This window comes from Pantoea sp. BAV 3049, from assembly GCF_009765445.1.
In the GTDB taxonomy this organism is placed as follows: domain Bacteria; phylum Pseudomonadota; class Gammaproteobacteria; order Enterobacterales; family Enterobacteriaceae; genus Erwinia.
In genome coordinates this window covers 4,176,693-4,222,848 of sequence record NZ_WHOY01000031.1, presented here as the reverse complement: position 1 = coordinate 4,222,848, position 46,156 = coordinate 4,176,693, and the positions used below count along the sequence as shown (strand labels likewise).

Below are 46,156 nucleotides of genomic sequence, written 5' to 3'. Positions count from 1 at the left end.
AAAAGTTGAATAGAGCACGAAATGCACGGGTTGGAAGGTGAAAAACAAAAGAGAAATATGTCCGGAATGTTGCATGGTGGTTTTTTTAAAATATCTGGCTCACCTTTTATTAACTTTTAATGAAAATTAAGCGGCATGGAATCTTCCTGGAGTGGATCTGAATGAATGACGGCCTGCTTTTATATTGCAGGCCGCCAGCTAAGCATTATTTCCAGTAGCGGCGTTTTGCCTGCTGAAGTTTTTCATAGGCTGCCAGCAATGACTGATGGGCCGGGAAGGCCAGCAGATCTTCATCCACGCTTTGCAGACCATAGAATGGCGCTTCGCCGCTGATGGCGGCCGAAGCTGCCTCAACGGCTTCCTGACCATACATCCGCACGAAGGCATTGTGGTACTGCACAGGATCGCGTTCTTCTTCCATGCTCAGCAGCAGTAAAGTCTGCAGGCAGCGGTAATAATTCGCACGGGCTGGAGTGAAGATGGAAGCGTTGAATTCCATGGTCCATTCGGTCCAGATCAAAGCCTGATCGGTGTCGCCACCGGCCAGGGCCAGCATCGCCTTGAGTTCACCAATGCGCAGGGTATACCAGCCGTTATCTTTACCGGTCGCCAGGCCCAGCAGCTCACGGACGCGGGTAAAGTCGTCATGGCCGTCTTCATCCAGACGCTCAATCAGCGCCAGATAGTCCTCTTTCTCCCAGTTGCTTTCAGGCAGCGAGAGCAGGGTTTCGCGCAGATAAGCCCCCATGCTGTTGTTGGCCAGCAGCAGATCTTCGGCCGGATAGATATCTGACATCCCAGGCACAATAATACGGCAGGCGTAGACGTCCAGATGCTGATAGTCGGCGATATACACTTCCTGATCTTCCGAATCGAAGATTGCCATCAATGTGGCGAATTCTTCTTCGGTGGTGCCGGCAAAGCTCCAGTCAGCAAATGGATAGTCGGCGTCATCCTTGAACATATCCCAGGATATTAGCCCGCTGGAATCGATAAAGTGAGTTTCCAGGTTTGCATGCTCGGCCACTTCTTCATCATCGAAAGTGGGCGGCGTAAACACATCGAGATCTTTCAGGCTGCGGCCCTGCAGCAGTTCGGTGACGGTACGTTCCAGCGCGACGCCGAAATCCGGGTGTGCGCCGAAAGAGGCGAAGCACGTACCATTCTCCGGATTAAACAGCACCACGCAGATAACCGGATACTTGCCACCCAGCGAGGCGTCATAAGAGAGGATTGGGAAACCTTCCGCTTCCAGTCTGGCGATGGCCTCCACCACGCCCGGGTAACGGTTGAGTACTTCATCCGGAATAGTTGGCAGACTGATGGATTCGGCGATAATGCGGTTTTTAATGTAGCGCTCAAAGACCTCAGACAAACCCTGTACACGAGCTTCGTTCGCCGTGTTACCTGCGGACATGCCGTTAGACACGTAGAGATTGCCGATAATGTTCATCGGAATATAGACGGTCTGCTGATCTGACTGGCGGGTAAACGGCAGGGCGCAGATCCCCCGATCGCTATTGCCGGACTGCAGATCGATCAGATCGCTGGCACTCACTTCCTGTTCCGGGTCGTAAAATTTGCTCAGGCGCGGATCGAGAATGCCTTGTGGCAGGCTGTCATCTTCCGGTAGCGGGAACCATTTTTCATTAGGATAGTGAACAAAATCCCCTTCGGCCACGGATTTACCCAGCCAGAAATCGGCAAAGAAGTAGTTGGTCGACAGGCGCTCGAAATATTCACCCAGCGCGGAAGCCAGCGCGGCTTTTTTACTGGCGCCTTTACCGTTAGTGAAGCACAGCGGGCAGTCGCGGTCGCGAATATGAACCGACCAGACATGAGGTACCGGGTTCAGCCAGGAAGCTTCTTCAATATTGAAGCCCAGATCCTGTAATTTTTGCTGAAAGCGTGCGATAGAGTCTTCCAGCGCGGCGTCTTTGCCTGGGATATACGTTTGCGTCATAGTGCCCACTCGTTTTGGATTGTGCCGAAAGCGCGCAATGATACGGGGTTTCCGCCTGATTCGCTATCCGGCTGGGTGATTTGATGGCGGCTATTCTGGCAGTTTTCCCGCCGGATGTGAGGGGCAAATCAGCGATCGCTGGAACAGCTTCACAAAATATCGACATTGTTTCAATTCACCCTACAAGCTGTTGCGTAGCAACGCGAAGAACTGGTCGGTTGACCGGATTAAACATTGCAGCCCGGCCAGGGCAGTGATAAAACCGATAGCAGAATCGAAATCGATTGATCTGAAAGTGGTGAGGGGAAATGAGTCAGATTTTCAATTTTAGCTCCGGCCCGGCAATGCTGCCGGTGGAAGTGCTGCGTCGTGCCGAACAGGAACTCTGTAACTGGCAGGGTTTAGGGACTTCTGTGATGGAGATCAGCCATCGCAGTAAAGAGTTCATTCAGGTGGCTGAAGAGGCAGAAAAAGATTTTCGCGATCTGCTGAAAATCCCCTCCAATTACAAAGTATTATTCTGCCATGGTGGTGCCCGTGCCCAATTTGCGGCTATCCCGATGAACCTGCTGGGGAACCACACAACGGCAGATTATGTTGATGCAGGCTACTGGGCGCACAGCGCAATCAAAGAAGCGCTGAAATACTGCACGCCAAATGTCATTGATGCTAAAACCACCGTTGATGGCCTGAGGGCGGTTACCCCGATGAGCAGTTGGGCACTGTCCGATGACGCCGCCTACGTGCACTACTGCCCTAATGAAACCATTGACGGTATCGCGATTAATGAAGAGCCGGATTTTGGTGATAAAGTGGTGGTTGCCGACCTGTCATCAACCATTTTGTCCCACCCGATTGATGTCAGCCGCTACGGCGTGATTTATGCCGGTGCGCAGAAAAACATCGGTCCGGCTGGCCTGACGCTGGTCGTGGTACGTGAAGATCTGCTGGGCAAGGCGAAAAAAGAGTTGCCTTCGATCCTGGATTACCAGGTGCTGAGCGAAAACGACTCAATGTTTAACACCCCTCCGACTTTTGCATGGTATCTTTCCGGCCTGGTGTTCAAGTGGCTGAAAGAGCAGGGCGGCGTGGCTGAACTGGACAAGCGCAACCAGGCGAAAGCGGATCTGCTCTATGGCGTGATCGACAAAAGTGATTTTTATCGCAACGATGTGGCTCGTGGCAACCGTTCGCGCATGAACGTTCCTTTCCAACTGGCGGATGCTTCCCTGGATAAGGTGTTCCTGGACGAATCAATTGCTGCAGGTCTGCATGCACTGAAAGGCCACCGTGTGGTAGGCGGCATGCGAGCCTCCATCTACAACGCTATGCCGCTGGCAGGGGTAAAGGCCCTGACTGATTTTATGATCGACTTTGAGCGCCGCCATGGCTGAGCGCAAGATCCCGGTCTGAACTCTCTGAAACCTCGCATCGCGAGGTTTTATTGCATTTTATTTGGAGAATAAGTTTCACATGCAGGAATCCCTGACGTTACAACCTATCGCACTGGTGGATGGCACCGTTAATTTACCCGGTTCCAAAAGCGTTTCTAACCGCGCTTTATTGCTGGCTGCGCTGGCTAAAGGCACCACTCGCCTGACCAATTTGCTGGACAGTGATGATGTACGCCATATGCTTAACGCCCTGCAGGCGTTAGGGGTCAGCTATACGCTGTCTGACAATCGTACGGTATGTGAGGTGACCGGTCAGGGTGGCCCGCTGCATGCGGAAAAACCGCTTGAACTGTTTTTGGGCAATGCGGGGACCGCAATGCGTCCTCTCGCTGCCGCACTTTGCCTGGGTGCCAGTGACATTGTGCTGACCGGTGAGCCAAGGATGAAAGAGCGTCCAATTGGCCATCTGGTCGATGCGCTGCGTCAGGGGGGGGCTAAAGTAGAGTATCTTGAACAGCAGGATTATCCGCCGCTGCGGTTGCAGGGTGGTTTTGCCGGAGGGGAAGTCTCCGTCGACGGTAGTGTATCCAGCCAGTTCCTGACGGCGTTGCTGATGACGGCTCCGCTGGCACCGACCAACACCAAAATTGTGATCGAGGGCGATCTTGTTTCCAAACCTTATATCGATATCACCCTGAATCTGATGAAGACCTTTGGCGTTACGGTTAAAAACGAGAATTACAGCGTCTTCCACGTTGCCGGTAATCAGCAATATGTTTCGCCGGGCGAATACCTGGTTGAGGGAGATGCTTCATCTGCTTCCTATTTCCTGGCCGCAGCGGCTATCAAAGGCGGCACTGTTAAGGTCACCGGTATTGGCCGCAACAGCATGCAGGGCGATATCCGCTTTGCCGACGTGCTGGAGAAAATGGGGGCGACGATTGAGTGGGGTGATGACTTTATTGCCTGTACCCGCGGTGAACTGAAGGCTATCGATCTGGATATGAACCATATCCCGGATGCGGCAATGACCATTGCTACGGCAGCATTGTTTGCCAAAGGCACAACAGTGATGCGCAACATCTATAACTGGCGTGTAAAAGAAACCGACCGTCTGGCCGCCATGGCGACAGAACTGCGGAAAGTGGGTGCCGAAGTGGAAGAGGGACACGACTATATTCGCGTCACTCCGCCAGAAACTATCCGGTATGCAAAAATTGGGACCTATAACGATCACCGTATGGCAATGTGTTTTTCACTGGTGGCGCTTTCAACCACGCCGGTGACCATTCTCGATCCGAAATGTACCGCAAAAACCTTCCCCGACTATTTTGAGCAGCTCGCTCGCCTCAGTCAGCTGGCATAAATCTGTAAATCCGCTGCACGTTGTGCAGCGGGGTGCGAACTAAATCACGCCCTGCGCAGGAATTCGCCCTGAAATTGGTCCGAAAAGGCTGATTAATTTGAGTGCGTCTATGCTTATGGGGTAACGATCTGGGCTGTTGCAGCGTATAATGCGCGTCGATATTTGTCTGAGCAGGTTAAACAGACATCCCACCGACAGGAGAATGAGATGACGGCTTTAGCCCCGGTGATCACCATTGATGGCCCCAGCGGTGCAGGTAAAGGGACCTTGTGTAAAGCAATGGCCGAGGCGTTGCATTGGCATCTGCTGGATTCAGGCGCAATCTATCGCGTGCTGGCACTGGCCGCTTTGCACCACCAGGTGGATATCTCGTCTGAAGAGGCTCTGGTCCCTATTGCAGCACACCTGGACGTTCGCTTTGTCTCAACCAATGGTGAGATGGAAGTGATTCTCGAGGGAGAAGATGTATCCGGTGAAATCCGCACCCAGGATGTCAGTAATACGGCGTCCAAAGTGGCAGCATTCCCCCGGGTGCGTGAGGCGCTGCTTCGTCGCCAGCGAGCCTTCCGCGAGCTGCCCGGTCTGATTGCTGATGGACGGGATATGGGCACGGTGGTTTTCCCTGACGCACCGGTCAAAATCTTCCTGGACGCCAGTTCAGAAGAGCGTGCTCACCGCCGTATGCTACAGTTGCAGGAGAAGGGCTTTAGTGTTAACTTTGAGCGCCTTTTATCTGAGATAAAGGAGCGTGATGACCGCGATCGTAATCGCGCCATTGCGCCGCTAAGACCGGCAAGTGATGCGCTGGTGCTGGATTCAACCAGCATGTCAATAGAGCAAGTGATTGAAACTTCTCTTAAATATGCGCGTGAAAAATTGTCCTTGCCGCAGCAGTAACCGATTTTTTTAACCCTTTGATATGGATGTCATGGGGCATGTGAAACAACCCCACCCGTCAGGATGTCAGGTGGACGTTAAATTGAAGAATCATAAGATTATCAATATGACTGAATCTTTTGCTCAACTCTTTGAAGAGTCCCTGAAAGAAATCGAAACCCGCCCGGGTTCCATCGTTCGTGGTGTTGTTGTCTCTATTGACAAAGACATCGTTCTGGTTGATGCGGGTCTGAAATCTGAGTCTGCAATTCCTGCAGAGCAGTTCAAGAACGCAGCTGGCGAACTGGAAATCCAGGTAGGCGACGAAGTTGACGTAGCGCTTGACGCAGTAGAAGACGGCTTCGGTGAAACTCTGCTGTCCCGTGAGAAAGCTAAACGTCACGAAGCTTGGATCACGCTGGAAAAAGCTTACGAAGATGCTGAAACTGTTACCGGTGTTATTAACGGCAAAGTCAAGGGCGGCTTCACTGTTGAGCTGAACGGTATTCGTGCGTTCCTGCCAGGTTCCCTGGTTGATGTGCGTCCGGTGCGTGACACCCTGCACCTGGAAGGCAAAGAGCTTGAATTCAAAGTAATCAAGCTGGATCAGAAACGTAACAACGTGGTGGTTTCACGTCGTGCGGTTATCGAATCCGAAAACAGCGCAGAGCGCGATCAGCTGCTGGAAAACCTGCAGGAAGGCATGGAAGTTAAAGGTATCGTTAAGAACCTCACTGACTACGGTGCATTCGTTGATCTGGGCGGCGTTGACGGCCTGCTGCACATCACTGACATGGCATGGAAGCGCGTTAAGCATCCAAGCGAAATTGTCAACGTTGGCGACGAAATCACTGTTAAAGTGCTGAAGTTCGACCGCGAACGTACCCGTGTTTCTCTGGGTCTGAAACAGCTGGGCGAAGATCCATGGGTCGCTATCGCTAAGCGTTACCCAGAAGGCACCAAACTGACTGGTCGCGTGACCAACCTGACCGACTACGGCTGCTTCGTTGAAATCGAAGAAGGCGTTGAAGGCCTGGTGCACGTTTCAGAAATGGATTGGACCAACAAAAACATCCATCCGTCCAAAGTTGTTAACGTTGGCGATGTTGTTGAAGTTATGGTTCTGGATATCGATGAAGAACGTCGTCGTATCTCCCTGGGTCTGAAGCAGTGCAAATCTAACCCATGGCAGCAGTTCGCAGAAACCCACAACAAGGGCGACCGCGTTGAAGGTAAAATCAAGTCTATTACTGACTTCGGTATCTTCATCGGCCTGGACGGCGGCATCGACGGCCTGGTTCACCTGTCTGACATCTCCTGGAACGCTACTGGAGAAGAAGCAGTTCGTGAATACAAGAAAGGCGACGAAATCGCCGCTGTGGTTCTGCAGGTTGACGCAGAGCGCGAGCGCATCTCTCTGGGCGTTAAGCAGCTGGCAGAAGATCCGTTCAACAACTACATCTCTCTGAACAAGAAAGGTGCTATTGTTAACGGTAAAGTAACTGCTGTTGACGCTAAAGGTGCTACAGTTGAACTGGCTGATGGCGTTGAAGGTTACCTGCGCGCTTCAGAAGCCTCTGTTGACCGCGTAGAAGACGCAACTCTGGTTCTGAATGTTGGCGACGATGTTGAAGCTAAATTCACCGGCGTTGACCGTAAAAACCGCGTTGTCAGCCTGTCTGTACGTGCTAAAGACCAGGCAGACGAGAAAGAAGCCATCAATACTGTGAACGCTAAACAGGAAGAAGGTAACTTCTCTAACGCCATGGCTGAAGCATTTAAAGCAGCTAAAGGCGAGTAATTGCGCTTGCAACAGGGCGGCAATCGCCGCCCTGAAATAGCCGTTACTGTCAGAGCTTTTTCCTGTAGGGATTAACCGGAGGATTTATGACCAAGTCAGAACTGATTGAAAGACTTGCTGGCCAGCACTCTCATATTCCGGCGAAAGTCGTTGAGGATGCGGTAAAAGAAATGCTTGAGCACATGGCGACCACTTTGGCGCAGGGCGAACGCATTGAAATCCGGGGTTTCGGCAGTTTTTCTTTGCACTATCGTGCACCTCGTACTGGCCGTAACCCGAAAACGGGCGATAAAGTGGAGTTGGAAGGTAAATACGTTCCACACTTCAAGCCAGGCAAAGAGCTGCGCGATCGCGCAAATATCTACGGCTAAGGCTTACGCATTGCAGCAATAAAACGACACTCAGGTGTCGTTTTTTTTTGCCTTAATTTCAGGGCAGGACAGAGAACGTAAGTGGATACTGCAGAATCCGATGCTGATGTTTGTTCCGGAAGCTTGCCCGCAAAATTTTGTCCGAACCCGGCAACCAGAATAACTTTCGTGTGACCCTGCTCTGGCCTGGTCAATTAGCAGGCTGCATTGCTCCGCTCACGGCGACACACTCCGGTTGATGGTTAACAGGAGTGCCAGCGATGCCTTACAGCCTGAGCCGCCTGGCGATGTGGATAATCGCCGCGACGCTTCCCCTTTGCTTTCTTCCCCGCTTGCCGGAAGCGAAATATGACCTGCTCTGGATCATTATTGCCGTTTCCCTGAGCAGCAGTCGCTGCCGGATGCTGAAGGAAGGAGCGATTTTAATACTGCTCTTTCTGTGGGCCATTTCGCCCGCGCGGACCTTACTGCAACATGTTGAGTTTCTGACGTCGAGGCCACAGGAGGCGATGGTCAGGATTGAACAGCTTCAGCCGGGTCGGGTCAAACTCAGGATCCTCAGTATCGCGGACAGGCAAATCTTCCCGCCGATTTATGCCACGGTCAGCTTTCCGCAACACGAGCAGCCACTCTGTGCTGGCCAGCTCTGGCAGATGAAACTCAGGCTGAGAGCGGTGCATGCCCGGCTCAACGAAGGCAGTTTTGATTCACAGAGGTATGCAATAGCCAACAGTACGCCACTGACGGGCAAGATTCTGTCCCTGCAACCAGTTGGAACTGGCTGTAACTGGCGTCAGCAGGTTATTCGCAGCAGTCAGCAGCGTTATGGTGAGCTGCCATGGCAGGCAATGATTACTGCGCTGGCATTTGGCGAACGTGGTGACGTCAGTCGGGAAATGAATCAGTTACTAAGGGAGACCGGCACGGCACACCTGATGGCAATCTCCGGAATGCATATCAGTCTGGCCGCCAGTCTGGGCTGGCTGATTGCCCGTGGGATCCAGATAGCCTTGCCCGCTCACCGGATTGGATACCGTTTTCCACTGTTATTCAGCCTGCTGGTCGCCATGGCTTATACCTGGCTTTCAGGCGGGAATCCACCTGCCGCGAGGGCCATGCTGGCTCTTGGCGTGTGGAGTGTGCTGCGACTGCGTGGTAAATGTTGCAGCAGTTGGCAGGTATGGAGAGTCTGTATAGGCTGTATTTTGCTTTTTGATCCGCTGAGTGTACTGTCAGAGAGTCTGTGGCTGTCGGCAATGGCGGTAGCCGGGCTGCTGTTCTGGTATCACTGGTTTCCTCTGTCGCGGCGGTTTGTGGGTAAGAAACGCTGGCTGGTGGTGCAACTGTTGCATTTGCAACTGGGGATGTTCCTGCTGCTGATGCCGTTGCAGATGCTGATTTTTCACGGCATCAGCCTGAGTGCTTTGGTTGCGAACCTCTGGGCGATCCCGGTTATCACTTTACTGACGGTACCGCTAATCCTCTGCGCGACGGTAACCAATATGATCCCATCCGTCAGTGAACTCCTGTGGTGGATGGCTGACCGGACTCTCGAGCTGGTCTTCATTCCGCTCCGGGCATTACCGGCTGGCTGGGTTACGGTGAACTCTAAGATTTTATGGCTGAGCCTGCTGGCCTGGATGGCGGTGGTGGTCTGGCGTTTCTGCTGGTGGCGGAGCTCACCGGTCACGGCACTCAGCCTGTGCCTGTCGCTGCTGCTGTGGCGAATGAACGTGAAAGTGCCTGACTGGCGGCTGGATATGCTGGACGTCGGGCATGGTCTGGCGGTGGTGATATCGCGGCACAATAGCGCGATCATCTACGACACCGGAAACCGCTGGGATGGCGGAGACGCAGCAACCAGCCAGATCCTGCCGTGGCTGAAATGGCAGGGAATGGATGTTGAGCAAATCATCCTCAGTCACGATCATCTGGACCATTCCGGCGGGCTGGAAAGTCTGCTCAAAGTATTCCCACAAGCGGCCCTGCGCAGTGATACGGGCAGGTCGGGGCATTTGCCGTGCCATAAAGGGGTGGGCTGGCAATGGCAATCGTTAAATTTTCAGGTGCTGTGGCCGCTAAAGCGTGAAGCGCAGTCTGGCAACAATCAGTCCTGTGTGATTGCCGTTAGTGATGGTAAATGGCGCGTGTTGCTGACAGGGGACATTGAAGCACCGGCGGAGCTGAAAATGGTCAGTATTTATCGCGATCGGCTCCGGGCAGATATCTTACAGGTTCCCCATCATGGCAGCGGAACGTCCTCTTCACCGCCCTTGCTCAGGGCAGTGGCCGGGCGGGTAGCACTGGCCTCTGCTGCCCGATACAGCGCGTGGAAACTGCCCGCAGAACGTGTTATCAGGCGCTATGCGGAGAACCAGTATCGCTGGTATGACACGGCGGTAAACGGACAGATCAGCGTACAATTTTTCAACGATTACTGGATGGTTTCAGGGTTAAGAGAACAAATATTACCCCGTTGGTACCATCAGTGGTTTGGCGTACCACGTTATTCCAGGTAGAATGAGCGGCTATTTCAATTGAACTGGTTAAATAATGCATCAGGATAAAGATCTCTCCACCTGGCAGACATTCCGTCGCCTCTGGCCAATGATCAAACCTTTCAGAACGGGGTTGATTGTGGCTGCGGTAGCGCTGGTACTTAATGCGGCGGGCGATACACTAATGCTGTCACTGCTGAAACCGTTACTGGATGACGGTTTCGGTAAGGCGAACTCTTCGGTTCTGATCTGGATGCCACTGGCCGTTATCGGTTTGATGTTGATTCGTGGTGTGACCAGCTATATTTCCAGCTACTGCATCTCCTGGGTGTCGGGTAACGTGGTGATGTCGATGCGTCGCCGCCTGTTCAGCCATATGATGGGGATGCCGGTCGCCTTTTTCGACCAGCAGTCAACCGGGACCCTGTTGTCCCGTATCACCTATGACTCCGAGCAGGTTGCGTCCTCCTCTTCCAGCGCGCTGGTGACCGTGGTTCGTGAAGGTGCGTCGATCATCGGCCTGTTTATCATGATGTTCTACTATAGCTGGCAGCTGTCGCTGATCCTGATCTTGCTGGCACCGATCGTCTCTTTTGCTATTCGCACGGTTTCCAAACGTTTCCGTAATATCAGCAAAACCATGCAGAACACCATGGGGCAGGTCACCACCAGCGCTGAGCAGATGCTGAAAGGGCACAAAGAAGTGCTGATTTTCGGTGGTCAGGAAATCGAGAGCGAGCGCTTTAACCGCGTGAGCAACCGCATGCGTCAGCAGGGGATGAAGCTGGTTTCTGCTTCTTCTATCTCTGACCCGATTATCCAGCTGATCGCTTCTCTGGCACTGGCCTTCGTGCTCTATGCTGCAAGCTTCCCGAGCGTGATGGAAACGCTGACTGCCGGTACCATTACCGTGGTCTTCTCCTCAATGATCGCGCTGATGCGTCCGCTGAAATCGCTGACCAACGTTAACGCCCAGTTCCAGCGCGGGATGGCAGCTTGCCAGACGCTGTTCTCGATTCTGGACAGTGAGCAGGAAACCGATACCGGCACCCGCACCATTGAGCGTGCTAAAGGCGATGTGGAATTCCGTAACGTCACCTTTACCTATCCGGGCCGTGAAACACCGGCGTTGCATAACATCACTCTGTCGATCCCTGAAGGGAAAACGCTGGCGCTGGTGGGACGCTCCGGCTCTGGTAAATCCACCATAGCCAGCCTGATGACCCGTTTTTACGATATCCAGCAGGGTGAGATCCTGATGGACGGTCACGATTTGCGGGAATATACCCTCAGCTCGCTGCGTAATCAGGTCGCACTGGTCTCGCAGAATGTTCACCTGTTCAACGATACGGTTGCCAACAATATCGCCTATGCACGAAGCGAAAAGTACACGCGCGAGGATATTGAGAAAGCCGCAGTGATGGCGCATGCCATGGACTTCATCAATAAGATGGATAAAGGTCTGGACACGGTCATTGGCGAGAATGGCGTGCTGCTTTCCGGCGGTCAGCGCCAGCGTATTGCCATTGCCCGCGCCTTGCTGCGCGACTGTCCGATCCTGATTCTGGATGAAGCGACTTCAGCGCTGGATACCGAATCAGAGCGTGCTATTCAGGCGGCGCTGGATGAACTGCAGAAAAACCGCACTTCGCTGGTTATCGCGCACCGTCTTTCCACTATTGAAAAAGCCGATGAGATTGTGGTGGTAGAGGACGGTCATATTGTTGAGCGCGGCAGCCATACTGACCTGCTGGAGCAAAGAGGGGTTTATGCTCAGTTGCACAAAATGCAGTTCGGCCAATGATTGAGAGGCTCTGGAGTGGCCGTTCAGCACTATATGTGCTGCTGCTGCCACTCAGTTGGCTGTACGGGCTGATTTCGACGCTAATCCGTCTCAGCTACACCCTGGGCTGGCGCAAGGCCTGGCGGGCACCCGTACCGGTGGTTATCGTGGGGAATCTCACCGCAGGCGGCAACGGCAAAACGCCTGTTGCAATCTGGCTGGTACAGGCATTGCAGCAGCGCGGTCTGCGGCCCGGCGTGGTTTCCCGTGGTTACGGTGGCAAGGCTGATCATTATCCCCTGGTCCTTAACGACCAGACTTCCACCCGGCAGGCAGGTGATGAGCCGGTGCTGATTTACCAGCGTACAGGTGCCCCTGTTGCGGTTTCCCCGGTCAGAAAAGAGGCTGTTCAGGCTCTGCTGGAGGGCGGTGAAGTGGATGTGATCATCACTGATGACGGCCTGCAGCATTATGCCCTGGCGCGGGATTTTGAAATTGTGGTGGTGGACGGTCAGCGGCGCTTCGGCAATGGATGGTGGCTGCCTGCCGGGCCGATGCGTGAAAGTGCTTCCCGTCTGAAAAGCGTTGATGCAGTGATCGCCAATGGTGGCAATGCTCAGCCAGGCGAGCTGCCAATGCAGCTACGGCCAGGACTGGCGGCAAATCTCATTACAGGTGAAACAGTTCCACTGAACGAGCTGGAAAATGTGGTGGCAATGGCGGGTATTGGTCATCCCCCCCGTTTTTTTGCCATGCTCCGTCAGCAAGGGGTCGTGCCGGTCAGAGAGGTGCCGTTTGCCGATCATCAGGATTATACTCAACCTCAGCTAGCTTCCCTGGTGTCCGCAGGAGAGATATTGCTGATGACTGAAAAAGACGCGGTCAAAGCCCGGCATTTTGCTGCGGATAACTGGTGGTATCTGCCGGTTGATGCGCAGCTGCCGCAGGCTGAAAGTGATGCCTTACTGAACAGGATTGTCGCGCTTCAGGTTAAAAAGTTGCTAACACGCTGAATAAACGCGCTAAACTTATATGCATCTTTTTATTAAGGTGCGTTATGTCTTCTCCCTCGCTCACACTGAATCAGGCTCGTCAACTGCACCTGGCTGCCCAGGGACTGTTGCGTCCGGCCAGACGCAAAGCCCGCTTTGAAGATCTTCTGACCACAATCCGCCAGATGTCGCTGCTGCAGATTGACACTATCCACGTGGTGGCGCGCAGTCCTTACCTGGTCTTGTTCAGCCGCCTGGGCGACTATCCGCAGGTCTGGCTTGAGCAGGCCCTTTCCGGCGGCAACCTGTTTGAATACTGGGCGCATGAAGCCTGCTTTATTCCCAGCGAAGACTACCCCTTGCTGCGGCATCGTATGCTCAATCCGCAGTATATGGGCTGGAAATACAATAGCGAGTGGGTGGAAAACTGGCAGCAGGAGATCACCGAACTGCTGGAACATATTGCGCAGAACGGACCGGTAAGATCGGCTGATTTCGCTGCACCTGAAGGGCAGAAACCGGGCTGGTGGGCGTGGAAACCTCATAAACGGCACCTGGAAAATTTATTCACTGCCGGTGAGTTGATGGTTACGGAGCGGCGTAATTTTCAGCGGGTGTACGATCTTCGCCAGAATGTGTTGCCGGACTGGAATGATGAACTGCACGCGCTGGAAGAGGGTGAGGCCATTCAGCAGATGCTGCAAAACAGCGCCGCCAGCCTGGGCCTGTTCCGTGCCGCCTGGCTGCCGGATTACTACCGCCTGAAACGTGCGCCGGTGAAAGCTGCGCTGGCAAGCTGGCTTGAAACTGGCGAAGTCATTCCGGTCGAGGTGGAAACATTAGGAGAATGTTATCTGCATCACTCCCTGTTACCTCTGCTGGAAGCCCTCCCCCGAGCCACTCATACCACATTGCTTTCGCCTTTTGATCCGGTGGTCTGGGATCGCAAGCGGGCGCTGGAACTTTTTAACTTTGATTACCGCCTTGAGTGTTACACACCGGAAGAAAAACGTCAGTACGGTTATTTTGTCTTGCCCATTCTGCATCGTGGGGCGCTGAAAGGGCGGCTGGATGCAAAAATGCTGCGCAAGGAGAAGGTGCTGCTGATTAGGCAGATCTGGCTGGAGCGAAATGTGCAGGTGAGCCAGGCGCTGCTGGATGATGTACAGCAGGCGATTTTACGATTTGCCCGTTGGCAGGGAGCCGAATCAGTGGTGCTGGATAAACTGCCTCCAGAGCTGGCTGCCGGGTGGCAAAAAAACTGGCTGGTGTAACACCTTAAGCGCGGAGTAACCTTCCGGTGCCGAGCTATGATATTCTGACTGCCTGTCTGACCGGGTCCACAAGGGAGATACCATGGATCACCGCTTACTTGAAATCGTTGCTTGCCCTGTCTGCCACGGCAAGCTGTATTACATCAAAGACCAGCAGGAACTGATCTGCAAACCCGATGGGCTGGCTTATCCGGTGCGCGACGGCATTCCTGTGCTGCTGGAGACGGAAGCGCGATCGCTGACGCTTGAAGAGATCCACCCATGAGTTTTGTTGCCATTATCCCGGCACGCTTTGCTTCCACGCGGCTGCCGGGGAAACCGCTGGTAGATATTCACGGTAAGCCGATGGTGGTGCACGTGATGGAGCGTGCGCTGGAGTCGGGTGCTGAAAGAGTGATCGTGGCCACCGATAATGAAGAGGTGGCCCGCGCTGTTGAGGCCGCCGGTGGTGAAGTCTGTATGACCCGCCCCGATCATCATTCCGGCACGGAAAGACTGGCTGAAGTCATTGAACGCTATCAGTTTTCCGATGAGACGGTGATCGTCAACGTGCAGGGCGATGAGCCCTTGATCCCACCGGTTATTATCCGTCAGGTTGCTGATAACCTGGCTCAAAGTACCGCAGGTATGGCAACGCTGGCGGTACCGATTGAGTCGGCCGAAGAAGCCTTCAATCCTAATGCGGTGAAGGTGGTGATGGATTCGCAGGGCTACGCTCTCTATTTCTCCCGCGCCACTATCCCGTGGGACCGTGAGCGCTTTGCTGCCTCGCGTGAGACGGTAGGCGATAACTTCCTGCGTCATATCGGTATCTACGGCTACCGTGCCGGATTTATTCGTCGCTACGTTAGTTGGGAGCCAAGCCCGCTGGAGCAGATTGAGCTGCTGGAGCAGCTGCGAGTGCTGTGGTACGGCGAGAAAATCCACGTGGATGTCGCCAAAGCAATCCCGAGCGTGGGTGTTGATACGCCGGAAGATCTGGCCCGCGTGCGGGCAGCAATGCAGTAATTATCCGGGGCTTTTATCGGCCCCTTTGCTCTGCTTCTGGCACCCTGGGAATAAAATGACAGTCCGGCCTGTGGTGACGCCTGTGTAACTTAGGAGCAGCAGATGGAACAACTTCGTTCAGAACTCTCGCTGGTGCTGGGCGAGACGCTCAGCCGTCTCGAATGCATCAGTGAACAACCCTGTGCCAGCCTCTGGTCGCTGTATGACGGGCAGGGCCACTCTCTGCCGCTGGTGGCAAAATACTACAACGTAAAAGGTATCGCTTCTCAGGAAGCCTACAAGCTGTCGATGCTGGCCCGCGACAGCACCATCCGCATGCCAACGGTGTATGGCCTGATTATCAGCCAGCAGCAGCCGATGCATGAAGTGCTGTTGATTGAGCGGATGGGGGGTGTTTCCGTGGAGGCGCCGACCCGCACGCCGGAGCGCTGGCTACAGCTACAGGATCAAATTGTTGAGGCGCTGCTCGCCTGGCACCGTCTCGACAGCCATGGTCTGGTCGGCAATGTTGATAGCACCCAGGAAAGTCACTGGGCGGTGTGGTATGCGCAACGGGTGGAAGTGCTATGGTCAACGCTGGGTTTTTTGCGGCCAGGGGCGCTGACGATGGAAGAGCGGCGGGTGCTGTTTCGCAGCCGCCAGAATCTGGAACATCTGTTTGATGATTTTGACGATCCCTGCGTGCTTGTTCACGGTAATCTGTCGTTGCGTAGCATGCTGAAGCAGGCCTGGAGCGATGAACTGCTGTCAATTATCAACCCTGGCACCGTGCTGTGGGCCCCGCGCGAATACGATCTCTTCCGGTTAAATGAAGAAGGTCCGGCGGAGTCGCTGCTTTTTCACTATCTGAAGCAGGCGCCGGTCGCCGAAGGCTTTATCACCCGCCGCTGGCTTTACACGCTGTGGGATGAAATGGGCCGGTTGATCCAGACCGGCCAGTTCGATCGAAAACGTTTTGATCACGCAGCAGCATCACTGCTTCCCTGGCTCAACTGACGGCGCGGTCATTGTTTGCCACAGGCGGCCGAGCGTCTCGTAAATCGCCCGATCGCTGTGACTCAGCCACAATGGCGAAGGAATGGCCTTTTCCCAGAAGTTCAGTGGGGACGTTATCGCCAGCTGGTTAGCCGGGGCAGGCAACGGATTCAGTCCCTGCTGCCGGAAGAAAATCATCGCCCGTGGCAGATGAGAGGCCGATGTCACCAGCAGGAATGGCCGGTTGCCGACCACTTTTGCTACTTCACGGGCTTCCTGGCTGGTGTCACGCGGTTTGTTGAGCGTGATGATATCGCCGGGAGGTACACCCAGCGATTGAGCCACGCGGGAAGTAACTTCTGCAGAGCTGACCGGGTTATTTTGCGCCGCCGCGCCGGTAAAGATCATCTTCGCCCCCGGATTTTCCCGCCATAAACGAATCCCTTCTGCTAACCGCGGCAGGCTGTTATTCAGCATGTTTGAGCTGGGTGCCCAATTTTGATCCCACGTATAACCGCCGCCGAGTACCACGACATAATCCACTTTCTGGCTGCCCTGCCAGGTGACATAACGATTTTCAAGCGGCTTCAGCAAACTATCTGCAACGGGTTGCAGGCTGATCAGCATCAAAATCAGCCAGGCAGAAGAGAGGATAATTTTGCCGGTTTTCTGCCAGCGGCTGAACCAGAGCAACAAAAGCCCTGCTGCCATCAACAACAGCAGGAAAGGCAAGGGCAGCAACAGACCGCCAGCCACTTTTTTAAGCGCAAAAAACATGAAAACGGACTCCTGTTGTCCGAAAAAACACCACCCGAATGCGAAGCAGCGACTGAAAGGTTCATTCTCCGCCAGTGTATGCCAAAATAGACCGCAGATTCACCCATCAAGCAGGCCGGAGACCGATCATGCAGGATCGCAACTTTGATGATATTGCGGAAAGATTTTCGCAGAACATCTACGGTACCACCAAAGGCCGTATTCGCCAGGCCATAGTCTGGCAGGAGCTGGACGAGATTTTAGCCACGCTACCGCAACGGGCACTGCAGGTGCTGGATGCTGGTGGCGGTGAAGGGCAGACCGGTTGCGGACTTGCCGCGAAGGGCCATCAGGTTTTACTCTGCGATTTGTCCGGTGAGATGTTGCAGCGCGCCCGCCTTCACGCAGAAGAAAAAGGTGTGAGCGATAACATGCAATTTAAACAAATTAGCGCGCAACAGGTCGGTCAACATTTGGATAAGCCCGCCGATCTGGTATTGTTTCACGCTGTGCTTGAGTGGGTGGCAGAGCCTGAAGCAGTTCTGGCCGCGTTATATGACACGCTGGCCCCTGGTGGCGTGCTCTCGCTGATGTTTTATAACGTCAACGGGCTGATGATGCAGACTCTGGTGCTGGGCAATTTTGGCTACATGCAGGCCGATTTGCGTAAGCGGAAGCGAAAAACGCTGTCGCCGGACTACCCGCGCGAACCTGAACAGGTTTATAGCTGGCTGGAAGAGGCCGGATTCACGGTGGAAAATAAAACCGGTATCCGCGTCTTCCATGACTACATGCGCGACAAGCACAAACAGACTGAACGCTTTGAGGAAATTCTGGCGCTGGAAAAACGCTTCTGCCGTCAGGAGCCATTTTTAAGTTTGGGCCGTTATATCCACGTTACAGCACGGAAACCCATAAACAGGACGAACTATGAGTGAATTTTCCCAGACTGTACCGGAACTGGTTGCCTGGGCGCGAAAAAATGATTTTTCGGTCACGTTACCTACCGAACGTCTGGCATTTTTGCTGGCAATTGCCACCCTGAACGGGGAGCGCATGGATGGCGAAATGAGCGAGGGTGAACTGACCGACGCATTTCGTCACGTCAGCGAAGGGTTTGAACAGACCAGCGAAACCGTTGTGGTCCGCGCCAATAACGCCATCAATGATATGGTGAGGCAGCGCCTGCTCAACCGTTTTACCAGCGAACACGCGGAAGGCAATGCTATCTATCGCCTGACGCCGCTGGCTATCGGCATCACCGACTATTATATCCGCCAGCGTGAGTTTTCCACGCTGCGCCTCTCCATGCAGCTGTCCATTGTGGCTGGCGAGCTGAAGCGTGCGGCCGATGCGGCAGATGAAGACGGCGATGATTTCCACTGGCACCGTAACGTGTTCGCGCCGCTGAAATACTCGGTGGCGGAGATTTTTGACAGTATCGATATCACCCAGCGCATCATGGATGAACAGCAGCAAGCGGTGAAAGATGATATCGCGCAACTGCTGAATAAAGACTGGCGCGCGGCGATCGAAAGCTGCGAGCTGCTGCTGAATGAAACGTCCGGCACATTGCGCGAGCTGCAGGATACGCTGGAGGCGGCAGGCGACAAGCTGCAGGCAAACCTGTTGCGGATTCAGGATGCCACCATGAGCAGCCCTGATCTCGGTTTTATCGATAAGCTGGTCTTCGATCTGCAGAACAAACTCGACCGCATTATCAGCTGGGGTCAGCAGGCAATTGACCTGTGGATCGGCTACGACCGCCACGTACATAAATTTATCCGTACCGCGATTGATATGGATAAAAACCGCGTTTTTGCCCAGCGTTTGCGTTTGTCGGTTCAGAACTATTTCGACAGCCCGTGGGCTTTAACCTACGCCAATGCGGACCGTTTGTTTGACGTGCGTGATGAAGAGCTGGCGCTGCGTAACGAAGAAGTAACTGGCGAGTTACCTTCCGAACTGGAATATGAAGAGTTCAACGAAATTCGTGAACAGCTGGCGGCGATGATTGAAGAGGCGCTGGCGTTTTACAAAGCGCAGCAAAAACCGCTCAATCTGAGTGCGGTGATGCGCGAATATCTGACGCAGTATCCAAGAGCCCGTCATTTTGACGTGGCCAGAATTGTCGTCGATCAGGCCGTGCGTTTAGGCGTGGCCGAAGCAGATTTCTCCGGCCTGCACGCAGAGTGGCAGGTCATTAATGATTACGGAGCCAAGGTACAGGCGCATGTCATCGATAAATATTGAACAAGTGATGCCGGTAAAACTGGCTCAGGCGCTGGCTAACTCCCTTTTTCCGGCGCTGGACAGCCAGCTGCGTGCCGGTCGCCACATTGGCATTGAAGAGCTGGATAACCACGCCTTTCTGATGGACTACCAGGAATATCTGGAAGAGTTCTATACCCGCTATAACGTCGAGCTGATCCGCGCTCCGGAAGGATTCTTCTATCTGCGTCCGCGCTCAACAACGCTGATTCCGCGCTCGGTGCTTTCCGAGCTGGATATGATGGTCGGCAAGATCCTCTGCTATCTCTACCTCAGCCCGGAACGTCTGGCGAATGAGGGGATTTTCACCCAGCAGGAGCTGTACGATGAGCTGCTGTCGCTGGCGGATGAAAGCAAGCTACTGAAGCTGGTAAATCAGCGTTCAACAGGGTCTGACCTTGACCGCCAGAAGCTGCAGGAAAAAATGCGTGCTTCGCTGAACCGCCTGCGCCGCCTGGGTATGGTGTGGTTTATGGGCAACGACAACAGCAAATTCCGCATAATTGAGACGGTTTTCCGCTTCGGTGCGGATGTCCGCAGCGGCGATGATGCCCGCGAAGCTCAGCTGAGAATGATCAGGGATGGTGAAGCAATGCCAATTGAAGGCGGCCTGGCACTAAACGACGAAACCGATGAGGACAGCAATTCGTCCGACAACGCGGAGAATGAGAATGATTGAACGCGGTAAGTTTCGCTCCCTGACGCTGATTAACTGGAACGGTTTCTTTGCCCGAACCTTCGATCTTGATGAGCTGGTCACCACGCTGTCAGGCGGTAACGGGGCCGGTAAATCAACCACCATGGCGGCTTTCATCACCGCGTTGATCCCCGATCTGACGCTGCTGCACTTCCGTAACACCACGGAAGCAGGGGCGACCTCTGGTTCGCGTGATAAAGGTTTGCACGGTAAGCTGCGCCCGGGTGTCTGTTATGCCGCGCTGGACGTGGTCAACTCGTTGCACCAGCGCGTGATCGTGGGTGTGCGACTGCAGCAGGTCGCCGGTCGTGACCGCAAGGTGGATATCAAGCCGTTCAGTATTCACGGTCTGCCGACCAGCATTAACCCGACGGAAATTTTGACCGAGACGGTTAATGCCCGTCAGGCACGTGTTCTGCCGCTCAGCGAACTGAAAGAGAAGTTCGAGGCGATGGAGAGCGTTCAGTTTAAGCAGTTCAACTCGATCACTGATTACCATTCGCTGATGTTCGATCTGGGGATCGTGGCGCGTCGTCTGCGCTCGGCCGCCGATCGCAGCAAATACTATCGCCTGATTGAGGCCTCGCTGTACGGCGGGATCTCCAGTGCCATCACCCGCTCACTGCGTGATTACCTGCTGCCGGAAAACAGCGGCGTGCGTAAGGCCTTCCAGGATATGGAAGCCGCGCTGCGTGAAAACCGCATGACGCTGGAAGCGATTCGCGTCACGCAGTCCGATCGCGATCTGTTTAAGCATCTGATCTCGGAAGCGACCAGCTATGTGGCCGCCGACTATATGCGCCATGCTAACGAGCGTCGTATTCATCTCGATGGCGCTTTGCTGAACCGTGGCGAACTGTTCGGTAGCCGCCGACAGCTGGCCGCAGAGCAGTATCGTCATGTCGAAATGGCGCGCGAACTGGGCGAACATAATGGCGCGGAAAGCGATCTGGAAACGGATTATCAGAGTGCCAGTGACCACCTGAATCTGGTGCAGACGGCAATGCGTCAGCAGGAAAAAATCGAGCGCTATGAAAGTGATATCGATGAGCTGACCTACCGTCTGGAAGAGCAGAACGAGGTGGTGGCCGAAGCGCGGGAAGTACAGGAAGATAACGAAGCGCGTGCTGAAGCGGCCGAGCTGGAAGTGGATGAGCTGAAAAGTCAGCTGGCCGATTACCAGCAGGCGCTGGACGTGCAGCAGACCCGTGCCATTCAGTATCAACAGGCCCTTGCTGCTTTGCAACGTGCGCAGCAGGTTTGTCAGATCCGCGATCTCAGCGTGGAAAATGCCGAAACCTGGCAGGAAACCTTCCAGGCGAAAGAGCAGGAAGCGACTGATAAGCTGTTGATGCTTGAGCAGAAGATGAGCGTGGCTGATGCGGCGCACAGTCAGTTTGAGCAGGCGTTTGAACTGGTGACCCGCATCGCCGGGCCGGTCAGCCGTAGTGAGGCTTACCAGACCGGTCGTGAACTGCTGCGTGACGCCAGCAACCAGCGCTATCACGCTGAGCAACTGCAGTCACTGCGTGCGCGCCTGTCTGAAATGGAACAGCGACTGCGTGAGCAGCAGGATGCCGAGCGTCTGCTGAATGAGTTCTGCAAGCGCCATGGGCAGCAGTACGATCCCCAGGAGCTGGAAGGACTGCAGCACGAGCTGGAGGCACAGATTGAGCAGCTTTCCGAAAGCGTCTCTGAGGCCGGTGAGCGGAGAATGGAGATGCGTCAGGAGTTGGAGCAGGTGCGCGAGCGCATTGCCCGCCTGACCAAACAGGCCCCGCACTGGCTGGCCGCGCAGGAAATTCTGACGCAGCTCAGCGAGCAGACGGGACAGTCGCTGGAGAACGGCCAGCAGGTTACCGAGTTCATGCAGCAGCTGCTGGAGCGTGAGCGCGAAACCACCGTTGAGCGTGACGAAGTCTCTACCCGCAAGCGTGAAGTTGAAAAGCAAATCGAGCGTCTCAGCCAGCCGGGCGGAGCAGAAGATGCCCGCCTGAATCACCTTGCTGAGCGTTTTGGCGGCGTACTGCTGTCAGAAATTTATGATGATGTGACCATCGAAGATGCGCCGTACTTCTCCGCACTTTATGGGCCTGCGCGTCATGGCATCGTGGTGCCGGATCTGTCGCTGGTCCGCGATCTGCTGGATGGCCTCGAAGACTGTCCGGAAGATCTCTACCTGATTGAAGGGGATCCGCAATCCTTCGATGACAGTGTGTTCAATGTTGAAGAGCTGCAAAAAGCGGTGGTGGTCACTGGCGATCGTCAGTGGCGTTATTCGCGCTTCCCGAAAGTGCCGCTGTTTGGCCGTGCAGCTCGTGAAAATCAGCTTGAACTGCTGCATGCCGAGCGTGAAACGCTGGCAGAACGCTATGCCAATTTGTCGTTCGACGTCCAGAAAACGCAGCGTCTGCACCAGTCGTTTAGCCGCTTTATCGGCAGCCACCTGGGCGTGGCGTTTGAGCCAGACCCTGAAGCGCAGATCCGTACTCTCAGCAGCCGCCGCGGCGAGCTGGAGCGTGGATTGACCGCGCACGAAAGCGAAAACCAGCAGCAGCGCCAGCAATTTGACCAGGCGAAAGAGGGCGTTGCGCAGCTAAATCGCCTGATGCCTCGCGTCAGTCTGCTGATGGATGAAACCCTGCAGGATCGCTATGACGAAATTCTTGAGCGCCTGGATGAAGCCCAGGAAGCCGCGCGCTTCCTGCAGCAGCACGGCAACCAGCTGGCGAAGCTGGAGCCGCTGATTTCCGTTCTGCAGAGCGACCCGGAACAGCACGAACAGCTGAAGCTGGATTACCAGCAGGCGCAGCAGGTTCAGCGCGATGCGCGTCAGCAGGCCTTTGCAATCACTGAAGTGGTTCAGCGTCGTGCGCACTTCAGCTACGTTGACTCCGCCGGGATGCTGGACGGCAACAGCGATCTGAATGAAAAACTGCGTCAGCGCCTTGAGCAGGCCGAGTCCGAACGTGCCCGTGCCCGCGAGCAGATGCGGAGTCATCAGGCACAATTGACTCAGTACTCTCAGGTGCTGGCGTCGCTGAAAAGTTCTTACGATGCCAAGTGTGACATGCTGAAAGAACTGCAGCAGGAAATGCAGGACATTGGCGTTCAGGCTGATGCCAGCGCTGAAGAGCGTGCGCGTCTGCGCCGTGATGAGCTGTACACCGCCCTGAGCAACAACCGTGCACGCCGTAATCAGCTGGAAAAACAGCTGACCTTCTGTGAAGCGGAGATGGATGCACTGCAGAAAAAACTGAAGCGTGTGGAACGCGATTATCACCAGGGCCGTGAGCAGGTCGTCAGCGCTAAAGCGGGTTGGGTCGCTGTGTTACGCATGGTGAAAGATAATGGCGTGGAGCGTCGACTACACCGTCGTGAGCTGGCCTATCTGGGCGGCGACGAGCTGCGTTCAATGTCGGATAAGGCGCTGGGTGCGCTGCGTCTGGCGGTGGCGGATAATGAACATCTGCGCGACGTGCTGCGTCTTTCCGAGGATCCTAAACGCCCTGAGCGTAAGATCCAGTTCTTTATCGCGGTCTATCAGCACCTGCGCGAGCGTATCCGTCAGGACATCATCCGCACTGACGATCCGGTCGAAGCCATCGAGCAGATGGAAATCGAGCTGGGCCGACTGACGGAAGAGCTGACCGCCCGCGAACAGATGCTGGCAATCAGTTCACGCAGCGTGTCGAACATTATCCGCAAAACCATTCAGCGTGAACAGAACCGTATCCGCCAGCTGAACCAGGGGCTGCAGAGCGTCAGCTTCGGTCAGGTGCACAGCGTTCGTCTGAACGTGAACGTGCGCGAGTCCCATGCGACGCTGCTGGATGTGCTGTCCGAACAGCACGAGCAGCATCAGGATCTGTTTAACAGTAACCGCCTGACCTTCTCCGAAGCGCTGGCGAAGCTGTATCAGCGCCTGAATCCGCAGGTCGATATGGGGCAACGCACGCCGCAGACTATCGGTGAAGAGCTGCTGGACTACCGTAACTACCTTGAGATGGAAGTGGAGGTTAACCGTGGTTCCGACGGCTGGCTGCGTGCAGAGAGTGGTGCGCTGTCTACCGGAGAGGCGATCGGGACCGGGATGTCGATTCTGGTGATGGTAGTTCAGAGCTGGGAAGAAGAGTCCCGTCGCCTGCGTGGTAAAGACATTTCTCCGTGTCGTTTACTGTTCCTGGATGAAGCGGCGCGTCTGGATGCCAAATCCATTGCCACGCTGTTTGAACTTTGTGACCGCCTGGAAATGCAGCTGATTATCGCTGCGCCGGAAAATATCAGTCCGGAGAAGGGGACCACCTACAAACTGGTGCGTAAGGTTATTAATAATACCGAACACGTTCATGTCGTTGGGCTGCGCGGCTTCGCTGCTGAACCCGCGGCAGCGAATTCGTCAGCGGAACAGGAGAGCCAGCAGGCTTCATCCTGATCCGAACAGATGAAATTATCCGCTGACAGATATGGAAAAAAAACTGTCAGCGCATTAATCTGGGCACGGCGTTTGTCGCTTTTACGGCAAATGCCGTTTTCTTTTTCTATACTTATAACAATGACTAATCATCAGACAGTCATCGTCTTTTCAGACACTTTACAGGAGGCAAGGGATGTTGCTGACAAAAATACTATTTGCAAGGTTAACACTGTCGGGCAGTTGCCTGGTATTGGCGTTCGGGCTGGCGATGCCAGCAGTGGCGGGTATTCCTCCGGTCTCCGCTCCCGCTACGGCGTCTTATACTGCCGCCCAGGCACAGTCACAGCTGTTATCAGCCTTCCAGAATGGTTATCGTCCGTTCTTCCTTAACGCGCTTGCCCCATTGTATGCCTCTAACGGAATGCAGCCTATGTGGCAGGATCGCCAGGCTGTACAACAGTTTCAACAGCAGTTGGCCGAAGTGGCGATTTCCGGCGTGCAACCGCAATTTACCCAGTGGGTGAAAGTGCTGACCGACCCAGCAGTAACCGGCATGGCCCGCGACGTGGTGCTGTCTGATGCGATGCTGGGTTACCTGCAGTTTGTCTCCTCTGTGCCAGCCAAAGGCGAAACCTGGCTGTACAGCAACGTGCCCTACAAGATTGAAGTACCGACAATGTCGGTAATCAACCAGTGGCAGCGCGCTGTGCAGCAGGGTAGCAGCGGCGTTTTCGTCACTTCACTGGCTCCCCGACATCCGCAATATGTGCCGATGCATCAGGCGCTGAAGGCTCTGCTGGCCGATAATCACCCGTGGCCGCAGCTCACCGCAAAACAGACGCTGCGTCCTGGTCAGCTGAGTGATGATATTCCGGCGCTGAGGGAAATTTTGCAGCGTACCGGGATGATGACGCCAGGTAGCGATGCTCCGAAACCTGATGATGATGCGGTGCCAACCACCAGCGTTCCTGCCTCTTTTGTTGATGAGGAAGCGGTGGTCAGCCCGTCTGCAGCACCGGTGAATGATAGCGTGCAGGCCAACACACCGCAGCCTGTCGGTCAGGTGCAGGAGGCCTCTCCGGCCGATCCTACCCATATTTATTCCGCCGATCTGGTTGAGGCTGTGAAGCGTTTTCAGCGCTGGCAGGGGCTGGAGGCAGATGGGGCTATTGGTATTCGCACGCGCGAATGGTTGAATGCTTCACCTCAGCTGCGTGCATCGTTGCTGGCGCTGAACATTCAGCGTCTGCGCCTGCTGCCGGATGATATGCATAATGGCATCATGGTTAACATTCCCAACTATTCGCTGATTTATTACCTCAACGGTAATCAAATTCTTGCTTCACGTGTGATTGTGGGACGGCCAGATCGCAAAACTCCGCTGATGCGAAGCGCGTTGAATAACGTAGTGCTTAACCCACCCTGGAACGTGCCTACCACTCTGGTGCGTCAGGACATTGTGCCTAAAGTGAAGCAGGATCCGACATATCTTTATAAACATAACTATACGCTGCTGTCGGGCTGGAGCAGTGATGCGGAAGTGATAGATCCGACCATGATTGACTGGCGGTTGGTGTCGGCGGCATCGTTCCCTTATCGCATCCGTCAGGCTCCGGGTGCCACTAACTCGCTGGGTCGTTATAAATTCAATATGCCCAGCTCAGATGCGATTTATCTGCACGATACGCCAAATCATAATTTGTTCCAGAAAGATATCCGGGCGTTAAGCTCCGGCTGTGTGCGTGTCAATAAAGCGTCCGATCTCGCTAACCTGCTGTTGCAGGATGCAGGCTGGAATGACACGCGGATCTCCAGCACCCTGAAAGAAGGAGATACCCGTTACGTGCCCATCCGGCATCGTATTCCGGTTAATCTCTATTATCTGACAGCCTGGGTAGCGGATGACGGTAAGCCGCAGTTCCGCACAGATATTTACAATTATGATATCACCGCACGCTCCGGCGCTCAGGTGATGGCCGCAGCTGGTCAATTATTGCTCTAATTGTTGATTCATCAGGATTTAGTTACCACCGCCATGGAACGGCATTATGGCGGGCGCGACACAGGCTTTGTGAATTGTCGCGCCCGTCACATTTAACGGGTTGACTCCGTATTTCACCCCAGTTATGGTTCCGGACGGTGACTGTTTTGCACCATTAAAGATCATTTAAGCTGGGTAACACTGATTCATGGATAAATTCGATATTCAACGCCGTAAATGGCTGGCTCTTGGCGGTGCAGCGTTTGGTCTGGCACTGCTGCCGGGGCAGGCTTTCGCCTCGCTTTCCACTTCGCGTCCTCGTGTATTAACACTGAACAACCTGAACACCGGGGAAAGTCTGAAAACGGAATTCTTCAACGGCAAGAGTTACGATAAGGATGAGTTGACGCGCCTGAATCATTTTTTCCGTGATTACCGGGCGAATAAAATCAAGAGCATTGATCCGCACCTTTTCGACCAGCTCTACCGCTTGCAGGCCTTGCTGGATACCCGTAAGCCCGTGCAGCTTATCTCCGGCTATCGCTCGCTGGCGACCAATAATTCAATGCGCAAGCGCAGCAGAGGGGTGGCAAAACACAGCTATCACACGCTGGGCCAGGCAATGGATTTCCATATCGAAGGCATTTCATTGAGTAATGTTCGCAAAGCCGCGCTTTCCATGAAGGCCGGGGGTGTAGGATACTACCCCAGCAGCGACTTTGTGCATATTGATACCGGGCCGGTGCGGCACTGGTAATGAAATCCGGCCAGCCCGCTGGCTGGCGGTAATGGAGCGTTATGGACTATCAAATCATTCCGGTCACGGCGTTTGCTCAGAACTGCTCGTTGATCTGGTGTCCGGTCACCCTGCAGGCAGCGGTGGTCGATCCAGGCGGTGATGCGGAAAAAATTCAGGCAGCGGTGGCAGAAAAGGGCGTAACGGTAACGCAAGTTCTGCTGACTCACGGCCACCTTGACCATGTGGGAGCCGCGAGCGATCTGGCCAGCTTTTATGGCGTTCCCGTAGTGGGCCCGCATCGTGCTGATGCTTTCTGGCTGGACGCTTTACCTGTTCAGAGCCAGATGTTTGGCCTGCCGGACTGCACGCCGGTGAAACCGGATCGCTGGCTGGAAGAGGGCGAAACCGTGCAGGTTGGTGACGCCAGGCTCGAAATTCTGCTCTGTCCCGGCCATACGCCAGGTCATATTGTGTTCTTCGACCGTGCCGCTCGTCTGCTGGTTTCGGGAGATGTGATATTCAGTGGTGGCGTGGGTCGCACTGACTTCCCGCAGGGCAGCCATGAAGATCTTATTGATGCCATCAGGCGCAAACTGTTGCCGCTGGGTGATGATGTCACCTTCCTGCCAGGACATGGACCGTTATCCACTCTGGGGCGGGAAAGGATCTCCAATCCATTTTTGCAGTAACAGCCTTGAGTGACAAAAAAGCCTGCTGATTAGCAGGCTTTTTTATTACGGCACGGTCACTGACCGAGATTACAAAACAGCGACGATGGCTTCGCACAGCGGGGACATGTTATCCGGTGTCATCCCAGCGACGTTAACCCGACCTGAATTCACCGCATAGACGCCGAACTCTTCACGCAGACGGATAACCTGGTCTTTAGTCAGGCCGCTGAACGAGAACATCCCGTTCTGATTGATGATAAAGCTGAAGTCACCTTTCGCGCCTTTCTCCTGCAGGGTATTCACAAACAGCTGGCGCATGCGGTGAATACGCTGGCGCATATCGGTCAGCTCCTGTTCCCACAACGCACGCAGCGCATCGTTGCTCAGGATGGTCGCCACCACGGCAGCACCGTGAGCCGGTGGGTTAGAGTAGTTAGCCCGGATGGTGGCTTTCACCTGACTGAAGGCGGTATCGGCAACGGCGGCTTCGCTGGCAACCAGCGTAAAGGCACCGACGCGCTCGTTGTACAGGCCAAAGTTCTTGGAGTAAGAGCTGGCAACCAGCAATTCCTGGTGGCTGGCGGCGAAGATCCGCAGGCCTTCAGCATCTTCTTCCAGACCGCGGGCAAATCCCTGGTAGGCGAAGTCGAACAGCGGCAGCCAGCCGCAGGCGCTGGACAATTCAGCCAGCTGTGTCCACTGCTCAGCAGAAGGATCAACGCCGGTCGGGTTATGGCAGCAGCCGTGGAACAGCACGATATCGCCAGCTGCAGCCCCACGCAGCGCGTTCAGCATACCCCCGAAATCCAGCGAGTGGGTTGCCGCATCATAGTACTGGTATTCACAGACTTCCAGGCCGGCAGACTCAAAGACGTTTTTATGGTTTGGCCAGCTTGGGTTGCTGACCCAGATGCGCTTTGCGCTGGTCTGGGTAGCAATAAAATCAGCAGCAACACGCAGGGCACCGGTGCCACCAGGCGTCTGAGCGGTGCGGGCACGCTTAGCGCCGATCAGGGCGTTCTCTTTACCAAACAGCAGCTCCTGAGTGCGCTTGCCGAAATCGGCCAGGCCATCGATGCTCAGGTAGTTTTTGGTGGTTTCGTTTTCCAGCAGATACTGCTCAGCTTTTTTCACGCTGGTCAGGACTGGCGTCTTACCCGTTTCATCTTTATACACGCCGATGCCGAGGTTGATCTTATTTGGGCGGTCGTCAGCGCGGAAAAGGTCGGCTAAACCAAGAATGGGGTCTGCGGGTGCAGCTGCAATGCGTTCAAACATAGTCGAAGTCCGTTAGCTTAAACTGAAGCGAAGTGAGGTATCAGGTTACCGCCACGGCGCACAAATTGCCAACCGTTTGCGCTAAAACAGGGGTGTAAAACAGGGGTGTAAATCAAACAAAACAAAAACGGGGCCAGAGGCCCCGTTTTTTGATGGCTCAGGAGAGCATTCTCCCGGCTGCGTAACTTAGAACTGGTAAACCAGACCTACAGCTACGATATCGTCAGTATTCAGACCCAGTGGATTGTTGTCATCCAGCAGGTTGATCTGGTAGTCGACGTAGGTAGACATGTTTTTGTTGAAGTAGTAAGTCGCACCGACATCAACATATTTGTACAGGTCAGCATCGCCAACGCCTTCGATATCCTTGCCTTTAGACTGCTCGTAGGCGATGGATGGACGCAGACCGAAGTCGAACTGGTACTGAGCTACGATATCAAAGTTCTGAGCTTTGTTAGCGAAACCGGTTGCACCGGTGTTACCGTTGGCGATGTACTGAGAATTACGGTTTTCGCCGTAAGAAGCTGCCAGGTACACGTTGTTGGCATCATATTTCAGAGCGGTAGACCACTGCTGAGTTTTGTCGCCCTGGCCGTAATCCATCTGGTTCTGCTCGGTAGTACGGTCACCAGAAGCATAAGCACCTACGATACCCACACCGATTGGGGAGGTGTAAGAGGTAGACACACCCCAGCCGTCGCCGTTAGCACGACGTGGGTCTTCAGTACGGTCGTTTTTGCCCTGGTACTGTACAGCGAAGTCCCAGCCGTCAACCAGACCAAAGAAGTTGGTGTTACGGTAGGTAGCCAGACCGCTTGAACGGCCAGCCATGAAGTTGTCAGAGTAGCCTGAGTAGCCACCGAACTCTGGCAGCATATCGGTCCAGCCGATTGCATCGTAAACAACGCCGTAGTTACGACCGTAGTCGAAAGAACCTGCGTCGCCGAATTTCAGACCCGCAAAGCCCAGACGGGTTTTGTTGCCAGACTGCGCGTCATCTCCGCCTTCAGAGTTGTTCGCCTGAATGTTGTATTCCCACTGGCCGTAACCGGTGATCATATCGTTGATCTGGGTTTCACCTTTGAAACCAAAGCGCACATAAGACTGGTCACCGTCGTTGCCGGAGTCATCAGAGAAGTAGTGCAGACCATCGACTTTACCGTACAGATCCAGTTTATTGCCGTCTTTGTTGTAGATTTCTGCTGCATTGGCTGCACCAGCTGCTAACAGGGCTGGGATAACCAGTGCCAGAATGTTGCGCTTCATCATTTTTTATTACCCTCATTGGAGTTATTTGGACACCTGCCACTGCCGTCAGCAATTCTTTACAGAACCATGAAGAGAGTTTGGTGTCTTCCTGTGTCTGCACGCATCTTTCCATTCACTGAGCGGATTATCTAGCCCGAAAATGCTACTAATATCCTATTCTTGTTTCATAAGGAAAATATGTATTACAAAATGTAAATTATACGGAACTTTGTGAACCATCTCATAATTTACAAAAATAAAAAAAGGCCAGCGAGGCTGACCTTGAATATATATATGAATTTCTTATGTTTAATGCAGTAAATCAGAAGCTGGCGTTACGTGGAGTCCTTGGGAAAGCGATAACGTCTCTTACATTTTGTACGCCGGTGACATAGGCAATTAACCTCTCGAAACCTAAGCCAAATCCGGAGTGCGGGACGGTGCCGTAACGGCGTAAGTCGCGATACCACCAGTAATCTTCTTTATTCAGGCCCATTTCAGCCAGTCGGGCATCCAGTACGTCAAGACGCTCTTCACGCTGCGATCCACCGATGATTTCACCAATGCCAGGGGCAAGAACATCCATCGCGGCCACGGTTTTACCGTCGTCGTTAAGGCGCATATAAAATGCCTTGATATCCTTCGGGTAATTTTTCACCACTACCGGCGCTTTAAAGTGTTTCTCAGCCAGATATCGTTCGTGTTCTGAGGAAAGATCGATGCCCCAGGAAACGGCATTCTCAAACTTCTCTCCGCAGTTAATCAGGATTTCCACCGCATCGGTGTAATCAACCTGAGCAAAATCTGTCGTTACAAATCGCTCCAGGCGGGTGACTGCATCTTTGTCTACGCGCTCGGCAAAGAACGCCATATCGTCGGCACGTTCTTCCAGTACCGCTTTGAAAACGTATTTCAGCATCGCTTCTGCCAGTGCAGCGTTGTCTTCCAGATCGGCGAAGGCCACTTCCGGCTCCAGCATCCAGAATTCTGCCAGGTGGCGGCTGGTGTTGGAGTTTTCGGCACGGAAAGTCGGTCCGAAGGTGTAGATTTTTGACAGGGCGCTGGCGTAGGTTTCGCCGTTCAGCTGGCCGGATACGGTCAGGAAGGCTTCTTTGCCGAAGAAATCTTCTTCGAAATTCACTTTGCCTTCCGGCGTGCGCGGCAGGTTTTCCAGATCCAGCGTCGACACGCGGAACATCTCACCGGCACCTTCCGTATCTGAAGCCGTGATCAGCGGCGTGGAGACCCAGAAAAAACCTTGCTCATCGAAGAAGCGATGCAGCGCCTGCGCCAGAGTGTGGCGAACACGCGCCACGGCGCCAATCAGGTTGGTACGCGGGCGCAGGTGAGCAACCTCACGCAGATACTCAATGCTGTGACGTTTGGCCGCCATCGGATAGGTATCCGGATCGTCGACCCAGCCCACAACCTCAACGGCGCTGGCCTGGATTTCGTAGCTCTGGCCTTCACCAGGGGACTCGACGACCTTACCGGTGATCTCTACTGAACAGCCGGTGGTCAGGCGCAGAACTTCATCCTGATAATTATTCAGAGAATTATTGACGACAGCCTGGACGGGATTAAAGCAGGAGCCGTCATACACGGCGATAAAGGAAATACCGGCTTTTGAATCTCTTCGGGTACGTACCCAGCCGCGAACGGTGACTTCGCTGTCAACCGCGGCCCGGCCGTGCAGTACATCCGCTACAGGCACAACGCTCATATAAAGTCTCTCTTTTATCAGAATAAGAAAATCACCTCAGATTTGAGGTAGTGCTATGTTACTTGCCGACAGGCGAGACACAAGAAGAATTCTTTGTAATGTGGGAGATTTATTGCCGCGTGAGGCGGGACGAAAAGAGAAGAGGGCGCGGCGACCCTCTTCTCTATGTCAGCAAGGCTAGCTGGCTTTTTTCACCAGCGGCAAATCGAAGGCTTTACGTAATGCGCGGACGAAAGCTTTGTCCTGACAGATGGTTTTACCCGGGCTGTCAGAGAGTTTCGCCACTGGTTTGCCGTTGCATTCCACCAGCTTGATCACGATATTCAGCGGCTTGACCTGCGGGATATCACAGGTAAGACGGGTTCCAATACCGAAAATCACATCCGCCCGTTGTCCAAAGTGGCGGTAAAGATCTACCGCTTTATCCAGGTCCAGATTATCGGAGAAGACCAGCGTCTTACTGCGCGGATCGATGCCCAGCTTTTCGTAGTGGGCAATGGCTTTTTCTCCCCACTCCACCGGATCGCCAGAGTCATGGCGCAGGCCCTGATAGCTGCTGGCAAAATGCTGGCCGAAGTCACGCAGGAAAGCATCCATGGTGATGCAGTCGGTCAGGGCGATCCCCAGACTGTGCGGATACTCTTCCAGCCAGGCCTGCAGCGCGGCACGCTGGCTGTTAGCCAGCACCGGACTGATCTGCTGATGCGCCTGGAACCATTCGTGCGCCTGAGTCCCAACCGGAGCAATATTCAGGCGGCGGGCAATGTCGTAATTGCTGGAGCCTACCAGCCACGGGAAATCCTGCTGCAGCGTGGTGACAATCGCACTCTGCACATCGCGGGAAAAACGGCGACGGGTGCCGAAATCCATCAGTTTAAAGCGGGACATGTCCAGATCGGCGGTGAGCTGCTTAAAGTCCACCAGCTTGCTCTGCAGGCGTTCAACGGCCTGTTTCGGCTGAACCAGCGGAGAACGATGGCGGTGAACCACTTCGCTGATCAGCGCCAGCAGCGGCACTTCCCACATGATCACTTCCAGCCACGAACCGGAGATGCGGATGTCCAGTTTGCCCTGGTTATTACGGACGCGAACCTGTGAAGGGTCGTAGCGGAACTGTCGCAGCCAGTCCAGGTAGTCCTCTTTAAAGAAGGGCAGGCCAGCGAGGTAGTCGGCTTCTTCGCCGCTGAGCGCCAGCGACTGCATGGACGTAATCTGGCGAACGATTTCATCAGCGTAAATTCCCAGCAGGTCATCGCCCCTGCAACGGAACTCGGCCACCACGGAAACTTTCTGGTAACGATGGAACACCGCCTGTTGCATATGCAACTTGTAGGCGTCCGTATCCAACAACGTGGTCAGTATCGGGGAAGCATGTCGTGTCATGGTGCGTTTCAGCATCCTCTGGCGAAGAGCGTTATCCCTGGTTTAAAAAAATGGAAAAGACGCAGGAGTATAACTTGAATACTCATTTATTGAACCCGATCACAGCATAAATCCGCTGACAAGGTCGAGGGCAATCTGTGCGCTTGTTAATGAAATGTAGATTTCAGAGCGATCAGTGGCGAGAAAGGGGATTCAACGTGGCAACATTGCGCCAACAGGAATAGACTTGAAAAGGTTAACTAATTATCGACGTGAGAAGGACTTATGACGCAATTGCCACAAGCCAAAAATCGCCATGATTATCGTGCGCCGGATTACACTATCACGGACATCGACCTGACATTCAATCTGGACGCCAGCACCACCCGGGTCACTGCGGTCAGCCGCATTAAGCGTTTAGGGGCGGCGGGCGCGGAATTGCGTCTTGATGGGGAAGATCTGACGCTGGTATCCCTCGACATTGACGATCGCTCCTGGCCGCATTACCGGCTGGAAGAGGGTGCGCTGATCCTTGAACAGTTGCCAGAGACGTTCACGATGAAGATCGTCAACGACATCCACCCGGATAAAAACACTGCGCTGGAAGGGTTGTACAAATCCGGTGAAGCACTCTGTACTCAATGTGAAGCGGAGGGTTTCCGTCATATTACGTGGTATCTTGACCGTCCGGACGTACTGGCCCGCTTTACCACCACCATTATTGCTGAACAGGCACTCTATCCTTATTTATTGTCGAACGGTAACCGTATTGACGGTGGGCAGATGGAAGATGGGCGTCACTGGATGAAGTGGGAAGATCCGTTCCCGAAACCTTGCTATCTGTTTGCTCTGGTGGCGGGTGATTTTGACGTATTGCGCGACAGCTTCAAAACCCGTTCAGGGCGCGATGTGGCACTGGAAATTTTCGTCGACCGCGGTAACCTCGATCGCGCTGACTGGGCGATGACCTCGCTGAAAAACAGCATGAAGTGGGATGAGGAGCGTTTCGGCCTTGAATACGATCTCGATATCTTTATGATCGTCGCCGTGGATTTCTTCAACATGGGCGCGATGGAGAACAAAGGCCTGAACGTCTTCAATTCGAAGTATGTGCTGGCGAAGGCTGAAACCGCCACCGACAAAGATTATCTCGGTATTGAAGCGGTAATTGGTCATGAATATTTCCACAACTGGACCGGCAACCGCGTCACCTGTCGCGACTGGTTCCAGCTCAGCCTGAAAGAGGGGCTGACCGTGTTCCGCGATCAGGAGTTTAGTTCAGACCTCGGTTCGCGCGCAGTTAATCGTATCGATAACGTTCGCGTGATGCGCGGTGCGCAGTTTGCTGAGGATGCCAGCCCGATGGCGCACCCAATCCGCCCTGAGCAGGTGATCGAGATGAATAACTTCTATACCCTGACGGTGTATGAGAAGGGATCGGAAGTGATCCGCATGATGCACACGCTGCTGGGCGAAGAGAATTTCCAGAAGGGTATGCAGCTCTATTTTGAGCGTCACGACGGCAGTGCAGCGACCTGTGATGATTTTGTGCAGGCGATGGAAGATGCTTCTAACGTTGATTTGTCACACTTCCGCCGTTGGTACAGCCAGTCTGGTACGCCGGTGCTCTCGATCCGCGATGATTACAATCCGGAACTGGAGCAGTACACCCTGCATGTGACCCAGACGACCCCGCCAACCGCCGATCAGAAAGATAAGCGCCCGCTGCATATCCCGCTGGATATAGAGCTGTATGATGGCGAAGGCAAGGTGATCCCGCTGCAGCACAATGGCCATCCGGTTCACCACGTGCTGAACGTGACCGAAGAGTTCCAGAGTTTCGTGTTCGACAACGTTTACTTCCAGCCGGTGCCATCTTTACTGCGCGAATTCTCCGCGCCGGTGAAGCTGGATTACAACTGGAGTGACGCGCAGCTGACCTTCCTGATGCGCCATGCCCGTAACGATTTTGCCCGCTGGGATGCGGCCCAAAGCCTGATGGCAACCTATATCAAGCTGAACGTTGCGCGCCATCAGCAGGGACAACCACTGTCGGTTCCTCTGCACGTGGCGGATGCTTTCCGTGCGGTGCTGCTGGAAGAGAACAGCGATCCGGCATTGATGGCGCTGATCCTGTCGCTGCCGGGTGAAAACGAAATTGCTGAGTTGTTTGAGACAATCGATCCACAGGCTATCTCTGACGTTCGTGAATCACTGGTGCGGATGCTGGCCACCGAACTGGCAGATGAGTGGCTGGCGGTTTACAACGCCAACCAGTCGGCTGATTACCGCGTTGAGCATGCAGAAATTGGTAAACGTTCACTGAAGAATGTCTGTCTGGGCTATCTGGCCTTTGGTGACGTTGAACTGGCCGACAAACTGGTCAAAACCCAGTTCCAGCAGGCCAACAACATGACCGATTCGGTGGCGGCGATGGCAGCCTCAGTGGCGGCTCAGCTGCCGTGCCGTGAAGCACTACTGACGGCGTTTGATGAGCGCTGGCATAAAGATGGGCTGGTGATGGACAAGTGGTTTGCACTGCAGGCCACCAGCCCGGCTGCTGATGTGCTGAACCGGGTGCGGGCACTGCTCAGCCACCGTTCATTCACCCTGAGCAATCCAAACCGTATCCGCTCGCTGATTGGCGCCTTTGCTTCCGCTAATCCATCGGCATTCCATGCCGTCAACGGCAGCGGCTATCAATTCCTGGTTGAAATCCTGTCCGATCTGAACACACGTAACCCTCAGGTTGCCGCGCGGATGATCGAGCCGCTGATCCGCCTGAAACGTTATGATGCAGGCCGCCAGGCGCTGATGCGTGATGCGCTGGAGCAGTTGAAAGGGCTGGATAAACTGTCCGGGGATCTGTATGAGAAGATCAGCAAAGCGCTGAATGCCTGAGTAATCTGAAGCAGTAGAGAGGAAGGGGCGAATTCTGGATTCGCCCCTTTTTTTAACGTTGTGCGTAGCGTTTTTGCGCTTCAACCGGCGATCTTTTCATCACCCGATCCAGCACTTCAGCTTCCAGCTCCGCCAGGCGCACCGATCCTTTACGTCGCGGGCGGGGAAGATCGACAGTCAGATCAAGACCGATATTTCCCTCTTCGATCAGCAGCACGCGGTCAGCCATCGCCACAGCTTCACTGACGTCATGCGTCACCAGCAGCACGGTGAAGTGATGTTGCTGCCACAGCGATTCAATCAGATCCTGCATTTCGATTCTTGTTAACGCATCCAGCGCGCCCAGCGGCTCATCCAGCAGCAGCAGGCCTGGGCGGTGGATCAAAGCACGGGCCAGCGCCACACGCTGTTTCTGTCCGCCTGACAGAGCGGCAGGCCACTCTTTGGCCCTCTCTGACAGCCCGACAGCGGTCAGCGCGTCCATGGCATCGGCTTTCCACGACTTGCCCTTCAGACCCAGCCCGACGTTATCAATTACACTTTTCCACGGCAGCAGGCGGTCATCCTGGAACATCAGGCGCGTATCATCCTGCGCCTCGCAAAGCGGAGCGTTACCGGCCAGCAGTTCGCCAGAGGTGGTTTTTTCCAACCCGGCCAGCAGACGCAGCAGGGTACTCTTTCCGCAGCCGCTGCGGCCAACGACAGCCACAAACTGGCCAGACGGGATATGCAGGTCGATGTTGTTCAGTACGGTACGGCCCTTGTACTGCTTGCTGACGCTATTGACCACCAGAGGTGTACCGGCATTGAGGCGCGCCGGTGACGGAGTTATTTCGCTCATGCGTTTTCCTCTTTCAGTTGATAAGCCGGATGCCAGCGCAGCCAGACACGTTCCAGTAACAACGCGCTGACGTCAGCCAGTTTACCGAGCAGGGCGTAAAGAATAATGGCAACCACTACCACATCCGTTTGCAGGAACTCACGGGCATTCATTGCCAGATAACCGATGCCGGAGTTGGCGGAAATAGTCTCCGCGACGATCAGCGTCAGCCACATCAGGCCCAGGGCGAACCTGACGCCAACCATGATCGACGGCAGCGCGCCCGGCAGGACCACCTGGATAAACAGGCTCCAGCCGGAAAGCCCATAGCTGCGGGCCATCTCCACCAGCCCGCGGTCAATATTACGGATGCCGTGATAGGTGTTGAGGTAGATCGGGAAAAGTGTCCCCAGTGCCACCAGGAAAATCTTGGCTGACTCATCAATGCCGAACCACAAAATGACCAGCGGGATCAGTGCCAGATGCGGTACGTTACGGATCATCTGTACCGAAGTATCCAGCAGGCGTTCGCCCGTGCGGGACATGCCGGTGATCAGACCAAGAACCAGACCAAGCGAGCCGCCGATGGCAAAGCCAATCGCTGCACGCCAGGTACTGATTGCCAGGTTCTGCCAGAGTTCTCCGCTGGCGGTCAGCTTCCAGAACGTCACCACAATCGCTTCCGGCGAGGGCAGGATACGGGTAGAGAGCCAGCCGGTTTGTGAGGCGATTTGCCACACCACCACTAACAGAACCGGCAGCGCCCACGGCAGCAGCTGATTGCCAATGCGGTTTAATTGCTTGTTCATGATGACCTCTAACTCTGCGAGACTTTTTGCGGGGTAAAGTCGTTAGCCACGGCTTCACCATGAGCGGAAACCACACGCGGTTGCGGAATTTCCGGCACATTGAGATCCAGATGCGGGAACAGAAGTTCACCCACGCGATACGCTTCTTCCAGGTGTGGATAACCGGACAGGATAAAGGTTTCGATACCCAGATCGGCATACTCCTGCATTCTTGCCGCCACGGTTTCGCCATCACCGACCAGTGCCGTACCCGCTCCGCCACGTACCAGTCCGACGCCTGCCCACAGGTTAGGACTGATTTCGAGCTTATCGCGGCGTCCGCCATGCAGAGCAGCCATCCGTTGCTGGCCAACGGAGTCTGTACGCGCCAGCGCCGCCTGGGCTTTGGCAATGGTGGCGTCATCAAGATGAGAGATCAGACGATCTGCGGCACGCCAGGCTTCTTCATTTGTTTCGCGAACGATGACATGCAGACGAATGCCAAATTTTACTTTGCGGCCCTGAGCCGCGGCTTTGGCTCGCACCTGTTCAATTTTCTCTTTGACCTGAACAGGGGGTTCGCCCCACGTCAGATAGACATCCACCTGTTCAGCAGCGAGATCCTGAGCTGGCTCAGACGATCCGCCAAACCACAGCGGTGGGCGGGGCTGCTGAACGGGTTTAAACATCAGGCGTGCGCCACGGACATGTACATGCTTGCCTTCATAATCGACCGTTTCGCCTTCCAGCACCCGACGCCAGACGCGGGTGAATTCAGCCGATTCTTGATAACGTTCGCGGTGATCGAGAAACACGCCGTCTCCGGCCAGTTCTTCCGCATCACCTCCGGTGACCAAATTAAACAGGGCGCGGCCATTGGAGAGGCGATCCAGCGTGGCCGCCTGGCGGGCTGCCTGAGTCGGGGAGATGACGCCCGGACGCAGTGCCACCAGAAAACGCAGGCGCTGGGTCACCGGGACCAGTGAGGCTGCAACCAGCCACGCATCTTCGCAGGAACGGCCGGTCGGGATCAGCACACCACCGAAGCCAAGGCGGTCGGCCGCCTGGGCAATCTGCTGCAAATATCCGTGATCCACCGGACGGGCACCGTCTGCCGTGCCTAAATAGTGGCCATCACCATGAGTGGGCAGAAACCAGAAAACGGAAAGGCTCATAATACGACTCCTTAATGGGGGGACGGTGCGTCATGCCAGATACGGCTGGCAATATCGACTTTCACCGGCATCAGATGATTGGCGTAAAACAGGTCGGCGGTTTGCTGCTGCAGCTTCGCCGTTTTGTCGCTGACCGGGCCGATGGTGGTCGGCGGGCGGTGATCCAGATAGCTGGCGATCACCGGTTTTGGCAGGCCCATCGCCTGGGAAAGCAGGTTGATACTGTTATTGCGGTCGCTGATAGTCAGCGCATCTGCCTGACTGAAGGTCTGTAATACCTGAGTGATAAAGGTGCCGTTGGCTTCAGTGAAAGGGCGGGTCGCGAGGTAGAACGAACCCGTCTGATTCAACTGGCTGCCATCGGTCAGTACCCTGGCCCCGCCTTCCAGCAATGCGGCGGAGTAGTAGGGATCCCAAATGGCCCAGGCAGCCACATCGCCCTGTTGGAAGGCGGCACGCGCATCAGCAGGTGTCAGGTAAGTGGGCCGGATATCGCTGAACTTCAGCCCGGCTTTTTCCAGCGCGCGTAGCAGCAGGTTATGTGAGCTGGAGCCTTTCTGGAAAGCGACCTTGTGGCCTTTAAGTTCAGCTACGGTTTGGATCGGGCTGTTTTTCGCAACCAGGATCACTTCTGCTTTCGGCTTTGGCGGCTCGGCTCCAACATACAGCAGATCGGCACCGGCGGCCTGGGCAAAAATAGGCGGAATATCGCCGGTACTGCCCAGGTCGATGCTGTTCACATTCAGGGCTTCAAGCATTTGCGGTCCGGCCGGGAATTCAACCCATTTGATTAGTGTGTCGGGAAAACGTTTTTCCAGTAGCTGATGTGAGCGGGCCAGCACCATGCTGACCGAGCCCTTCTGGTAACCAATGCGGAACGTCTTGGGTGCGACGGGCTCAGCAGCAAATGCGCTGCTGGTCAGAATGCTGCCGATAACCAGCGCCGAAGCTAAACGTGAAAACAGGCTCATCGTTCTTTCCTTAAACTTTATACAGCAGCGGCCAGTGGCTGGTGGCGACGGGCCAGGGCGTGCCAGAAGGTTTCTACTGATTCCGCAATACGGGACGCCAGCACTGATGACAGTTCCGGCGTACGGTCGTAATTGGTAATTTGTGCGTCGTCGGCAAAGACACCATGCAGCACTTCCTGTGCTTTAAGTGCATTAAGTACCGGCTTAAGGGCGTAATCGACCGCCAGCATGTGCGCGATGGTGCCGCCCGTTGCCAGTGGCAGAACCACTTTATGTTCCAGTGCGCGCTCGGGAAGCAGGTCCAGGATCGTTTTCAGTGCACCAGAGAAGGAAGCCTTGTAGACCGGAGTGGCGATAATCAGCCCGTCTGCAGTGGCAAGATCTTCTTTCAGTGCCAGCAGGGCCGGAGAATCAAAACGGGCATAGAGCAGATCTTCAGGATGAAAATTATGCAGATTCCACGGGATGACTTCGACGCCGCGCTTTTCGAGTGCCTGCTGGCAGAGGCTGAGCAGAGCTGTGGAGCGAGAGGGGTAGCGAGGGCTTCCCGCCAAAGTAATAACGCGCATAACCACTCCTTATAACTAAAAGTTATTGATTAAACTTATTTCCGAAGGAATGAAACTATCCTGGCAGAGGCAGGCAGGAGGCTTAAATGATTTATCCGGCAGAGATAAGTCACTTTTTGGATATAGAGGAAGAACGGCAGGCGCGGAGCGGCATCTGGCGGAGTACGATCATTTCAGCGCAAACGTTTTACTTTCGGCTTAAAGGACTTTACCATTTTCCCCCGCGCCTGCAGCGTCACTGCGTAAACCTTGCCACATTCATACCAGACATAATAAAGGTGGGAAGGATCGTCCCCGGACGGCGAACGCAAATTTCAGGGTTTATATCGCAAGATATTAACTGTTAGTCCTTTCCAGGCCCGGGGCTTCGGGCATTCAGGAGCGATCATGTACAATCTGGTTCGTAAGGCGCTGTTTCAGCTTGATGCTGAGCGTGCGCATGAACTGACCCTCACGCAGCTGCATCGGGTTACCGGTACACCTCTTATTCACCTGGTTCGCCAGTCTCTTCCTTTTAAGCCGGTGACCTGCATGGGGCTGACGTTTAAAAACGCCCTTGGTCTGGCTGCTGGCCTGGATAAAAACGGTGAGTGCATTGATGCCTTTGGCGCAATGGGCTTCGGCTTTATTGAAATCGGTACCGTCACGCCGCGCCCACAGCCGGGCAACGATAAGCCAAGGATGTTCCGCGTGCTGGAAGCGGAAGGGATTATTAACCGGATGGGGTTTAATAATCTGGGTGTGGATCGTCTGGTCGAGAATGTCAAAAAGTCTCATTTCGACGGCGTGTTAGGGATTAATATTGGCAAAAATAAAGATACCCCGGTTGAGCAGGGCAAGGACGATTATTTAACCTGCATGGATAAAATTTATCCTTACGCGGGCTATATCGCGATCAATATCTCTTCACCTAACACGCCAGGTTTACGCACGCTGCAATATGGTGAGGCGCTGGACGATCTCTTGCAGGCGGTAAAACAAAAGCAGAAAGATCTTGCAACGATTCATCACAAATATGTTCCGGTGACGGTAAAGATCGCGCCGGATCTTTCAGAAGAAGAATTGATCCAAATTGCCGATAGTTTAGTTCGCCATAATATTGATGGTGTGATTGCCACCAATACCACTCTTGACCGTTCGCTGGTCAGCGGCTTAAAACACAGTGATGAAGCGGGAGGATTAAGTGGTCGTCCGGTTCAGTCGCGCAGCACTGAAGTTATTCGTCGCCTCTCCCTGGAACTTCAGGGGCGCCTGCCAATTATTGGCGTGGGTGGTATTGATTCGCTGGTTTCAGCGAGGGAAAAAGTTGCCGCTGGCGCTTCGCTGGTGCAAATATATTCCGGATTTATTTACAAAGGTCCGCCGCTGATAAAAGAAATTGTGACCCACCTCTAAGCTGGTTCTTATTTAAATATGCCAGGGGCTTTATTTTCGCCTCTGGCTCGTTTATATTTTATCCTGTTTAAACGATATTCAGACTATTTTGACGATTCCGGTTAAACCCAGCTGCTTAGTTGAACCGGCAACGCCAACAAATAGCGGATTTTCATTTCTCACTACAGGACCGATCATGAGGATTAAACCTGACGACAGCTGGCGCTGGTTTTTTGATGCCGAACACGATCGCATGATGCTGGATCTGGCCGACGGTATGCTGTTCCGTTCACGTTTCCCCCGCAAGATGCTGACGCCGGATGCCTTTGATACCTCTGGATTTTGTGTCGATGATGCCGCTCTGTTTTTCACCTTTGAAGAGAAGTGCCGCAGCTGTGAACTGAATGCCGATCAGCGTGCCGAGCTGGTGCTGAATGCGTTGGTGGCCTGTCGCTTTCTGAAGCCACTGATGCCGAAGAGCTGGCATTTTGAGACCCACCGTCAGGGTGAGTGGCAACCGGCTGAAGGTGAGCTGGTGGCGGTTCGTCTGTGTGAAAATGGTGACGAAGCTCTGTTGCTGGTGGTGGAAGCGGGTGAAAGTGCCTCGCTGTGCCTGCTGGCGCAACCTCAGCTGACTCTGGCAGGCAAAGGGATGGTACTGGGCGATGCTATTAAAGTAATGCACGACCGTCTGTTGCCGCTTGTACAGCCACAAAATCTCTCCCTTGCGCGGGCTGTCTGAATACGGCCCCGCTTAGTTCTCAAAACTGAATACCCGTGCAGGTTCCTGATGGAGCCTCCCTTGCTGAGCGCCAAACCTGGTCGGGGTCATCAGGGATTACGTCCGCTCAATACTATGTCGCCAGTCGGGACGCAGCTGCAACTCAGGACAGTGCCATCCTCGCGCACGGCCCCTTTCTTTAATGCACGCACCTCACCAGAAAGCAGATTAACCTTGCAACTGCCGCAGATACCGGCACGGCAGGAGTAGGGGATGCGATAGCCTTTCATCTCCAGTTGTTCCAGCAGCACCTGTTGATTGTTCCCCGCAAACGTTTCGCCCTGCCAGCTGATAGCGACCTCCTGTTCGGTGCTGGTTTGCACCTCAAGCGATTCCACCTCTTTGCCCGCCCCGTAGGGGCGTGGCGGTTTGCTGGCCAGAACCTGCAGTTCATCACCCACCCGCAGGATACCGCTGCTGCGGGCGATAAGGTTGAGGCCAAAATCGATATCGCCACTGTCATCCTTCGCTGTACGGAATTTTTGCAGCGTATTCAGCGGCTCGCCGCTGGGGTGTTTGCGGCCCCGTTCAGGACTGACGGTAGTGAATATACAGCGGCTACAGGGTTTGGGGATGTCGAACAGGATGTCGCCAATCCGCACCGTCGACCAGCTGTCTTCCGCCCAGGCTGTGGCACCGGTGACCACAAGGTTAGGACGAAACTGCTCCAATTTGATCCCTGCCGGGCAGCGCTGGCGCAAATCGTGCAGCGAGGCTTCATTGATCAGCAGGAAGGGAAAGCCGTCAGCAAAACCAAGAGGAACCTGCTCAAAGCGTTTCACCCGACGGGTCATTTCAGCACCCACCCAGCGCAGCTGAACCGGTCGTGGAAAGAAGCCGCTCAGCCAGTCGTTTATCGCTGCGGGAGCAATCTGTGAGGTGAACTGATTTCCCCAGACTTCGGTCGGGGCGGCTTCAGGCAGAAAATCGGCGAAACGGACGGTGGCCGAGCTGCCATCTGGGGCGGAGAGAAACAGGCCATGCTGGATCAGCGCCGGAGTAAACAGCACCATTTCCGGATATTGACGCGCGGTAATAAAGGTGCCATCCGGCTCGGTGATCATAAAAACCCGGTCAAAGGCCAGCCCACTCTCCAGCGCCTGCGCATGGGAAACCTGGGTTCCGCGCATTGATTTTACCGGGTGAATGAACAGGCGTGACAGATTAATCATGGAAGTCTCCGGGCCAGAGAGTCTGTAACTGGCATTAAATGAGGGTGTCAGTGCAGAAATCTGCCGGGAGCACTGACGAAAAGAAGCTAACTTTATGACATGAGCCCGCGATTAGCTATAATGCGCAACAATTTTCTGAAGACGATAAGTGACGCTATGAATTCTCTGTTTGCCAGTACGGCGCGTGGGCTCGAAGAGCTGTTAAAAAGTGAACTGGAAGCGATGGGGGCCCAGGCTTGCCAGGTCGTCCAGGGCGGCGTACATTTCGAGGGTGACGATCGTCTGATGTATCAGAGCCTGATGTGGAGCCGCCTGGCTTCCCGCATCCTGCTGCCGCTGACCGAGTGCGGCGTTTACAGTGACCTGGATCTCTATCTGGGCGTGCAGGCCATCGACTGGCCGGCGATGTTCGGCAGTGATAAAACCTTCGCCGTGCATTTCAGCGGCCTGAATGAAGTGATCCGCAACAGCCAGTACGGCGCACTGAAGGTTAAAGATGCCATCGTTGACAGCTTTACCCGTAAAAACCTGCCGCGTCCTGATGTGGATCGCGAGCAGCCGGATATCCGGATCAACGTCTGGCTGAACAATGATAAGGCCAGCATCGCACTGGATCTGAGTGGTGAGGGCCTGCATCAGCGTGGCTACCGTCAGCAGACCGGACAGGCACCTCTGAAAGAGAACCTGGCGGCAGCGATCGTGCTGCGTTCCGGCTGGCAGGCTGGTGCGCCAATGGTCGATCCGATGTGTGGATCGGGGACGTTGCTGATTGAAGCGGCGATGATCGCCACCGATCGTGCGCCGGGCCTGCATCGTCACCACTGGGGCTTTACCGGCTGGAGCAAATTCAGCGAAGAGCTGTGGCGTGAAGTGACCAGCGAAGCACAGATCCGCGCCCGCCGTGGTTTGCAGGAAACGTCCTCCCGCTTTCACGGCTTCGACAATGATTCGCGGGTGATTGAACGTGCCCGCGCCAATGCCCGCAAAGCTGGTCTGGCCGATATTATCAGTTTCACCGTGCAGGACGTGCTGAAACTGACCAACCCGCAGCCGGAAGGGATTACCGGCACGGTGCTGAGCAATCCGCCGTACGGCGAACGCCTGGAGAGCGAACCGGCGCTGATTGCCCTGCATAGCCAATTAGGGCGCATTATGAAGAGCCAGTTTGGCGGCTGGAATCTGTCACTGTTCAGCGCCTCGCCGGAGCTGCTGAGCTGCCTCCAGCTGCGTGCCGATCGCCAGTTCAAAGCGAAAAACGGCCCGCTGGACTGCGTACAGAAAAACTATCAGCTGGCGGTTAATACTTCAGGGAATGTCGGGCAGATTGCGGAAGATTACGCTAACCGCCTGCGCAAGAATCTGAAAAAACTCGAGAAGTGGGCGCGACAGGAAGGAATCGAGTGCTACCGCCTGTACGATGCCGATTTGCCGGATTACAACGTTGCTGTGGATCGCTATGGTGAGTGGATTGTGGTGCAGGAGTATGCGCCGCCGAAGACCATTGAACCGGCCAAAGCCCGTCAGCGTCTGTTTGATGTGATTTCTGCCACGCTGAGCGTGCTGGATCTGCCTGCCAACCGTCTGGTGCTGAAAACCCGTGAACGGCAGAAGGGCAAAAGCCAGTACCAGAAGCTGGGTGAGAAGGGCGATTTCTTTGAAGTCTCAGAATTCAACGCAAAACTTTGGGTCAACCTGACCGACTATCTGGATACCGGTCTGTTCCTGGACCACCGTATTGCCCGTAAAATGCTGGGCCAGATGAGCAAAGGTAAAGATTTCCTGAATTTGTTCGCTTATACCGGTAGTGCCAGCGTGCATGCCGGGCTGGGTGGCGCACGCAGTACCACGACCGTGGATATGTCCCGTACCTACCTGGAGTGGGCAGAGCGCAACCTGCGCCTGAATGGGCTGACCGGTCGTCAGCATCGTCTGATGCAGGCAGACTGCCTGAACTGGCTGAGTCATTCTGACGAGCAGTTCGATCTGATCTTTATCGATCCGCCGACCTTCTCTAACTCGAAGCGGATGGAAGAGAGCTTCGATGTGCAGCGCGATCATCTGCTGCTGATGAAAGATCTGAAAAGGCTGCTGCGTAAAGGCGGCACCATTATGTTCTCCAACAACAAACGCGGGTTCAAAATGGACCACGAGGGTCTTGCCG

General features: G+C 54.6%; 35 protein-coding genes (1 of these 35 running past the window's edge). 23 read left to right on the top strand and 12 right to left on the bottom strand.

Translation table 11 applies throughout. The features are described 5' to 3' along the window. Positions 1 to 205 precede the first annotated feature (205 nt). Positions 206 to 1,963 (bottom strand): 30S ribosomal protein S12 methylthiotransferase accessory factor YcaO, encoded by a 1,758-nt coding sequence (gene ycaO, locus GSQ70_RS20845; protein ID WP_158784301.1) that lies wholly within the window; start codon positions 1,961 to 1,963, stop codon positions 206 to 208. Positions 1,964 to 2,271: 308 nt separating this feature from the next. Here ycaO and serC point away from each other — a divergent pair, with 308 nt between their 5' ends. From serC to GSQ70_RS20785, 12 genes are all read left to right on the top strand, one after another. Further along, positions 2,272 to 3,357 carry a 3-phosphoserine/phosphohydroxythreonine transaminase gene (gene serC, locus GSQ70_RS20840; protein ID WP_158784300.1) on the top strand — a complete coding sequence of 362 codons (1,086 nt, stop codon included), beginning with the start codon at positions 2,272 to 2,274 and terminating at the stop codon, positions 3,355 to 3,357. Positions 3,358 to 3,436: 79 nt separating this feature from the next. Then, the gene (aroA, locus tag GSQ70_RS20835; protein WP_158784299.1) at positions 3,437 to 4,723 is read left to right on the top strand and encodes a 3-phosphoshikimate 1-carboxyvinyltransferase; all 1,287 of its coding nucleotides are present in this window, start codon (positions 3,437 to 3,439) and stop codon (positions 4,721 to 4,723) included. Between the two features lie 207 nt (positions 4,724 to 4,930). Next, a complete protein-coding gene (cmk, locus tag GSQ70_RS20830; RefSeq protein ID WP_158784298.1) occupies positions 4,931 to 5,620 on the top strand; it encodes a (d)CMP kinase in 690 nt (229 codons plus the stop codon). A 106-nt stretch (positions 5,621 to 5,726) separates the two neighbouring features. Then, the gene (gene rpsA / locus GSQ70_RS20825; RefSeq protein WP_158785405.1) at positions 5,727 to 7,400 is read left to right on the top strand and encodes a 30S ribosomal protein S1; all 1,674 of its coding nucleotides are present in this window, start codon (positions 5,727 to 5,729) and stop codon (positions 7,398 to 7,400) included. Between the two features lie 86 nt (positions 7,401 to 7,486). Then, a complete protein-coding gene (gene ihfB / locus GSQ70_RS20820) occupies positions 7,487 to 7,771 on the top strand; it encodes an integration host factor subunit beta (protein WP_013201528.1) in 285 nt (94 codons plus the stop codon). A gap of 260 nt (positions 7,772 to 8,031) precedes the next feature. After that, complete coding sequence (locus tag GSQ70_RS20815; protein ID WP_158784297.1) at positions 8,032 to 10,290, top strand: ComEC family protein; 2,259 nt, start codon at positions 8,032 to 8,034, stop codon at positions 10,288 to 10,290. 34 nt (positions 10,291 to 10,324) lie between these two features. Further along, positions 10,325 to 12,073 (top strand): lipid A ABC transporter ATP-binding protein/permease MsbA, encoded by a 1,749-nt coding sequence (msbA, locus tag GSQ70_RS20810; RefSeq protein ID WP_158784296.1) that lies wholly within the window; start codon positions 10,325 to 10,327, stop codon positions 12,071 to 12,073. Further along, complete coding sequence (lpxK, locus tag GSQ70_RS20805) at positions 12,070 to 13,065, top strand: tetraacyldisaccharide 4'-kinase (protein WP_158784295.1); 996 nt, start codon at positions 12,070 to 12,072, stop codon at positions 13,063 to 13,065. The genes msbA and lpxK overlap by 4 nt, the downstream gene beginning before the upstream one ends. A gap of 44 nt (positions 13,066 to 13,109) precedes the next feature. After that, positions 13,110 to 14,318 (top strand): winged helix-turn-helix domain-containing protein, encoded by a 1,209-nt coding sequence (locus GSQ70_RS20800; protein WP_158784294.1) that lies wholly within the window; start codon positions 13,110 to 13,112, stop codon positions 14,316 to 14,318. Positions 14,319 to 14,400: 82 nt separating this feature from the next. Next, a complete protein-coding gene (locus GSQ70_RS20795) occupies positions 14,401 to 14,583 on the top strand; it encodes a Trm112 family protein (protein ID WP_158784293.1) in 183 nt (60 codons plus the stop codon). After that, a complete protein-coding gene (gene kdsB, locus GSQ70_RS20790) occupies positions 14,580 to 15,326 on the top strand; it encodes a 3-deoxy-manno-octulosonate cytidylyltransferase (RefSeq protein WP_158784292.1) in 747 nt (248 codons plus the stop codon). The genes GSQ70_RS20795 and kdsB overlap by 4 nt, the downstream gene beginning before the upstream one ends. Before the next feature lie 102 nt (positions 15,327 to 15,428). Then, on the top strand, positions 15,429 to 16,322 hold the full coding sequence (locus GSQ70_RS20785; RefSeq protein ID WP_158784291.1) for a YcbJ family phosphotransferase: 894 nt from the start codon (positions 15,429 to 15,431) through the stop codon (positions 16,320 to 16,322). Here the strand turns inward: GSQ70_RS20785 and elyC are convergent. Further along, the gene (gene elyC, locus GSQ70_RS20780) at positions 16,299 to 17,078 is read right to left on the bottom strand and encodes an envelope biogenesis factor ElyC (protein WP_158784290.1); all 780 of its coding nucleotides are present in this window, start codon (positions 17,076 to 17,078) and stop codon (positions 16,299 to 16,301) included. The two genes, GSQ70_RS20785 and elyC, sit on opposite strands and share 24 nt — an antisense overlap. 128 nt (positions 17,079 to 17,206) lie before the next feature. Here elyC and cmoM point away from each other — a divergent pair, with 128 nt between their 5' ends. The 7 genes from cmoM (at position 17,207) to GSQ70_RS20745 (ending at position 27,851) form a co-directional block, all read left to right on the top strand. Continuing rightward, positions 17,207 to 17,995, top strand: coding sequence for a tRNA uridine 5-oxyacetic acid(34) methyltransferase CmoM (gene cmoM / locus GSQ70_RS20775; RefSeq protein ID WP_158784289.1), 789 nt, complete (start codon positions 17,207 to 17,209; stop codon positions 17,993 to 17,995). Then, on the top strand, positions 17,988 to 19,310 hold the full coding sequence (gene mukF, locus GSQ70_RS20770; protein WP_158784288.1) for a chromosome partition protein MukF: 1,323 nt from the start codon (positions 17,988 to 17,990) through the stop codon (positions 19,308 to 19,310). The genes cmoM and mukF overlap by 8 nt, the downstream gene beginning before the upstream one ends. After that, positions 19,291 to 20,007 carry a chromosome partition protein MukE gene (gene mukE, locus GSQ70_RS20765; protein WP_158784287.1) on the top strand — a complete coding sequence of 239 codons (717 nt, stop codon included), beginning with the start codon at positions 19,291 to 19,293 and terminating at the stop codon, positions 20,005 to 20,007. Before mukF ends, mukE begins: the two co-directional genes overlap by 20 nt. Continuing rightward, complete coding sequence (gene mukB / locus GSQ70_RS20760) at positions 20,000 to 24,460, top strand: chromosome partition protein MukB (protein WP_158784286.1); 4,461 nt, start codon at positions 20,000 to 20,002, stop codon at positions 24,458 to 24,460. The genes mukE and mukB overlap by 8 nt, the downstream gene beginning before the upstream one ends. A 175-nt stretch (positions 24,461 to 24,635) precedes the next feature. Continuing rightward, positions 24,636 to 26,444 (top strand): L,D-transpeptidase, encoded by a 1,809-nt coding sequence (ldtD, locus tag GSQ70_RS20755; RefSeq protein ID WP_158784285.1) that lies wholly within the window; start codon positions 24,636 to 24,638, stop codon positions 26,442 to 26,444. A 187-nt stretch (positions 26,445 to 26,631) separates the two neighbouring features. Further along, the gene (locus tag GSQ70_RS20750) at positions 26,632 to 27,180 is read left to right on the top strand and encodes a YcbK family protein (RefSeq protein WP_158784284.1); all 549 of its coding nucleotides are present in this window, start codon (positions 26,632 to 26,634) and stop codon (positions 27,178 to 27,180) included. 41 nt (positions 27,181 to 27,221) lie between these two features. Next, on the top strand, positions 27,222 to 27,851 hold the full coding sequence (locus GSQ70_RS20745; protein ID WP_158784283.1) for an MBL fold metallo-hydrolase: 630 nt from the start codon (positions 27,222 to 27,224) through the stop codon (positions 27,849 to 27,851). A gap of 69 nt (positions 27,852 to 27,920) precedes the next feature. Here the strand turns inward: GSQ70_RS20745 and GSQ70_RS20740 are convergent, their stop codons facing one another. The 4 genes from GSQ70_RS20740 to pncB form a co-directional block, all read right to left on the bottom strand. Next, on the bottom strand, positions 27,921 to 29,111 hold the full coding sequence (locus GSQ70_RS20740) for an amino acid aminotransferase (protein ID WP_158784282.1): 1,191 nt from the start codon (positions 29,109 to 29,111) through the stop codon (positions 27,921 to 27,923). A 186-nt stretch (positions 29,112 to 29,297) separates the two neighbouring features. Beyond that, entirely contained in the window at positions 29,298 to 30,380 is a 1,083-nt protein-coding gene (ompF, locus tag GSQ70_RS20735; protein WP_304623057.1) for a porin OmpF, read from the bottom strand. Between the two features lie 301 nt (positions 30,381 to 30,681). Continuing rightward, positions 30,682 to 32,082, bottom strand: a complete 1,401-nt coding sequence (gene asnS, locus GSQ70_RS20730) for an asparagine--tRNA ligase (RefSeq protein ID WP_158784281.1) — start codon at positions 32,080 to 32,082, stop codon at positions 30,682 to 30,684. Between the two features lie 177 nt (positions 32,083 to 32,259). Further along, the gene (gene pncB / locus GSQ70_RS20725) at positions 32,260 to 33,465 is read right to left on the bottom strand and encodes a nicotinate phosphoribosyltransferase (protein WP_158784280.1); all 1,206 of its coding nucleotides are present in this window, start codon (positions 33,463 to 33,465) and stop codon (positions 32,260 to 32,262) included. Positions 33,466 to 33,729: 264 nt separating this feature from the next. Between pncB and pepN the strand changes: the two genes are divergently transcribed. Further along, positions 33,730 to 36,345: an aminopeptidase N gene (gene pepN, locus GSQ70_RS20720; RefSeq protein ID WP_158784279.1), complete on the top strand. Its 2,616-nt coding sequence runs from the start codon at positions 33,730 to 33,732 to the stop codon at positions 36,343 to 36,345. 52 nt (positions 36,346 to 36,397) lie between these two features. Here the strand turns inward: pepN and ssuB are convergent, their stop codons facing one another. The 5 genes from ssuB to ssuE are packed head-to-tail and all read right to left on the bottom strand — an operon-like array spanning position 36,398 to position 40,668. Continuing rightward, entirely contained in the window at positions 36,398 to 37,186 is a 789-nt protein-coding gene (ssuB, locus tag GSQ70_RS20715) for an aliphatic sulfonates ABC transporter ATP-binding protein (protein WP_158784278.1), read from the bottom strand. Next, the gene (ssuC, locus tag GSQ70_RS20710) at positions 37,183 to 37,974 is read right to left on the bottom strand and encodes an aliphatic sulfonate ABC transporter permease SsuC (protein WP_158784277.1); all 792 of its coding nucleotides are present in this window, start codon (positions 37,972 to 37,974) and stop codon (positions 37,183 to 37,185) included. Before ssuC ends, ssuB begins: the two co-directional genes overlap by 4 nt. Positions 37,975 to 37,982: 8 nt before the next feature. After that, entirely contained in the window at positions 37,983 to 39,128 is a 1,146-nt protein-coding gene (gene ssuD / locus GSQ70_RS20705; RefSeq protein WP_158784276.1) for an FMNH2-dependent alkanesulfonate monooxygenase, read from the bottom strand. A gap of 11 nt (positions 39,129 to 39,139) precedes the next feature. Then, a complete protein-coding gene (locus GSQ70_RS20700; RefSeq protein ID WP_158784275.1) occupies positions 39,140 to 40,099 on the bottom strand; it encodes a sulfonate ABC transporter substrate-binding protein in 960 nt (319 codons plus the stop codon). A 17-nt stretch (positions 40,100 to 40,116) separates the two neighbouring features. Then, positions 40,117 to 40,668, bottom strand: a complete 552-nt coding sequence (ssuE, locus tag GSQ70_RS20695; protein WP_158784274.1) for an NADPH-dependent FMN reductase — start codon at positions 40,666 to 40,668, stop codon at positions 40,117 to 40,119. A gap of 384 nt (positions 40,669 to 41,052) precedes the next feature. On the opposite strand from ssuE, the gene pyrD reads away from it, so the two are divergent. Both pyrD and GSQ70_RS20685 read left to right on the top strand, forming a co-directional pair. After that, complete coding sequence (pyrD, locus tag GSQ70_RS20690) at positions 41,053 to 42,063, top strand: quinone-dependent dihydroorotate dehydrogenase (RefSeq protein ID WP_158785403.1); 1,011 nt, start codon at positions 41,053 to 41,055, stop codon at positions 42,061 to 42,063. Between the two features lie 175 nt (positions 42,064 to 42,238). Next, positions 42,239 to 42,784, top strand: a complete 546-nt coding sequence (locus GSQ70_RS20685) for a cell division protein ZapC (RefSeq protein WP_158784273.1) — start codon at positions 42,239 to 42,241, stop codon at positions 42,782 to 42,784. A gap of 89 nt (positions 42,785 to 42,873) precedes the next feature. On the opposite strand, the gene GSQ70_RS20680 is transcribed toward GSQ70_RS20685, so the two are convergent. After that, positions 42,874 to 43,995 carry a YcbX family protein gene (locus tag GSQ70_RS20680; RefSeq protein ID WP_158784272.1) on the bottom strand — a complete coding sequence of 374 codons (1,122 nt, stop codon included), beginning with the start codon at positions 43,993 to 43,995 and terminating at the stop codon, positions 42,874 to 42,876. Between the two features lie 156 nt (positions 43,996 to 44,151). Between GSQ70_RS20680 and rlmKL the strand changes: the two genes are divergently transcribed. Next, a protein-coding gene (rlmKL, locus tag GSQ70_RS20675; protein ID WP_158784271.1) for a bifunctional 23S rRNA (guanine(2069)-N(7))-methyltransferase RlmK/23S rRNA (guanine(2445)-N(2))-methyltransferase RlmL crosses the window boundary here: on the top strand, positions 44,152 to 46,156 show its 5' portion. 110 nt of this gene lie beyond the right edge of the window; the window shows 2,005 of its 2,115 coding nt (coding positions 1-2,005); its start codon is at positions 44,152 to 44,154; its stop codon lies beyond the right edge, outside the window.

Bases quoted from the DNA above. Each gene is read 5' to 3' on its own strand.
- ycaO (WP_158784301.1), bottom strand. From the start codon at position 1,963: ATGACGCAAACGTATATCCCAGGCAAAGACGCCGCGCTGGAAGACTCT.
- serC (WP_158784300.1), top strand. From the start codon at position 2,272: ATGAGTCAGATTTTCAATTTTAGCTCCGGCCCGGCAATGCTGCCGGTG.
- aroA (WP_158784299.1), top strand. From the start codon at position 3,437: ATGCAGGAATCCCTGACGTTACAACCTATCGCACTGGTGGATGGCACC.
- cmk (WP_158784298.1), top strand. From the start codon at position 4,931: ATGACGGCTTTAGCCCCGGTGATCACCATTGATGGCCCCAGCGGTGCA.
- rpsA (WP_158785405.1), top strand. From the start codon at position 5,727: ATGACTGAATCTTTTGCTCAACTCTTTGAAGAGTCCCTGAAAGAAATC.
- ihfB (WP_013201528.1), top strand. From the start codon at position 7,487: ATGACCAAGTCAGAACTGATTGAAAGACTTGCTGGCCAGCACTCTCAT.
- GSQ70_RS20815 (WP_158784297.1), top strand. From the start codon at position 8,032: ATGCCTTACAGCCTGAGCCGCCTGGCGATGTGGATAATCGCCGCGACG.
- msbA (WP_158784296.1), top strand. From the start codon at position 10,325: ATGCATCAGGATAAAGATCTCTCCACCTGGCAGACATTCCGTCGCCTC.
- lpxK (WP_158784295.1), top strand. From the start codon at position 12,070: ATGATTGAGAGGCTCTGGAGTGGCCGTTCAGCACTATATGTGCTGCTG.
- GSQ70_RS20800 (WP_158784294.1), top strand. From the start codon at position 13,110: ATGTCTTCTCCCTCGCTCACACTGAATCAGGCTCGTCAACTGCACCTG.
- GSQ70_RS20795 (WP_158784293.1), top strand. From the start codon at position 14,401: ATGGATCACCGCTTACTTGAAATCGTTGCTTGCCCTGTCTGCCACGGC.
- kdsB (WP_158784292.1), top strand. From the start codon at position 14,580: ATGAGTTTTGTTGCCATTATCCCGGCACGCTTTGCTTCCACGCGGCTG.
- GSQ70_RS20785 (WP_158784291.1), top strand. From the start codon at position 15,429: ATGGAACAACTTCGTTCAGAACTCTCGCTGGTGCTGGGCGAGACGCTC.
- elyC (WP_158784290.1), bottom strand. From the start codon at position 17,078: ATGTTTTTTGCGCTTAAAAAAGTGGCTGGCGGTCTGTTGCTGCCCTTG.
- cmoM (WP_158784289.1), top strand. From the start codon at position 17,207: ATGCAGGATCGCAACTTTGATGATATTGCGGAAAGATTTTCGCAGAAC.
- mukF (WP_158784288.1), top strand. From the start codon at position 17,988: ATGAGTGAATTTTCCCAGACTGTACCGGAACTGGTTGCCTGGGCGCGA.
- mukE (WP_158784287.1), top strand. From the start codon at position 19,291: ATGTCATCGATAAATATTGAACAAGTGATGCCGGTAAAACTGGCTCAG.
- mukB (WP_158784286.1), top strand. From the start codon at position 20,000: ATGATTGAACGCGGTAAGTTTCGCTCCCTGACGCTGATTAACTGGAAC.
- ldtD (WP_158784285.1), top strand. From the start codon at position 24,636: ATGTTGCTGACAAAAATACTATTTGCAAGGTTAACACTGTCGGGCAGT.
- GSQ70_RS20750 (WP_158784284.1), top strand. From the start codon at position 26,632: ATGGATAAATTCGATATTCAACGCCGTAAATGGCTGGCTCTTGGCGGT.
- GSQ70_RS20745 (WP_158784283.1), top strand. From the start codon at position 27,222: ATGGACTATCAAATCATTCCGGTCACGGCGTTTGCTCAGAACTGCTCG.
- GSQ70_RS20740 (WP_158784282.1), bottom strand. From the start codon at position 29,111: ATGTTTGAACGCATTGCAGCTGCACCCGCAGACCCCATTCTTGGTTTA.
- ompF (WP_304623057.1), bottom strand. From the start codon at position 30,380: ATGATGAAGCGCAACATTCTGGCACTGGTTATCCCAGCCCTGTTAGCA.
- asnS (WP_158784281.1), bottom strand. From the start codon at position 32,082: ATGAGCGTTGTGCCTGTAGCGGATGTACTGCACGGCCGGGCCGCGGTT.
- pncB (WP_158784280.1), bottom strand. From the start codon at position 33,465: ATGACACGACATGCTTCCCCGATACTGACCACGTTGTTGGATACGGAC.
- pepN (WP_158784279.1), top strand. From the start codon at position 33,730: ATGACGCAATTGCCACAAGCCAAAAATCGCCATGATTATCGTGCGCCG.
- ssuB (WP_158784278.1), bottom strand. From the start codon at position 37,186: ATGAGCGAAATAACTCCGTCACCGGCGCGCCTCAATGCCGGTACACCT.
- ssuC (WP_158784277.1), bottom strand. From the start codon at position 37,974: ATGAACAAGCAATTAAACCGCATTGGCAATCAGCTGCTGCCGTGGGCG.
- ssuD (WP_158784276.1), bottom strand. From the start codon at position 39,128: ATGAGCCTTTCCGTTTTCTGGTTTCTGCCCACTCATGGTGATGGCCAC.
- GSQ70_RS20700 (WP_158784275.1), bottom strand. From the start codon at position 40,099: ATGAGCCTGTTTTCACGTTTAGCTTCGGCGCTGGTTATCGGCAGCATT.
- ssuE (WP_158784274.1), bottom strand. From the start codon at position 40,668: ATGCGCGTTATTACTTTGGCGGGAAGCCCTCGCTACCCCTCTCGCTCC.
- GSQ70_RS20685 (WP_158784273.1), top strand. From the start codon at position 42,239: ATGAGGATTAAACCTGACGACAGCTGGCGCTGGTTTTTTGATGCCGAA.
- GSQ70_RS20680 (WP_158784272.1), bottom strand. From the start codon at position 43,995: ATGATTAATCTGTCACGCCTGTTCATTCACCCGGTAAAATCAATGCGC.